The organism is Hyphobacterium sp. CCMP332 (assembly GCF_014323565.1).
GTDB lineage: Bacteria > Pseudomonadota > Alphaproteobacteria > Caulobacterales > Maricaulaceae > Hyphobacterium.
The window spans coordinates 1,441,806-1,497,485 of record NZ_CP058669.1; the positions used below are offsets into that span (position 1 = coordinate 1,441,806).

Consider the following 55,680-nt stretch of genomic DNA (forward strand, 5'->3'; position numbering starts at 1 on the left):
TGCGCATCGACCATAACGTTCACACGGCGGCCTTCGCGCGTCAGGATCGTCACCACATATTGTGGCGATGAACCGCCTTGCAGCTGTGCGTTCAGGACTTCAGCACCCGGATACCGGCCCCGGACAATGGAAATCGCCCGTACTGCCGGAATGACATTCCCGGAATCGCGCGCATCCCGCGCCTGCCCGGCCGAATAATTATTCTGCATGCCTTGCGCGCTTGCCGCATTCATCGGCAAAACAGCTCCGGAAACCGAGAGCAAAAGGGCCAAGCCAGCCGTTATGAAGTATCTCTTGTTCATGAACGGCAATCTGCCCTCTCGTCACTGAACGTCCGCTGAATGAACAAATAATCAGATTTTGACGTTTTTGCGAGGGTTGTATCCCGCAGGCGGTGTCCAGCCCGACAGAAAATCCCTGAGTGCGGAATCGTCCGGCACATCTATCATCAAGCGTACGATCTGATCGCCCGGTGTCTTGCCCTTGCGTTCAATGCCACGCCCCTTGAGGCGAAGCAGCGAGCCGGATGTTGAATTCGGGGGGATTTTGACGTCGACATCACCGTGCAGGGTCGGCACCCGCACCTTGGCACCCAGCGCCGCTTCCTGAATGGAAACGGGAAGGTCGAGCCGGATGTTATTGCCATCGCGGCTCAACCAACGGTGAGATTTGACCCTCAATGTGATCAGCAAATCGCCGCTGGGGCCGCCTTGCTGGCCTTTCTGGCCCTGGCCGCCCAATCGAAGCACCTTGCCATCTTCGACCCCCGCCGGGATTTTCACAGACACTTTCCGGCCATCCGGCAAATGAATGAGCTGACTGCCACCTTGAGCCGCGGTCGCGAACTCCACGTCCAGCGAAGCCGCCAGATCACCGCCGCGCTGTGCTCGCGGGGCATTTGCGCCAAAATCACTGAACAGGTCAGAAAATATATCGGTGAATTCACCACCCTGCCGGCCCGGCCGGGCGGACCTGAAATGATGGTGCGGTGCGATCTCATCGCCATTGGCGTCAATCTCGCCACGGTCATAGCGGGCGCGTTTCTTGGCGTCGGAGAGCAAATGGAAAGCCCGGCTGACTTTTTTGAAGCGCTCTTCGGCAGTCGCATCATCCGGATTGGCGTCCGGATGCAGCTTTTTCGCCAGCGCGCGGTAAGCCGACCGGATCTCGTCAGGGGAGGCGGACTTGGAAATGCCCAGTATCTTATAAGGATCGCTCATTGATCCAACTGCTGCCGGAAACCCGGCAGGTTGGCAAGCTGGCTATGGAGTAATTCTCATCCAGGCCACGCGGCCGGGGCCGTAATGCGCGGAGATCTGCTGGACCACGATGTCGAATTCCGGAAGCGGGCTTGAGATCCAGCTTTCCAGTTCCGTCAGCAGCAACTGCGCGGCCGGCTGGGACACCTCGAACACGTGGCGGGTCTCTCCGGCAACCCTGATCGCGATTTGATACCGCTCGCTATCTTCGTTGAGGGGAACATCCGGTGAGACCCAGTCATCGCCTCCAATTCGGGCGCGCCGAACCCAGCTGATCTCATATCCATCGGTGACGCGGCGGGCTTTGAGATGGACGGGAGCCAGAGGCTGTTGATCCAGTCCCTGATAGACGGCCAATTCCGATGAATGCAGCGCGGCATCCGGCGTAACACCCGACGGCAGCGCCATGAACGACATTTCCTGACCGCGCTCATAAGCCTCCATGCCCAGCGTGGAAACGGTCGCATCCAGCACCACACATCGTGAATTTTCTGGCAGGTCAGTGAAATCGGTGGGGCCATCCGCCAGCAGCCCGCTCAGACGGTAACGCCGCTCTCCCACCAGCTCGGCATACCGGAATTGCAGCGTGAACCAGCGATTTGCTCCCCGTATCGCGAGCCGGTTGGCACCTGCCAGAACACGGAGATGCGAGTCAGACGAAAGGACGCCGCCGAACATTTCAACCGTCAACGACTGCGCCTCAACCCATCGGCCATCGGGGATGTCCCCCGGTGCGGTAATGACTTCACCGCCCGGCGACGGGTTGCCTATGGAAGATCGCGCGCGCCACTCGGCGTCTAAAGGCTTCCAGATGATGCCGTGCGCGCGCGGCGGCATCGTCCTTCGAATATCGCCAGATCTGATGGCGGACCCAGTTTTCGCTGAGGGCCGTCTGAGTGGCGATATCCTCAAGTGTGGCTCCGGCTTCATACTGACGGATCAGCAATTCCCAATCCCTGCGGTCCAACCGCCGCGCCTTCATTTCTCCGACCATGCCGTTTTATAGCCCGGTGGCCGCGCGCTCCGGATCGCATGTCTGAACTAAAATACAATGGTTTGAATTGCTTGGGATTATCTCCGGAGACCTGAAGGACAAGGCCTCACTTATCCCCACTTTCGCCCGGCCAGTCCCGGATGAAAGCCTCATAATCGGCATCATCGACGCGCATTTCGCTGGTGACCTGACCGCGCACCGACATGCCGGCCTTGAAGGTCGATTGCGGATCTCCGGTGACCAGCGGGTGCCAGTCCGGCAGGTCCCGGCCCTCATGCACCAGCCGGTAGGCGCAGGTTTTCGGCATCCAGGCCAGTTGCCCGACATTCTCCGGTGTCAGTCGCACGCAATCGGGCACCCGCGCCGAGCGGTTGGCATAATCGCGGCATTGCCCCGACGCACAATCATAGAGCTTGCAGGACAGCGAGGTCAGAACCCGGTCCCCGTCCTCATCCTCCAGCTGGACCAGACAACATTTTCCGCATCCGTCGCACAGCGATTCCCATTCCGCAGAGCTCATCTCTTGCAGTGATTTCACTTTCCAGAAGGGGGCATTGGACATATTCGCCTAAACCTTGCCACTTTGTGCGGGCTGATACCCGGCAGGGGAAATCCGGATGACTGCTTTCAGAGCCGACCTTCTAGAGGAAAAGCGCCGCAAGCGCGAACGCCGCGCATGGTTTCTGACGGCAGGTTTTGCAGCAACCGTGATTATCGCCGGTATTATGGGCGGCATTTTCTGGCGGTGGGCCTTGTCCGACATGCCGTCCCTCCCCGCCAATCTTGAAATCCTGGCCGATGTCCGGCGCGAAAACAGCATCACATTGCTCGATATGAATGGTGCGGTGATTGATGTGCGGGGTCCGCTCTATGGATCACCGGTCGAGCTGGATCTTCTACCCGATCACGTCGCGCAAGCCTTCATCGCCATCGAGGACCAGCGCTTCTACGAACATTCCGGCGTTGATCTGCGCGGGACCTTGCGCGCTGTCTTTGCCAATCTTCGCGCTGGCGCGACGGTGCAAGGCGGCTCGACCATCACCATGCAGCTGGTGAAAAACCTCGTCCTGACGCCTGAGCGGTCCATGCGGCGGAAAATTCAGGAAATGCGGCTGGCCTGGCAACTGGAACGGCGCCTGAGCAAGGATGAAATCCTGCAGCTTTACCTCAACCGCATCTATTTCGGTGCCAACGCCTACGGAATCGAAGCGGCGGCACGGCGCTATTTCCAGAAATCAGCCGCCGAGCTGACGATTGCAGAGGCGGCCATGCTGGCGGCCTTGCCCAAGGCGCCCAGCCGTCTGGATCCGACCAGCAATCTGTCCGCCGCAAGACAGCGTGCGGCCATTGTGCTGGAGGCAATGGAAGAGGCCGGATTCATTACCGCCGAACAACGCGCCGAGGCCGAGGCCAATCCGGCTTCGCCCATCGAGCCCGAGCCGGAAACCTATCGCGATCCGGCCGTGTTCGGTTATGTCTTCGATTACGCCGTCCAGCTCGCCGCAGCCGAGCTGGTCGTGCTGCCTGCCGACGCCATCATACAGGTGACCATTGACGCGGACCTGCAGGAAGCCGCGCACCGCACCCTGACCGCCCGCATGGACGAGGAGAGCGAAGCGCAGGGTGCGGGCGAAGCCGCCCTCCTTGCGATGACACCCGATGGCGCGGTTCGTGCCATGGTGGGTGGCCGCGACTATCTGGCAACCCAGTATAATCGCGCCGCGCAGGCCCGCCGTCAGCCAGGCTCGGCCTTCAAACCCATCGTCTATCTGGCCGCCATTGAAGCGGGCGCATCACCCTTCAGCGTCTATTATGACGAGCCTATTGATCTGGAAGGCTGGCAGCCGCGCAATTTCGGCGGCAATTATCGCGGCCGCGTCACCTTGCAGGAAGCTCTGCGGCGCTCGATCAATACGGTCTCCGCACAGATCATCGACGAGATCGGGCCGGAAACCGTTGTCGACATGGCCGGACGACTGGGTATTGAAACCGAGCTCCCGCCCCTCCCTGCCCTCTCTCTCGGCGCGGTCGAAGTGACGCTGCTGGAGTTGACGGCGGCCTATTCCACCATTGCCAATTCCGGGACGCGTCATCGCGCCCGCTTCCTGCAACGCATCACCAATTCGCGTGGTGATGTCTTGTGGGAGCATCCGGCCACCGAGCCGGAGCAGGTTGTCGAGGTAGCCGATGCGCTGACCATCTCGACCATGATGCAGGATATCGTCCTGTCCGGCACAGGAACGGCCGCCCGTCTGCCGGACCGTCCGACGGCCGGCAAAACCGGCACCAGCCAGTCATTCCGCGATGCATGGTTCCTGGGCTATTCGGCCGACTATATTGCCGGTGTCTGGGTCGGAAACGATGACGATACGCCGACCAACAACGTCACCGGCGGCGGTCTGCCGGCTCGCATCTGGCGCGACTTCATGATGGCGGCCCATAACAATTTGCCGGCGCGCCTGCTGGCGGCTCCGGCTCCGCGCGAACGCTCGGCCCATGAAGAGGAGCTGGCCGCTTTCTATTCCGAATTGCTGAATGCGTTTGAAGCGGAAGTGAATGCAATCCCCTAGCGCTTCATCTCCGCGCGCAGGGCCTTGAGTTCATCGCGTATGGCTTTCAGCTCCGCATGCAGGACTTCCCGGTCCTGCTGTGCTTCCGCCTCGGCCTCGAGCGCCCGCTCTTCCTCGTCATCGAAATGTTTCGATTGCAGCGAGTCCACGATCACGGCGATGAACATGTTCAGGACGGCAAAACTGGTCAGCACGATAAAGATCAGGAAAAACAGCCAGGCAAACGGGTAATTCTCCATCACCGGTCGCGCGACATCCATGGCCCAGCCTTCGAGCGTCATCACCTGAAACAGGGTGAAGGCCGATGCGCCCAGCGATTCAAATTGCTCCGAGGAGCCGCCGAACAGCTTCGTCGCCATGACAGCCGAGACGTAAAACATCAAAGCCAGCACGGCGAGGATCGCACTCATGCCCGGAATGGCCTTCATCAGGGCCTCTACGACTTTTCGCATTTCCGGCATGACGGAAAACAGGCGGAAGACCCGCAATATCCGCATCGCCCGCAATACCGTGAATGCGCCGGCATCCGGGAAAAGCGACACGGATACAATGATCAGATCGAACCAGTTCCAGCCGGATTTGAAGAAGCGCGGCCCGTAAGCCACCATTTTCAACAGCAATTCGATGACAAAGATCATCACGATGACCTTGTCGGCAAGCGGCAGCGCCTCTGAAAGAATGGGGACATCCACCGGATAGGTTTCAAGCCCGAGCATGACGGCATTGACGAGGATCAGCCCGGTTATGAAATTGATAAAGACCGGGGCCTCGACTAATTTGACCAGCCGCTGCCGCCACCCTGTCTGCGCTTCGCTTGTCATGCCGCCTGCTCCCGATTCTTGGACGCTTGATTATCGCCACCGGCAGCCGGGCGCAATCCTGCATAAACCGGTCTGTTAACCAAAAACGGCCACCGTTTCTTTACCGGTTTCGGTGATCTTGGAGAAAACAGAATTTCGGCGGGCTAAATGGCGGTTCAATCCAATCTTCACAAACTGGTCGATCTCGCCAAGGAAAAGTCCAGCGAGCGCCGCCGTGAACTTCTCCGCGAAGTCACCGATCTCTTCTTTGATGACGTCCCCCGGCAGGGATCCAGCGAGCTCGCACAATATGACGGCGTGCTGTCCCGGCTGGCGGAAGACACCGCAGAGGATGCACGGGTTGAGCTGGCCGCACGCTTCGCCGATGCGCCGCAAGCGCCGCACGGTCTCGTCATGCAGCTGGCGCGCGATGTGATTGAGGTGGCGGCACCCATTCTGAAAAGATCGCGCGCGCTGACAGAAGCAGACCTTCTGACCATTGCCGAAAATACCAGTCAGTCGCACCTGAAAGTGCTCACCACCCGCCCCACCGTGCCGGAAGCGGTCGCCGATACGATTGTCCGGCGCGGCGACGATGACACCGTTGTTTCACTGGTCAGGAATACCGGTGCACAGATTTCCCGGGCCGCTTTCGAGAACATCACCGAACGCGCCGAGACCAATCCTGATTTCCATGCACCGCTGGTCGAGCGCAAGGAAATGCCGACCGATCTGCTCAACGACATGCTGACCGTGGTGGAAAGCCGTCTGCGCGACCAGATCCTGCAGAAATTTGATGGCGTTGATCCTGACGAATTACAGCAGGCCATTGATGCCTCTCATGCCCGTCTCGAATCCCGGCTGTCCAATGACAAGGATGCTGACGAGGCCAAGCGCTTTGTGAATGCGATGAAACTGCGCCGCCAGCTGGACGGGGCCCTGCTCGTCCGCTTGCTGCGCGAGGGTCAAATGATGCGTTGCGCGGCGGGATTGTCCATTATGACAGATACCGATCTGGGCACCGCCAAGCGTGCCCTTGAAAGCCCGAGTATCGATCCGCTCTGCCTGCTTTGCAAAGCGGGCGGGCTGGATCGCACGCTGTTTGTGACGCTGTCGGTCATGCGCAATGCCGGAAAGGGCGACGCCCTGCGGGATGCGCGCGAATATGGCCGCATCTTCGACGAATTGTCAGAGCGTGAAGCCCAGAGGGCCATGCGCTTCATGACCATGCGGAAGAACGCCAGCGCAGCGTGATCGCGTCAGGTTTCTTCGCCCGGATTTGCCGGCTGCTGGATGATCTTCTGCCGGGAATTCGATTCCGGCGGCAGGAAGACTTCTGATCCATCGTCCACGTATATTGTCTGTGACGGGAAGGCGAAGGCGGTGCCGGATTCTTCCACGATCTTCTTCAATTCAAATGCCAGCTCTTCCTTGATCCGTAGCCACTCCGTCCAGTTGGTTGTCACCGTGAACGCGTAGAGCTTGAAGTCAATCGAGGACGGCCCAAAGGCGTCCACCCGCATGAAAGTGGTGACCTCCGGCGGTTTGGCAAATTCCGGATGGCCGAGAATATAGCCCAGCGTCTTGTCGCGGATATAGGCCAGCTGTTCGGTCGTGGTCTTGTATTCCACACCGATGGCCCAGCTGATCCGGCGATGGGTCATACGCGAGAAATTGGTGACCGCATTATCCGACAGTTTCGAGTTCGGCACATAGACGGGGCCCTTGTCGAACCGGCGCACAACGGTCGAGCGGAAATTGATCTTCTCCACCGTGCCTTCGACCACGCCGTCCACTTGCACCCAGTCACCGGGCAGGAAGCGGCGTTCGGTCAGGATCAGCACACCCGCGATCAGATTCTTGAACAAATCCTGCGCGCCGAGGCCCACGGCAACGCCGAACAGGCCGAGACCCGCAATGATCGGTCCGACGGGAATCGACCAGATTTCAAGCACAGCCGCCGCGCCGACAATAACAAACAGTATCTGAAGCGACTTGGTCATCCAGTCGATCATCACCGGCGTCAGCGACTTTGCGATGGCATCCAGGCTGCGCGACACGGGCGTCACCGCATTGTGCAGCGCCCAGAACATCGTGATCGCGATGAGCGACTGGACCAGCCGCGCCCCGATTGATTCCGGTCCGCCCAGACCGACAATCGTTGTGGCAATGAACAGACCGATGATGACCGGTATCAACTGGAAGGGGCCTGCCAGGGCGTCGACCACAGCGTCGTCTAGCTGATTAGCGGTCTTGCGCACGACCCGCCGCATGGCGCTCACCAGCCAGCGTGAAATCATGCCGCGCAAGAACAGGGCGGCGATAACCGCCACCATGGCCAGCAGCCCCTGCCCGACGCTCGCGCCCAGAAAACTCGTATTCCAGACGTCAATCACAAGCGACCAGAATTCCGTCGCTTGCGATTGGGCTGCACCGATCAGGGTGTCGTTGGACGTACTCAACTGTTCCGCTCCTTGGCCCGCAGGAATTTCAGGTCCGGCCATTTTTCTTCCGAATAGCTGACTTCCCAGGCCGATTTGGCCAGGAAAACCGGATCGCCATCAATATCTTCGGCGATGGCACTCTTGTGACGATCCGCAAACTTTTCAATGTCCCCATCGGACCCGCTGATCCAGCGCGCCAGTTCATACGGCGCGGCTTCAAACGTTACATCCAGCCCGTATTCGACCGCCACACGCTCGGCCATCACCTCGATCTGCAACTGACCCACAGCACCGACGATAAAGTCGCCGCCGATGACGGGCCGGAAGAGCTGGGTGACGCCCTCTTCGGCCAGAGATTCCAGGGCTTTCTTGAGGTGCTTGGCTTTCAGCGGATCTGCCAGACGCGCCCGGCGCAAGATTTCCGGTGCGAAATTCGGAATACCCGCAAACAGGATCTCGCCGCTTTCGCTCAGACTATCGCCAACACGCAACAGGCCGTGATTGGGAATGCCGATCACGTCACCGGCAAACGCCTCATCCGCGATTTCGCGGTCCTGGGCAAAAAACATGATCGGCGAAGACACGGTCAGGGCCTTGCCCTTGTCGGTTTTCAGCTTCATTCCGCGTTTGAATTTTCCCGACGCCAGCCGCAGAAAGGCGACCCGGTCGCGGTGGTTCGGATCCATATTCGCCTGCACCTTGAAGACAAATCCGGAAACTTCCTTGCCGCCGGGAGTGACTTCGCCCGGCGCTTTCCGGATCACCGCTTTTTCCGTCTGCGGTCCGGGCGCAATGTCGGCCAGCGCATCGAGCAATTCGACAATGCCGAAACGGCGTAAGGCCGAACCGAAATAGACCGGCGTCATATGCCCTTCGCGATAGGATTGGGGGTTGAATTCGGGGCACAATTCGCGCGCCATCTCCGTGCCCTCTTGGAGCTCGGCATACACATCCGGGCTAAGCAGTTTCCCGGCCTGATCGGCCGGCACGCGCTGGCCGGACGACATCTCGCCCTCATCCGGGCGGAAGGGGATGAATTCGTTGGTCTGAAGGTCCATGACCCCGCCAAAACGTTTTCCCGACGCCGCCGGCCATTGCATGGGCGCGGTGTCGAGCGCCAGCTTGTCCTGGATATCATCCAGCAATTCTTCCGGCGCGAGGGCTTCCCGGTCCAGCTTGTTGATGAAGGTCAGGATAGGGATATCCCGCAAGCGGCACACCTCCACCAGTTTCAGCGTCCGTGGCTCCACACCGCGCGCCGCATCCAGCACCATGATGGCGCTGTCGGCAGCGGTCAGCGTCCGGTAGGTGTCTTCCGAAAAATCCTCGTGCCCCGGCGTATCCAGCAGGTTGAACGTCAGGCCGCGATGCTCATACGTCATCACCGATGCAGAGACTGAAATCCCCCTGTCCTGCTCAATCTTCATCCAGTCAGACCGTGTTCGCCGGTTTTCACCGCGCGCCCGCACCTGACCTGCCATCCGGATAGACCCGGCTGCGAACAGCAGGTTTTCGGTGAGGGTGGTTTTACCGGCATCCGGGTGGGAGATAATGGCGTAAGTGCGCCTTTTGGCCCATTCTTCGCCCGATGAAGTCGCGCTCATATCGGTTCTTTGTCTTTGATGTTGTGAGGGCCGGACCTAATGGCCCCGGACGGAACTGGCAAGCCTCAACTCAGGCTTCAACAGGCTCGGTCAGAAAGTGACGTCCTGAGCGGTCCTCGATTTCCACGACCCAGATATCCGGATCATCCTCCAGACGGCGGTCGCAATAGGTGTTGAGCCGTTCATCCTCGACCGGCTCGGGGCCGAGCGGCTGTATCCAGATCCGATGCCCGTCCATATCCCGCGCCGGCACATAGAAGTTGGACGTGCCATCCAGGCGGGAGACACGCACCAGAACCGCGCCGGCATCCACATCGCCCTTGCGGACGACGCCGCCCATGGCGCCCGCAACTTCTGCGCGCCTCAGGAGGGCCTGCACCCAGAATTCTGAACGAATTTGATTCATTTCCATTGATGGCAAGCCAATTGCTTAATAAAGTATGAATGGGTGGGGAGCGTATCATGACAGCACGTGTTTTGCGTTGGGTTTTCGCGGTTTTCGTTGGCCTTCAATCGGCTATGGCCATTGCGGAGGACGGTGTATCGAGTTCGATACACGAAGTCCCGCTGTCCAATCTCAATAACGAAATCAATGAATTGGATATCAATGCGGACTCCGGAGACCGGGTGCTGCAATTCGCTCTGGCACCGACCATCACCCCCCTGGAAGGCCGGATTTTTCTGGGGCTGACCCCCGAAAGCTCACATAGCGCCGCTCTGATTGTGATCGTCAATAATACACGCGCTGTCCGTATCGAGGCCGCAGATGGTGCCATAACCGCTGAAATCGAACTTCCCGGACATGTTCTTCGCACCGGCACCAACATTGTCAGCCTTTCCCTTGAAAGCGATGAAAATGATGGCTGGCGGCTGGACGGCGCAAATTCACGCCTGCGCGTCGGTTTTGAGACCACCGGCCAGGCCGATAGCCTTGGCGATGTCGAAGCCCTCCTTGCGTCTGACATTCCACCGATCAACACGGTCTTCATCGAGGACCGGCGCAATGACGTCATGCTCGAAGCGGTGATCGCACAAGGCATTGCCATGCGCATGGGGCGGGCTCCGGAATTCGTCCAGACCGCCGCGGGCGCCGATATACGCTTCGGTTTCCTTGTCGACGCGACACTGACCGGTCCGGAAATCCGCTTCTCCGGGGCTGAACTCGACGTTGTGCTCGCCGGACGCCACCAACAGGATCTGGAGACCGCAGCACGCCTTTTCGCCAGCCGGTCCATCCGTCTGGCAGACGAAACGTTCACAGTGGCAGACGCGCTGACCTCGGCAGCCATCGGCTCGGAAACAACGCGCGTCGAGATCGACGGTCAAACGCTCCGCGAATTCTCGCAAGCCCGCCTGCCCTTCGGTGACGGTCGCGGTGCCCAGACCGCCGTGGTCATTACCGAACCGGACGGCACCGGCCGGCTGGCAGCCATGTCGATCATGGCGCGCACCTCGCTCGCGCACGGAACCGCCTGGATCTATGCGTGGTATGGTTCGGAAAGCGACAATGCACCGGAAGATCGCAATATGGTCTTCATCGGCACAGCTGCCCTTTCAGATCGAAACCTCCTCTCCGGAGCGCCGGTGGAGTTCCGCACCGCTTTGCGCGCGGCCGTTGAACGCGCCGGCCGGCGCACCGGGCTTCGCCTGTCATCTGCGGCCTATGCCGATGAGGCCGCCAGTGCTGCGGGTGTCGCGACGGTTTTTGCGGATCCGCAAAACCCGACCCGCTGGATTGCCGGATTTACGTCACCCCAGGCGGAAGGCTTCAATCGCGCCTCCGAAATTCTGTCCCGTTCGGCGCATTGGTCAGCTCTCTCCGGACGCGCCGCCCTGTGGGATGAAAGTGGTGTGACCGGCTATGACTATTCCGTCGTGGGCACACCGTCACTGGCCGAACGTTTTGGCCTGCCGGATTTCTCCTTGCGCGAAATCGCCGCCCTCCTCTTTCTGCTGACATTGCTGTTCGTGCTGAGGGGCGCCTGGCGCCGCCGCCGCGTTCACGACAAATCAAGAGGTTGGAAGTAGTCTCTGCTCCCGGATAACAGGGAGTAGTTCATGCGTGCCGCCCTTGCGGCTCTGGTCGTCTTCAGCGGCGGAGCCCATGCTCAGACAAGTCTGGATATCTATGCGCAGCGCGCCCTCGCCCGCGCGCTGGATGAACGCTGTCAGCTCTTCAGCGAAAACGAGCGGCTCGCTCTGGATGGGGCGTTTCTCCAGGCCCGCGGCGATCTTTTACGCGCCGGATACGAGGCCGGGCGGATCGACCGGACCTACGACCAGATATCACGCAACGCCGCCAATCAGCCTTGTAACAGCGACGCGACACTTGCGGTCGCCGCCAATATCCAGTCGGCCTATGTCGGCTGGCAACGCGAGCGGTTTCAGGATTATGTCGGCGCCCCGGCCATGTGGCGCGCCAATCGTCCATACGGATATGACAGCTGGGTGATCACCCAGACTTTGCTTGACGCCGATCATTCGCTGATGGCCGGACTCTATAATTCCGACCGGACATATGCCCTGACGATTGCGGCAGCCGTAACGTCGGAAATTACGTCTCTGACATTGCATGTGCGAGACCCGCAAACGTCTCCTGAGCTGCACGACCCGAGCCTTGGCGGGTTGCTGGAAGTCGACGGCGTGCCGTCCTGGACACCCTATCTACCGCCTGCGACCGGGAGCCGGCGCTTTATACCTTCGACCCGCTGGTCCGATGAAAATCTCAGCTATTTCGGTTTCAGCGAAACGGCGCTGGCGGCGTTCGCCGCTCTGGATCCGCGTGAAGCCGCCCGCATCGAGGCTTTCAATGCGGAAGGCGATCTTGTCGCCACCCACTATGTCGGCGTCGGAGATTTCGCAGCCGCACTGGCATTTGTCAGATCGTCGCCGGACTGGTCAGCCGGACGATGATGCCAGAGACTGGCTGGCGGCCTGCGCCCGTTGGATACGGGAATGAACTTCCAGCGGATCGCTTTCCTTCGGCGCGCTCTCATTGCCGGCGCGAATGACCGGCATCCTGACCGAAACCGTCGTGCCCTCACCCAGCGTGCTCTCAAGCGTCATCTCGCCGCCATGCATGGCCGTCAGCGCCTTCACCAGAGACAGCCCCAGCCCGGATCCCCGCTCGTCGGACTGATCCGCCGTCGAGGCCTGCATATAGCGCTGGCCCAGACGATCGAGTTCGGCGGGCGCAATACCCGGACCGCTATCCCCGACAGCGAGCATCAGATCGTCGCCCTGCGTCTTTGCCATCACGACGATGACGCCATCCTTCGGCGTGAACTTGATGGCATTGGACAATAAATTCAGCAAGATCTGCCGCAATGCCTTGCGGTCGGCATTCACCGGAATGGGCGCGGCCATATCCAGTTCAATCTGGACACCTGCCTGCTCTGCGCGCTGCGACAGCATGCGCGTACAAAGCTCGACCACATCGGTCGCGTCAAAGTTTTCCCGGCTCAGCGCATAACTATCCGCCTCGATCTTCGACAGGTCGAGCACATCGCCAATCAGCTCCAGAAGATGCCGCCCGCTCTCGTGAATCAGCTCGGCATATTCGGCATATTTCGCCGGGACCGGCCCGAAAAGCCGCGACTTCATCGCATCGGAAAAACCGATAATAGCGTTCAATGGCGTCCGGATTTCGTGGCTCACCGAGGCCAGGAATTCAGATTTCGCGTGGGTTTCTGCCAGCGCGGCATCGCGTTGCTGAACCAATTCGTCATTCGCCGGCTGGTCCGAGGCCTCAAAAGCATCCGCATGCACCATCGCAATCACGCCTTCGGGTGACCGGAACAGTTGAACCGCTTCGGAATGGCCTTTGATCCCGCGTATCCGGACCAAAACCGGGGTTTCATCGGCCGGTACGGAAAAGGCGACAGCATCCTGCGCATCAAAGGCAAGATCGGAAACCGGCACACCGGCCATCTGTGGCGGCATGCCCGGCATCATCGAGCGCAGGGAACGGGAAGTGGCGATGATCTCTCCGTCTTTTTCGGCGACCAGCGCGACAGGTGCAACGTCAAAGGCACGGCTGCGAAGCCGGTGCTTCGCGGCAAGCGCACGAAATTGGCGGCGCGACCGCATACCGCGCGCTGCCGATAGCGAAAACGAGACCGCAATAAAGGTGGCCGCGGCGAGAAATCCGGGTGCAAAAACCGTCAGCGCGCCCGGTGGCGCGACCAGAAGCCCCGCAAACTGAAGGCCGCCGGCAAACAGAGCCGTAAGTCCGGCCAGGGCTGCCGATTCAATCACCGTCTTGCGGTCAGCATAGGAGGCCGCAGACGCGACCGGCAGCAAAAAGGCCAGGGCCGCCGGGCCAAACAATCCGCCAGAGGCGGCTGCGACCGAGGCCGCCAGCGACACCCAGAGCAGTGCCAGAACCAGACGCCCGAACCGGCTCGCCCGCCGGCGCGCCAGGAATAGTCCGGCGATGCCGGGGATCATGCCGGCCAGGATTCCGCCCAGCGCGACGGGCGTCGCCGCGGGGGAAGCCGCAATGATCATAGGCGCAACGCTGGCCAGCAGCGCCACCCACAAGAGGTGCGCCAAAATTCCGCCATGTCTGAGAAGCGGGTTTATCAAACGCATTACAGGCGCCAGCCTCCGATTGTCGCGACTCGGTTGATTGCCGCACATCGAACCTTGTCTCCCCCACTTAACAAGACGTTAATGCGGGGGCAAAATTCGTTAACGCAACACTTCAGCAAGCCTTGGTGCAAGATTATCTGCAGGTGACTGGCGCTCGCGCCTCAGTCGGTTCAAGATGCAGAGATCAACGCCTTGCGGCATAGGAGAGTTCAATCGTGCTTAATGTCTTGCTTTCAGCGATAGCCATGGTTGCCGTGCTTCAGGATGACGGCAGTACGGCCACAGATAGTCAGCCGGTTTTGCGGCTGGACGCAGTCGAGAGCGTTGAACAAAACGTAGACAATGACATCGTTCTGCGGTCCGCCAGCCAATATGCCGGTTTCCACCAGACACTCGGAAATATCCGGGACCGCGAAATCACTTCCGGCGCTGTCCTCGATCAGTCAATGGACGAGATATCCGTCTATCTGGCCCGCGAGCGCCTTGTTCGCGCCTGGCTGGCCTATTCCTCTCTGATCGCCGAGCAACACCCGCAATTCCTGGACGATGTCCGCGACGTCGCCGATTATTACGGTCAGGATGCCGCAATCGCGGCCCTGGCCAATGATCCCGCCTATGCTGGTGCCTTCCGCTATGCCGATCAGGCTAGCGAATCCGTTCTCGAGGCGATTGATGAAGACTCCGGCCAGATCCGCGATCTCGGCGAACAATATCGCCAATCCGCCTACGCCCTGCAAAACGAGCGTTGGGCGAACGCCATTTCGCGCGACCGGCAAAACCGGCTGGCCGCGCTCCGCGCCGCCGACGATATAGCGGCTCCGCTGGCGGGCGATCTGTTCACCACCAGCTTTATCAGCGAAACCGACATCGGTGCTGCCTCCAGCCTGTTTGCGACGCCTGCGCCGCGCCCGAGTCTGGCAGCCTCCACGCCCAATCTGACCCTGGATGCCGATGTGCCGTATGAGCCGGACCGGGTGCGTGTCGGCCGCATCCTGTCCATCGCGGCCTTGCGGGCCATTGGCGAGAATTCGCGCTACACAGAGGACTCCATCCAGTCACTTCTGGCAGACCCGCTCGCGCAACGCTGTATCTCGTGGGCGCGGGTCAATCTTGCGCAGTGCGTGGCGGCCGCGCATTTCGAGTATGAAGACTCCTTCTGCATCGCCCAACATGCGCTGATTGAGGTGTCAAACTGTCTCGAAGCGGCGCAGGATCGGCAGAACTAGGCCCATCCTGTCCTGGATTGCGCCATTCCGGCACACCGTAAACAACAAGTAAAGATTCTCCTTCGTTTTCTATTTATTAGAATTTGCGCGAAGCCTTTTGATCTTTATTTTCTATTAACACGCGTTTCGATGGAATTGCGTTCGGGGTTTGGCTAGCCTCCTTCTTGCAGTTGGAGAACTGTAGATATTCGAAGGATCAGCCAAGCCATGGGTTTTGCATTTAGAGCGATTTTCTGGATAGCCATCGTTGCGGCGTTCGCGCCTGCCAGCGTGTTCTCCAGCGAAGGCGTGAGTGCTCCGGACGAATTGACCGACCTCATCGCCCAGGGTCAACGCGTCCATCAGGTGTGTTCGGACCTCCCCGCGCTGTGTGACCTCGCCAGTGAAGCCGGTGGCCTTGCCGCGATTGCTGCCAATGAGTCGGTGAGCCGGGTCGAAAACTGGCTGGACGAACGCGAAGCGGCTGCCGCCGACGCATCCTGATCCCTTGCCCTCGGGCAGGGAGCGTTATATTCGCCGGGCATGAGCCCTGATACCAAATCTGACATTGATGACCTGATCGAGGAATTCGAATTTCTCGGCGATTGGGAAGATCGTTACCGCTATCTGATCGATCTCGGTCAGGCCATGCCGCCCCTGCCCGAGGCTGACAAGACCGATGAACGCCGGGTCAAGGGCTGCACCAGCCGCGTCTGGCTCGTCATCGATCCACCCGAAGGCGACCGCTTCCGGTTTCGTGCCGATTCCGATGCGCACATCGTCAAGGGATTGGCCGCCTTGCTGGTCCGGCTCTATTCGGGGCGCTCGAGAAGCGACATTGCGGCAATTGACCCGCGGGACGTACTCACGCGCATAGGTCTGGCCGATCATTTGTCGCCTCAGCGCTCCAATGGTCTCAACGCGATGATTGCGCGCATCCGCTCGGAAGCGGACGCGGCGGACTGAGGTCTGACATCCGAAGCATACCGTAGTGAATCGCCAGGCGTTGCAGGGCGAGCTTGAGTATCGCCTTGCCCGAGCGCCTCGGCCAGTTCGCGGCCCGCTCGGCGGCTTCCAGGCCGGTTTCCGTCAGACACACAGCGCTGAGCATGGAGTTAAGGCCCGGCCCGACAGCGTCAAGCGCATCAAGAACGCGATCCTTGGCATCCATCGCAGAGGTCGGCGCGTCCTCCCGGGTACGTGATCGCCCGGTGCGCACCGGGGCTTTATAGCCCTCCCAGTCAGACGTCACACGATCGACCAGAACCGAGCGCGTGTAATCCGCGCGCAAGCGCTCACCGGCGTCGAATTCTTCCGGACTGAGCCAGGCAGAACCGGTGCGGGGATCCGGCTTCAGCCATCTCGCCAATGGGGAATACGCGAGATTCACCGTCCGCCGCGTGATCTGACCGGCATCGTCGATGAAGTTTTGCTCGACCGGCTGCGCATGGATTGACCGGAAATCGCCGGAGGATCGTTCGGCGAGTGTCGCAACGGCGACCGCCAGCACGTATTCATCCGGTTCGACTTCGGTAATCAGCCCATCGCCCCGTGCCCGCAAAAAAGTGTGCCGGTCAATGCGGGCAAGCGGCCGTCGCCTCTGACCGCCCTGCGGGTAAACGGCATATCCTTGCGTCTCCCCGGATACAGGCTTCAGCCGCGCGCCGGGCGTAGCAAGCCGCCTTAGCCATCGTGGAACCAGTGTCATCGAAGGGCCGCGCCGACGGCTTTGGGTTCCGGTGCCGTTCGAAGACATTCCTCAAGACCATCCAGCCAGGCGTCAAAATCCGGATCGTCGCGGCGGTCTTCGACGATCTGGCAGGCATAGGAGGCCGTTGAGCGGTCGCGGCCGAATGCCTGTCCGACACGCGCCAGATTCAGCTCGAAGGCCACGTGGGAAAGATACATGGCGACCTGCCGCGCAAAGGCGACGTCCGAAGACCGGCGCGTGGGCGCGGCTATCTCTTCGGCCGGAACATTGAAGGCAAAGGCTACGGTTTCACGCGCCAGCCGCGCACGCGCCAGATCCCGTTCGGTAAATTGCTGTCCACACATTTGTCCATCCGTTCTTCTCTCTTGAGGTCATCATAAGAGCGTTTCGGAAATGCGAGGATAACATTCCTATCGGGAATGTAGAATACCCTTACACACCTTATGGGTGTGTAAGGGTGGGTGTTGCATAAAAGGCTAACCGGCGAGGTAGGCGATCACCATGACAAGGCCGAGCAATACGCTCGTCCAGATCGCCATAATCCCGCTCGGCACATCACGGCTGAGGGCTCCGGCCGGGCTGAACAGATTGAACAGCTTGTCCGCAACATTGCGGCCCGCCGCATTCAGGCGATTGGTTATCGACGCCGTCAAACGCCCGCTCATTGCCGCGATCCACTTGACCGCGCCATCACCAAGACGGCGATAGAACCAGTCCGTGTCCAGATTGATGGACCGGACCTCTTCCGGATACCATTTGAGTTTGACCAGCAATGAAAAGGCAAATAGCGCGGCAATCAGGAGCTGCATCTGGCCAACAATGTGATCAAACGTATAGGGCGCGTATTCGACCGGATAGGGCAGCAGGCTGTAAAGCACGCCATAATTGACCCCCAGATAAATACACAGGAAGGACGCAATCCCCATCGCCAGGAGCATGTTCCACGGGGCTTCCTTGACCCTGTGCCCCCGATCGTGACTGAAGAAGGCAAAATACGGGATCTTGATCCCCGAGTGTTCGAGCACGCCGGCCGAGGCAAAGACGAGGATCACAAACGGAATCTCATACCCGCCATACGCAACGGCAGACAGAGTCAGGGCTTTGGCCACAAATCCGGAGAAGAGCGGGAAGGCCGAGATCGCCCCCGCCCCGATCAGACAGAAGAAGGCCGTAAACGGCATGGATTTGTAGAGACCGCCCAGCTCCGACGCCTTTGTATGGCCGACCCGCATCAAAACGGCGCCCATGCTCATGAACAGCAAGGCCTTGTAGATGATGTGGACGAAAGCATGAGCCGCCGCACCATTCAGGCCAAGCTCGGTGCCGACACCAATACCCGCGACCATGAAGCCCAGCTGGTTGTTCAGCGAATAGGCCAACACCTTGCGCAGATCATTCTCGATCACCGCATAGAAGACCGGGAAGGCGACCATCACCGCGCCGACCCAGACCAGAATATCCAGTCCGGCAAATCCGCGCGCCAATGCATAGATGGCCAGCTTTGTGGTGAAGGCAGACAACACGACCGCCCCGGTGGCCGTGGCTTTCGGATAGGCATCCTGCAGCCAGTTGTGCATGAGCGGAAAGGCCGCCTTGATACCAAAGGCCAGAAGGATCAGCAGACCGCCCGGCGCATTCACATCGATCGCATTGAACTGCCAGCTGCCGGAATGGTTGGCGTAGAGCACGGCGCCTGCCAGCAGCAGAACACCGGACAGGACATGGATGGCCAGATAGCGCAGGCCGGCGCGGAAGGCTTCCGGATTACGGCTCGCCCAGATCAGGAAGACGGACGAAATCGCGGTCAGTTCCCAGAAGAAGAACAGCGTCAGCATATCCCCGGCAAACACCGCGCCGAGGCCTGCGCCGGAATAGATCAGCGTGGACGAGTCGGCGAGCTTGTCGCGGTCATGAAGCGCATAGATCGAGTTCAGGAAAATCGCGAGAATGAAAACAAGGCCCCAGACCCGTGAAAGCGGGTCGAAGCGATAGGTTTCAAAACCGAAACCGGCCAGATCCATCGCACCGAAAATGCCCACTTCCGGTGTCATGAACCAGACAGCCGCCGCCGCAAGCGGCGCGGCAATCATCAGCATTTTGCGCAGCGTATAGGATGGCGATAACGCCGCCAGCAAACCGGCAAGAATGACAGGAATGGCCGGTGACAATCCGGCGGTAATCAGATCAGTCATGATCACCCTCCTGCTCGTAATAATCTTCCGGACGGCCCAACAGACGGCGCAGCGGCCAGCCCATCAGCACAGCGAGACAGAACCCGAAAAACCCTTCAATCTCGTAGAAGCCGAAGACATCGTCATATTTCGACACGGCATGAAACGGATAGAGAAATTCCAGAAACAGCATCAGCGCCGCCAACGCACCGAAAAGATAGAGCGGGATCGCCTTGGTCAGCGGATGATCCAGCCACAGGAACGGACGGGCAGCCGGATGAATATCATCCAGATTTTCGGAAGAGTCCGGAGGCGTTGTTTTATCGCTCATGCTTAAAGCTCCACCCCGAAGACGGGGGCAAGGAAGTCAGTCAAAGGTCCGATGAGGAAGAAAAGGACGGTGACGCCCGCCGCTGTGATCACCGGCGGCAACACCACCAGCAGCGGTCCGCTCTGCTTCAATCCCTCCTTGGGTGCCGGATCAAAAAAGCCACGGCCCGGGATCGGCAAAAGATAGGCGACATTCAGAATGGACGACAGGATCAATGCCCCGATCAGCGCCAGCTGGCCGGTCGTGGCCGCGCCCATCATCAGGAAGAGTTTCGGCCACATACCGCCAAAGGGCGGCAGTCCGATGATCGCAAAAGCGCCAACGGCAAAGGCACCGAATGTCCAGGGCATCAATCGGCCAAGACCCCGCATATCGGAGATCTCGGTTTTCTTGCTGGCGGTATAGATCGCACCGGCGCACATGAAGAGCGTGATCTTGCCCCAAGCGTGCATGACAATCTGCAAGGCCGCGCCCAGCAATGCCAGCGGCGAGGCAATCATCGCCCCCAGCGTGACATAAGAGAGCTGGCTGACGGTGGAGAAAGCCAGGCGGCGTTTCAGATTATTGCTCGACATCGCAATAATAGACGCCAGAACGATCGATATCGCGGCAATCCACGCCAGCCAGTTGGACGCCGGAGCGGCCTGAATCAACTCCGGCCCGAAAATGTAGGTGCTGACCTTCAGAATGGCGAACACGCCCGCTTTCACAACGGCGACGGCGTGCAGCAAGGCCGACACCGGCGTCGGGGCCACCATCGCATTCGGCAGCCAGGGGTGAACCGGCATCAGCGCCGCTTTACCGATACCGAAGGCAAAGAGCACAAGCAGCACGCTGGCAACCAGCGGCGAGGCTTCGCCATTGAGGAGACCGCCAACGGTAAAGTCCGTCGAACCCGCAATGAATTGCGTCGCGATGATCGCCGGCAGCAGCAGACCGATGGAAGTGCCCAGCAGTATGGCCAGATAGATCGCCGCGCCCTTGCGCGCCTTGTCATCACCCTTGTGCGCGACCAGTGGATAGGTCGACAGCGTCAATGCCTCGTAAAAGAGGAACATTGTGAGCAGGTTGGAGGACAGCGCGACGCCCATGGCGCAGGCAATGGCAATGGTGAAGAAGACGAAGAAGCGGGTCTGATGCGTCTCCTTGTTCCCGCGCATATAGCCGATGGAATAGAGCGAATTGACAATCCACAGCCCGCTCGCCACCGCGGCAAAAAGCGCGCCCAGAGGTTCCAGCTTCAACCCGAAAGACAGGCCGGTCGATCCGATTTCAAAGATCAGCTCGGGACGTTGCCCGGTGACGGAAACCAGATAGGCCACGTTCAGTGCCAGCAGCACGGCCGCTGTCAGCGTCGCGCCTTCACGCAGATTGGGGTACTTGCCCAGAAGTCCCACAAAAACACCGCCGACCAGCGGAATTACCAGCGCCGCAATCATCGCGATTTCAGGAGACCAGATCATCGTGTCGCTCCCGCAAATGCAGCTTCAGCGGCGGCATTCGCCATGGAAATCAGGAAGTCCGGCTGGAAGAAGAACCAGATATTGGCGATCGCCAAAACCCACATAGGCGCCAACATCAACCATGGAGCGCGCGCATGCGCGATGGCACCCGTCCGGTCATGATGCGGCTCGGCCACCCAGATGGCAGCCAGCATCCGCGCCACATAGGCGAGCGCGATCAGCGAGGAGAGGATCAGTGCGGCCACCGCCCACCACCAGCCGTTTTCCAGCGCCGCAACGCCGAGATACCATTTCGACCAGAAGCCGACCGTCATCGGCACGCCGACAAGACTCAAGCCGCCGATGGTAAATGCAACGGATGTGAAAGGCATCGATTGTGCAAAACCGTTCAGATCGGATATCCGGCGGATCCCGAACCGAATTGCGAAAGCACCGAGCGCCATGAACAAAGCGCCCTTCATCATAGCGTGATTGACCAGATGCAGCATGCTCGCAGAAACGCCGGCCACCGTACCCATGCCGAGGCCCAGCATCATATAGCCGACCTGGCCCACCGAGGAAAAAGCCAGAAGGCGCCGGGCATCATCCTGGAAGACAGCCTGAACCGACGCGACGATCATCCCGACAATGCCGAGAATGGCGAACACCCACAGGAAGCTGACTTCGACAAAAGGGGCTTCCGGCCAGAACACATCAAACATGAAGCGGACAAGCGTATAGAACGCCACTTTCGTCGCGGTCGACGCAAGGAAGGAGGTCACAAAATTGGGCGCGTATGCGTAGGCGTTCGGCAGCCAGAGATGTAGCGGGAACATCGCCGCCTTGAGGCCCAGTCCGACAATGATGAAGGCAAAGGCCGCCTGCACCACCCGGCTATCTGAAATATCGGGCAGGCGCGACGCCATATCGCCCATATTCAGCGTACCCGTCGCCATGTAGAGAAAGCCGACACCGATCACGAAGAAGGTCGCGCCTATCGTCCCCAGAATAAGATAGTTGTAGGCGGCAGTGAGCGCGCGGCGATCCTTGTCCGCTCCCATGCCCACCAGCACATAGGTCGAGATCGAGGATATCTCGAGGAAGACGAACATGTTGAAGGCGTCGCCCGTAATGGCCACGCCGATAAGGCCGGCAAAGCAGACAAGAAAGGCTGAATAGAACAGCGCTTGCCGGTCTTCTGCGATCTCATCGGCCACGCTGGGCAGCGCATAGATCACGCTCAGCAAGCCCAGCACCGCGATGACCAGAAGCAGGACGGCATTCAGCCCGTCAATCCGGAATTCAATCCCCGCAGGCGGCGCCCAGCCCCCCATGGCGTATGAGATGACACCGCCGGTCTGAACATCGCTGATGATCGACAGGGCCATCAGCGCCGAAAAAATGACCGCAATCAGTGTCACCGCCCAGCCCAGACGTCCATTGGGCATCACCGCAGCAAATGCGGCCATCAAGAGAGGCGCGACCACAACAATGGCCGGTGCATGCGTCGACAAGGACGCAGGCAAAAGCGAAGCCAGAAACTCCATCAGGTGTTTCTCCCTGCACTATCAACGGCATAATCCGCACGGTTGATGGCTTCATCTTCAATCGTGCCATAGGTTTCGCGGATCCGCACCACGAGCGCGAGACCGACGGCCAGCGTCGCAACACCGACCACAATCGCGGTCAGGATCAGCACATGCGGGAGCGGATTGGAATAGATCGCCTCGGCGCTGGCATATGCCGGGTCAGGATGTTGAACCGCTGCGCCCATGGCATCTGCAGCGGAGTTTGCCGCTGCGCCACCATGATCTGTCATCGCGGTGCCACCCTCGCCGTATCCGCCCTCTTCGCCGTAGCCTGCGCCGTATTCGGGCAGGATGGGGGGTTGCCCGCCAAAAACCTTGCCTATGGTGATGTAGAGCAAAAAGACCGATGTCTGGAACAGGGACAGACCCACCAGGCGCTTGACGAGATTACCTGTAGCAACAACAGCATAAAGCCCGGTCATCATCAGAATGATGACAATCATGAAATTGAATCGTTCCGCGAGAATTTCGATCATTACCACTCTCCCTCCGGAATATCGGGAGCCCGGCCCGCAAAAGCGTAGAAGATCGCCATGATGACGGCGAATACCGTCGAGAGAACGCCCAGTTCGACCAGGATGATGCCGATATGCTGGCCCGAATGATGCGCCAGATCCGGATGCAATACATCGTAATCGAGGAAATTCGCACCCAGAATCAGTGTCGCAACGCCGGTCCCTCCGAACAGCAGGACACCGAAGGCGGCGAGGAATTTGACAAACCAGGTCGGCACGGCCCGCTTGGCATGATCCACGCCAAAAATGAGCGCGTAGAGAATGACGGCAGAGGCAACAATGACACCGGCCTGAAAACCGCCGCCGGGGCTGTAATCACCATGAAAGTGCACGTAAAGGCCGAAGATAATAATCAACGGAATCAACAGCTTTGAAACAACGCGAAGGACCAGATGCGGGCTCATTTCTCATCTCCCGTCTTCTTGCGCGGGTTCAGGCCGAGCAGCAGCATGACGCCCAGACCGGCCGCAAAGATCACAACTGTTTCGCCAAATGTATCAAATCCGCGATAGCTGGCGAGGACGGCCGTCACCACATTGGGTATGGCGATCTCGTTGGGCGTCGACGTAATGTAATCCATGCCGACATAGGAATTGGCGGGCGAATTCGGATCGCCATAGACCGGCATGTCCCCGACCGCGTAAAACAGCGCCGCTCCGGCAACGGAGACCACAATCAGCGCCGCCCAGTGCCGTATGGCTTTGACGGGCTCTGCCTCACGCGCGGTCAGCAACATTGCGGCCAGCATCAGAACGGTTGAAATGCCGGCCCCGACCGCGGCCTCTGTGAAGGCCACGTCGACCGCATCCAGAGCGACAAACCAGGCCGCCGAAAGCAGGCTGTATACACCCATCAGCATCACTGCAGCGAACAGGTTTCTCAAGCGCACAATGGCAATGCCGACGGCGAGCAACATGCCCATAAGCGCGTAGTCGAGCAACTGGGTCCAATCAAACTCGTTCATGAATTGTCTCCCGTATCGGCATCACGCGGATGAGGCGGTTGATGGCGCGATAACAGCGGATGCAGACCGGCACGGTGTGCGGCATTGGCCACAGCATGGGTTGCCGTCGGGCTGGTCATGAACAGGATGAAGCCCACGAGCAGCAATTTGGCTGACAGTAGCGTAAACCCGGCCTGCAACATCAACGCCAGCACGATCATTTCCGCGCCCAGCGTATCGGTCACACCGGCCGCATGCATGCGCGTATAGAAATCCGGCAAACGCACCACACCAATGGCACCGGCCAGCACGAAAATGACACCAATCGCCATGAGGGCGATGCTGACCACATCGCGAATCAGAAGAAGCGTTTCCATCAGTCATCATCTCCGTCAATCGCCCGGCGGAGAGACATTTGCGCAAGGGCAATTTCCAGCGAGCGGTAGCGGAAGAATTTGAGAATGGCGATGGTCGCAACAAAATTGATCAATGCGTAAAGCAGCGCAATATCCACACCGTCAGCGCGTCCGACAAGCAGGCTGAAAATCAGCAATAACAAAACGGTTTTCGTACCAAAGGAATTGGCCGCCAGAACCCGGTCATACAATGTCGGCCCCGCAAACAAGCGTGCCAGCATGATCGCCATGGCCAGCGCCATCGCCAGCGCAGCTCCGAGATTTGCCCACTCCATCATGATGGCTCTCCATCGGTGGCGCGCGCCGCATACAAATTCATTTCGGCAAAACCCTCCGGCACAGTGAAGGAGGAATCGAGCGCGTGGACCAGAAAGGCATCCTCCTCGACCTCAACCGTCACCGTGCCCGGCGTCAGTGTGATCGAGTTGGCAAACACGCAGCGCGCGAGATCGGTTTCGGCTTTCACCGGCACGCGCACCAGGCGCGGCGTGATATCGATTTCCGGCTTCAGGGAGGCTTTCACGACCGCCAGATTCGATTTGGCGATTTCGCTCCCCAGCCAGATGTAATAGGGAATCAATGTGTGAAGACGCAGGAAGGGCGCAGTTTCCCGATCGATAATCCGCATGCGCAAAACGAGCACCATGGTGATCACCACGCTGACGGCACCAAAAGCCAGCAGGGTGATTTTGTCATAGCCCGACAAAACCCACCAGAGTAATGCCAGCACAAGACTGAGGCTTACGCCGTAAATCATGCTCCCTCCCGAATGCCGATAACGAATGCGTCGATGGACAGGCTTTTAACCATGCCTATCCGGCTTGGCCAGTATTTCACTCGGATTACTGCACACCATTATGATTGGGGTTATTTCTGCCGTCCGTCACCGGCTTTGGACCAGTCCCAATATCTCAGGACCGTCTGGGCTTTTTCAACCGACAGCGCATCATAGATGGCCGTCGCCCGTCTCAGTCCTTCCGACTCGCTGAACCCGCCAAGCCCCTCGCAAAGTTGCTCGAGGAATGCGCGATCGGCGCCCGTTGCTTTGCAGAGAATCGCCAGCGGCTCGCCACCGGGATCATCGCAAATCCGCCCGATCAGCGAATCGCTTATCCCGGCCATCAGACCAAGCTCGCCGATCAGCTCCGGCTCCGCGCCGCGCAGGCGAATCTGGCTGATCAGCCCCTCCATCGAACCATACTCGGAGACGTCCGACGCCTCGCGATTGCGTTGACGGCGATCCACGAATTTCAGGGCCCGGTTGACCAGCGGATCCGCCCAGCCTTCGGCAGCCGCCATCGCGAAAACCTCTTCACTGGCCTCGATCATCAGCGAGCGGCCCACCGCAAATCTTTGCAGCACCAGTTTTCGATTCGGGTGATCACAATGCCAGAACAACTGAAGCGCCGCGCGGGGCCGCAATTCCTGGCGCTTCAACAGGGACGCGACATAGCCCGCCTCATCCTGAGCCAGAGCCACAATATGATTGACGGTTGGCGGTGCCAGCCTGGCCCCGTGATTCTTGAGAAGCGCGGTGATGACCGCCGGCTCGCTCATGGACGCCAGTGCCGCCGTAACGGTTTCCGAAACCGACAGCCGCTCGGCAATGAGTACGCGGTGACCGGTCGTTCCCAGCCGACTGATTTCCATCAGGTCGAAATCGGAAACAGCCTCGGATGCCTGAAGAAGCGGGGTCGCAATGTCGAGCTCATCCGCCGCCAGAAGCTTGACGATATTGGCTGGCGCATCCTTGATTTCCGACAATCTCAGAGCGCATCTGCGACGGATACGGGCATCACTGTTGCGCAGGATTTCATAGAGCAGATCGCCGACAATCCAGCGCTCCTGCGGGCTGATGACGCTGGATGGCAGGCAGATGATATCGGCCAGACGCCGCGCAATCGCGGTCCGCGCCCGCCCGGTTTCGGCGGCGGTCTCGGTCAGGGTAAGGGGTTCCGGATCGCTCATCACAACACCTGTTCGCCTGAAACTGCCTTCCAAGCCGTTAAACAAGCGTGTGCGATGCGCTGACAGCTTGCACTTGGACAAGCGGCTGGCCAAGTTGACCCTCAAGTCTTCGCCGGGGGGCGGCATGACATCAGTGGAAACGCGGAAAAGCCCGGCACCATTCGCCGCCTATCTGGTGATCGTGGCCGGATGGTTTTTCGGATTCGGCCTCCAGACCACGCTCTTTCCCGGCATTGTCTATTTTACCCTGACCAACAGCACGCCCCAGCAACTGGGCTTCGCGCAGATGGCGCTAACGGCACCGATGCTGCTCCTGCTTCCCGCCGCCGGCGTGCTGGCCGAGCGCCGCGGCCGGCGCCGCATTCTGATGGTGTTCTATGCTCTGGCGGCAGTCTTGGCGGCGGTGCTCGGAGCATTGCTGGTGTATGGCTACCTCAGCTATTGGCTGCTGGTGATCTATGCACTGGCCGTCGGGTCCTGCGGTGCCTTTGTTTTGCCGGCGCGTGATTCGGCCATCAACACCGTGGTCAATATTGCCAATCGCTCGGGCAAAACCATCACCCTCCAGAAAGCTGTCGTGATTGCGTCGCTGGTCCAGTTTGCGGGTCAGATTACCGGTATGGGCGTCGGTTACCTGGCCCGGTGGACCGGTCCGGGGCCCTTGTTATTCCTTCAGGCCGGCGGGTTTCTTCTGGGCGTGATCGCCACGATTGGCCTGCCGCGCCTGAAAGCCCGGCGAACCGCGACGACGCATGCCATGCAGGACCTCGTCGAAGGCATAAAGACGGTCTTCCAGTCGCCCGTTATCGGATCCATGACAGCCGTGATGGTCGCCGTCGGCTTTTTCGTTGTCGGCGGGGCCTTCTTCGTCGTCATCCCCGTTCTGGTACGCGACGTCTACCAGGCCGGATACGGCACGCTCTCCAGCCTTCTGGTGGTGTTCTGGATCGGGGCCTTCATCGCCAACGCCCTGCTGGCGAAGTTGAGCCACATCGAGCGCCCCGGCAGGGCTGTCATGCTGGCACAACTCGTCACCGTGATCAGCCTCGGCGGACTGGCTTTGCCTCTGCCGCTGGAAGGCCTTTATGCGCTGGACTTCTTCTGGGGGCTCGGCGCCGGTGTCGCCATATCGCTCAGCCGATCCGTCGTGCAGGAAAACGCCCCCAGGGAAATGCTGGCCCGCATCATGTCTGTCTATCAGCTCGGCCTGTTTGGCGGCATGCCGGCAGGCGCCGCGATGATGGGCATGGTCGTGGCCGCTTTCGGCCCCCGCCAATCAGTCCTGATCCCGATGATCGGCCTCGCCCTTGTGCTGGCCCTGATTTCGATCTTCACGCCGATATTATCGGTCCGCCGGAAAAACTGACCCGAACTGCCTGCGATTATGGCCAGCGCCCCTGCACCGCGCGATAGTGTTGGCAGCAGGAAAAACCGGAGATGTCGTTCAAATGAAAAATTTTCACGCCCGCGCTCTGACCGGTGTGGCGGCCATTGCACTGCTATCCGCTTGTAGCGAGCCCGCAGATACCCGCACCACCCAGACCGAAGCCACTGGCGAAATCAGCACAGAGACCTCGAATATGAATTTGATTGCCCGCGCACAGTCGATCACGCCGCCTTCAGCGGCTCAACGCCCTGTCACGATTGAGCAATTGGGCCGGACACGTACCGACGAATATGCCTGGCTGCGTGACGATAACTGGCAGGAAGTGATGCGCGACCCGTCCGTGCTGAACCCGGAAATCCGCGCCCATCTGGAAGCCGAAAACGCCTATTACGAAGAGGTGATGGCCCCAACAGCCGAATTACAGGAAACCATCTTCCAGGAAATTCGCGGGCGCATTCTCGAAGACGATTCGTCCGTGCCCGACCGGGATGGCGATTTCGAATACTATTCCCGCTTCCGTCAGGGCGGCCAGTATCCCATCTATGCCCGGCGCCCGATTGATCCCGCCACCGGCGAGGCCGGCGAAGAGCAGATCCTTCTCGATGGCGATGCCGCCGCCGAAGGTATTGATTATCTCGATTTCGGAAATGTCGATCACAGCCCGGACCATCGCTGGCTGGCCTATGGCGTCGATATCCGCGGGTCGGAATATTATGAAATCCGCATTCGTGACCTTGAAACCGGCGAGGATGTCGCCACCCTGACCGACGAGAGCACAGGCAATTTCACCTGGGCGAATGACTCCGAGACGCTGTTCTGGGTCTGGCGCGACGCCAATGGCCGCTCCAAGCAGGTCTGGCGTCAGGGCCGCGGCGAAGCTGAGGGCGTGATGATCTTTGACGAGGCTGATGACGGCTTCTTCGTCAATGTCGGCCGGACCGAAGGCGACAGCTATATCGCGATTGCGACCTCGGGGCACACGACCAGTGAAGTCCATCTGATTGATGCCAACAGTCCAGCCTCTGACGCGATGCTAGTGTCGGCGCGGGAAACCGATGTCGAATACTCGCTGACCGAGACCGGCGACGGCTTCTTCATTCTCACCAATCTCGATGGCGCAGTGGATTTCCAGATCATGCGGGCGCCTCTGGATGCGCCGCAGCGGGAAAACTGGCAGACGGTGGTCGAACACCGTCCCGGTACGCTGATCACAGGTTTGATGGGCTTCCGCGACTGGATGGTTCGGGTCGAGCGGGAAAACGCCCTGCCCCGGATTGTCATACGCAACCTGTCCAGCGGCGAGGAACACAATATCGACTTTGCCGAAGAAGCCTATTCGCTGGGCGTCGATGCCGGGTATGAATTCGCGACCGACGAGATGCGGTTCAGCTATGAAAGCCCGTCCACGCCGGAAGAAACCTACGATTACAACATGGCCACGCGCGAACGTGTCCTGCGCAAGCGCCAGGAAATCCCGTCCGGCCATGACCCGGAAGATTATGTTGTTCGCCGCATCATGGCACCAGCCCATGACGGCGAAATGATCCCGGTGACCGTCCTCTATCACCGCGATACACCCATCGACGGGTCCGCGCCGCTCATGCTCTATGGCTATGGCAGCTATGGTATCACCATTCCTGCCGCCTTCCGTGTTACGCCGCTATCGCTCGTTGATCGGGGCATGGTCTATGCCATCGCCCACATTCGTGGCGGTCAGGCGCGGGGGTATGAATGGTATCTGGATGGCAAGCTTGGCCTGAAGATGAATACCTTCCGCGACTTTGTTTCGGCCGGTGAAGCGCTCGCCGCCGAAGGCTTCACCTCCCGCGGCAATATCGTCGCTTATGGCGGGTCTGCCGGTGGTTTGCTCGTGGGCGCGGCGATCAATATGCAGCCGGACCTGTTTGTCGGCGCGATCGCGGCGGTGCCGTTTGTGGATGTGATCAACACCATGTCCGACCCCACATTGCCGCTGACGCCGCCGGAATGGCCGGAATGGGGCAATCCGATCGAGGATGAAGAAGCCTATGACACGATCGCGGAATACAGCCCGTATGACAATGTCGCGGCCATTGATTATCCGCACGTTCTTGCCACGGCAGGTCTGACCGATCCGCGCGTCACCTATTGGGAACCGGCCAAGTGGGCGGCACGTCTGCGGGCCACGCGGTCCGATGACGGCCTCACCCTGATGCGCACCAATATGGGGGCCGGACATGGCGGCGCGTCAGGCCGCTTTGACAGCCTTCGCGAGACCGCCGAAAACTGGGCCTTTGCCCTCATGACGGTTGGCCTCGCCGATACGGAGGCCGACCCGAGCGAATAGGCGTGAAAATTGGACCGGGCGGGTCTCGCCCGGTCCACACTTTCTGACGGCTAGTCGCCGAGATTGAACTCCAGACGGGTCTGAACGCCTCGATACATTTCCGGCACGCCATTGCGGACGCGCGGGTTGTAACGCCAGCGCTCCACCGCCCGGACCGACTCCCGGGCAAAGCCGGATGAGTCACATTCCAGCACCTGGATATTCACAGGCGATCCCTGGGTCGTGACATCGAACTGCAACAGGCAATCCCCTTCAACGCCGCGATCGGCTTCGCGCACGGGATAGGCCGGCGGGATCCGCACGAGTGGCTGCACATCCCTGTCGGAAATGTTGAAGTTGGTTGAACCGGGGTCAATCCCGTCGACCTCGAGGCTAGGCATCGTGCCCGCGATCACGATGAAGTCTTCCGTCGGCAATTGCGAGGTCTGTATGTCGACCGCGGGTGGCGGTGGCGGCGGGTCCACCGGCAAGACTGGCGCCAGATCAGGTCGAGGCGTTGCATCAATCACCTCGACCGTCGGAAACAGGTCAAACTGCAAGTCCGGCGTCTCCGGCCTGAGTTCGCCCTCCACCGAGATCAGATAGGACATGAAAAAAGCCAGTGATACCGTCACAAGTCCGGCAAATGGCAGACTGATGGATGTTCTCAAGATACGCTGCATATGGCGCTCCCCTTCCAGGCGCCCCCCTCTCCCAACATGACAATCCTGTAAGATTGCGGCGAGTTTGCGCCCGCAAGACGGCCATTTCGGCAAAGAAAAACCCCGGTCCGAAGACCGGGGTTTATTGTTCGCGGCGACAGCAACCGGTTAGCCGGCGTCTGTCTCGCTTTCGGTTTCTGCCGCGGCCTGCTCAAAGCCCGGCCCACCGATTTGCTCGCCATAAGTGTTGAAGAACGGTACGCAGCGCTCCGGCACCGTCACCATGACGCGTCCTTCTTCGTCAAAGTCAGCCTCCGTGCCCACAATCGTCATGTTGGCAATTTCGGCATCAATCGTGATCCGGCATTCCTCGACTTCAACGCGTCGACGGAGAATTTCACGTTCCCGCTCAGCGTTGATTTCATTGGTAATGAAGGTCACCCAGCCGCTACACGTCCGGCGGCTGTCGGAATACTGCGTGCATCCACGGAAGGCCTGCAAAGCGCTCTGACGATTGCCCTGCTCATAGCGAACGGTCCCGAGCAGCGCCTGAGCATCGCCGGTACGGTTCAAGCCACCGCGCGCCAGCGCCGTTTCAAAAGCGGATTCGGCCTCGGCCAGGCGGTTTTCCTGATAATAGGCTTCCGCCAGCCGCAGATAGTCCTCGCCACCGCCTTGCTGGGCGACGGCTTCGAGCACCGGAATGGCACGGTCATATTCGCGGGCCTGACGCCACATATTGGCGAGGATTTCGAGATTATCGCTACTCCGAGAAACCCGGCCGGCATTCATTTCCCGTTCCAGGATCACGGCACCGCGATAGGGATATTCGAAATAGCTGTAATACTGGGCGAGGCGAACCAGCTCACGTTCGTCTGTCAGCATCCCGTTGAGATACATCAGCTTGTTGGCTTCAAACGCGCCGGACTCATTGTTGGTCTGCGCCATCAGCGCCACCAGCGACGTCCAGATATTGCGCTCACCCGGCCAGCGTTCGACCATTTGCGTAATCAGACGCAATTGATCCTGGGTCCGTTCCAGCTGCTGGAAATAGAGCAGCAACATATCGAAATTCCGCCGCTCGCGCGGGCTGGCATTGTCGAATTGCATCTGGGCGTAACGCAGACCTTCAGAGAACCGGTCCGCCTGTGCATAGGCCTGCGCCAGCAGCATGGTCAGGCTGGGCGTCAGGTTCGCGCCTTCGGCAATCGCCCGCTCAAGCTGGCTGATACCTTCGGAATAGCGTTCCGTCACGATGTAGAGCTGTCCGATATTGGTCCGCAAGGACGTCGATTCGTCCTGGGTCGCGGCACCTGTGCCAATCGCGGCTTCAAAATCACGGATCGCAAGATCAAGCCGGTCCTGATTGTAATAGGCCACGCCCCGCATCCGGTAGATGACGAACTGCTCGTATGAGTTCGCGCCCTGACCCAGAAGCGGCGTCAGCGTGTTGATAACACAGGTCAGATTATCGGCATCCAGACATTCCTGGGCCGCCAGAATGGGTTCACCGATTTGCGGTGACATCGTGCGGTCTTCTGCACTGCCTTGTTGTTCGTCCTGATTCCGGTTTCGGCGCTGAGCATCAGCGCTGGGCGCCGCCATCACGAACGTGAAGGCAGCCGCCACGGCAATTAAGGAAATCCGATTAATCATCACGCTTCCTCTGCGTTCCTTTGGTGGTGACCGAAAAACGCCCGGTCACCCGATTTATTCGTCCAACTGATAATCAAGTTGGGTCTGGACACCGGTCCGCGTCTGGGCCACGCCATTGACGATCCGGGGGCTGTAACGCCACCGCTCGACCGCGCGGATGGATGAGCGTTCGAACATGCTGCTCGAACAGTCCAGAGCCACGATATCAATCGGCGTTCCATCCGGAGACACGTTGAACTGCATCAGGCAGTAGCCCTCGATTCCGCGCTCGGCCGCACGTGGCGGGTATTGCGGCGGAATACGAACCAGCGGCTGTGCGTTCCGGTCGGAAATATTGAAGCTGACATTGCCGGAATTGAGATCCGGCGCATCAAACTCCGGAATGCTGCCCACGATGGTCGACAGGCTTTCCGACGGCAGATCGGACGCCTGACGTTCCACCTGTGGCGGCGGGGGCGGCGGGTCAACCTGCTGAACGTCATCAATCGACGTATCGCGTGCCCGCGCATTCACTTCCTCAACGGTCGGATTAATATCGAAACGATAATCATCGCGAACGTCTGCCTGCTCCTGCGGAGGCACAAAGATCAGCATGCGCATCAGCATGAACAGTGCGAACGTCACCGCAATCGCGATCGGGACACCAATGACAAGTCTGACAATACTACCCATCATTCGCTCCTATTCCACGCCGGAAATGGTGACTTCAACGCCCAGCTGGAGAAGCATCTCCTGAACGTCGAGCACGGTTCCGATCGGTGCACCTTCATCCCCCTGGATCATCGCTTCTGCGCGAGGATTTTCGGACAAAAGCTGTTCGAGAACGCCTCGCACCTGAGTGATCTCGTAAACATCGCGATTAATCCAGATCTCGTCCGTCGACGTCACCGCCACAAGAATGGTCGGCCGTTGCCGATCCAGATTATTGATCTCGGGGCGAATAACATCCACGCCCGGTTCTTTCACGAATACAGCGGTCACGATGAAGAAAATCAGGAGAATGAAAACGACGTCCAGCATGGGCGTCATGTTCAGTTCTGCATCTTCCTCGTCTTTCTGTACCCGGCTCCCACGTCGAGCCATGATATTCTCCCCGAACTAGTTGTTATCGTCACCGGTAGGACGCTGGATGTTCACCGGAATACGGTTCACCCGCATATCGTCCCAGATCGTCGACACCGTGCCATGAAGCGCTTCATCATTCGGCTCGATCAGAACCGCACTTTGCGGCGCTTCGGCCCGGATCCGCTGAACCGCGGCCAGAACCCGGTCTTCACTGGTGGCGCGCTGATTCACAAAGACGCGGTTTTCGGCGTCAATCTGCACCAGGATCACCGGATTGGGTTCCGTTGGCTCTGCCTCATCATTCGGCGGCGGCGGGGTCATATCGAACCCCTCTTCCTGAAGGAAGGTCGCCGTCACGATGAAGAAGATCAGCAGGATGAACACGATGTCGAGCATCGGCGTCATGTTCACTTCGGCCTGATCATTTCCCTTTTTGGAACGTCTGCGCATGTCGCTACTCCAGTTCCAGCTTGTCGGCGAGCACGTTGGTGCGGTGCTTGGCGAGGCGCTCGATCTGATTAGAGAAAATCAGACCGGACAGCGCGGCCACCATGCCGGCCATGGTCGGGATTGTCGCGCGGGACACACCCGCAGACATTGCCCGTGCATCCGACGATCCGGCCACGGCCATCACGTCAAACACCTGAACCATACCCGTCACCGTACCCAGGAGACCAAAGAGCGGAGCCACCGCGACGAGCGCTTTGACGAGCTCGACATTGTGTTCTGCCTTCTGGCGTGCCTCAGAGATCAGCTGATCGCGGATGGCGTGAGCTGTCCACGAAGTGTGGTCGGACCGTGCAGACCATTCCTGGATCGCCCGCTTCGCATCGCCCGCCTGGGCGAAGAAGAAGTAGGCCAGGCGTTCCAGAATAAAGGCCCACATGATGAACGTGACCGCCATGATGGCGACGAGCACAGGCCCGCCGCGATCAAGGAATTCGTTCAGTCCGCCAAGGGCTGTTTGGAAATCCATTTTTCGGACCTCCCCTAAGCTGAACGGCCAGCACGCTCTTCCGCGTGACGCGCGACAATGCCTGCTGCCTGCTCTTCCAGCGTTTGCTGTACGCCGCGAGAGAAGCTCGCTGCGAAGCTATGAAGGAACAACAGAGGTATGGCAGAAACAAGGCCGAGCACCGTGGTGACAAGGGCTTCCGAGATACCGCCGGCCATGATCTTGGGGTCGCCGGTACCGAAAAGCGTGATCTGGGTGAAGGTCTTGATCATGCCGGTCACCGTACCGAGGAGACCCAGCAGCGGAGCAATACCGGCAGCCAGTTTGAGGAAGTTGAGACCGAATTCGAGCTTCGGCACCTCTTTGAGGATGGCCTCGTCGAGCTTCATCTCGATGACTTCTTCCGAGTGATCCTTGACCGTTTCATAGGCCAGCATCACGCGGCCGAGCGAATTGCCCTTGCCTGGCGTCGAACGACGCTTCTGACCGGCAACCGCCATCGACTCGAGTACGAGCATCAGGAGGCGGAACAGACCAAAGGCCACAGACACGAACAGAAGGCCGAGAATGATACGGCCAACCATGCCGCCCTGATTGATCCGCTCGCCGAGATCAGGAATATCCCGGTAAACGAGAAGCAGCGTGCCACGCGACGGGTCAATCGGACCCGAAACGATTTCGCCGCGCTCGGCATTGTAGAGGCCCATCGCCGCACTCAGGATGTTGGCCGGCGGTTGGGAGCCCAGAGCCGAAAGACCATAAGCCGTCGTATTCGCAGCATTTTCAGGACGCGCCCACTGGGTCACGCTCACTGATCCGCCACATGTAGCAAAGGAGATGAAGACACCCACGCGGGTCACAACCGGCCCCGAGCAATCGAGATCTGCCACGTTCGCAGAGAAAGAGGCAATCTCGGCCTGATAGACCATTTCTTCGATGCTCGAACGCCAGATCGTGTCCAGCTCCGTGCGGGTCGGCAGCACGCGGCTTTGCGACAATTCCAGCAGCGGAGCCGCACGGCCCGAATGCTGGGAGCTTGTCAGCGAACCTTCGATCAGCGAGCCGACTTCGCCAGCGGTCTGTCGGGCCACACCGAACAACTCACCAAACTCACCCTGGGCGAGGCGTAGCTCTTCAGCGAGCACATCGACCTGTTGCGAGTTGGTTTCAAACTGGGCTTCAAGGCGATCTGCCTGGGCTTCAAGGGCCGCCAATTCCTGGCGGGCACCGGCGAGCAGCGATGTTTGCTGGTTCCGCGCAGCGCGGAATTCAGACAGACGCTGCTGGTTTTCAGCAGAGGCCTCACGCACGTCCGAACGAACGCGGTCAAGCAATTGACTGATGCTGGATACAGGCTGCTGCTGGGCAACAGCACCACCGGCAAGAGCGGCACCGAATGCGACCGCTGCGGCAAGTGTTTTGAGATTGAATTTCATCACAAATTCTCCGTCAGGGCCGAATTATTGATCTTCCGAGCCGGGAAGCGGCACGGTGAAGACTTCCGGCGTCGTCACTTCGCGTGCGATCCGGAAAGCCCGTTGAACGTCATTATTGAAACCGCTTGGCACAGCGACCCAGTCCGAAGCGCCCGGATAGAGCATTTCGAGCGAACCTTCAGTGTCGCGGATCAGCGCAACACGACCGATTTGCAGGATTTCCTGTGTCACGTCAGCGCCATCAATCGAGGTCACTTCCTCATAGGTCCGGAGACGGCGGCCATAGGAGTTTTCGATCTCGTAACGGTTCAGGATGACGCGGTATTTTTCAGCCGCAGAAATTTCCGGATCGTCGATCAGGTCGTAAAGTTCATCGACCTCGGCCATGCGGTCCCCTTGCTGGAACGGCAGATCCAGCTCAACAAACTGGCGGAGATTATCCACCATTTCGCGGAGCATCGGGATCAGGTCGCGCTGAATATTGCCAACGCTGTCGATTTGCAGGCGAAGCGAGTCCAGCTCGTTTTGCTGTGACTGGATGAAGACTTCCTGCTGCGCGACATAGAGCCGCTGGCTTTCAATCTGCTGCAGCAGAGCCCGGTATTCCAGCTCGGCATTGGTACGGTCATCGTCGATCGAGTCGATTTGCGACTGCGTCGAAGCTCCGTCCTGTGTCGATTGAGCGCCTGTGGAAAGCGCCGTTTGCAATTGGGCGTCCGCAATACCGGCCACGCCAACGGAAAATACCGCTGCTGCGACTGAAGTGCGAAGCCATTTATTCAAGTTCGCCATGTCTCGCCTCACGTTGAACAGCGCGGCTTTTCTCCGCCACGCCTGACTGACTGTTTATGCTAGTCCGGCGCCGCGCGCCGAATAAGCCCCTGCTTGTTCTGAGGCCGGACGGCCGCAAAGCGCCGGCCCGAACCTGCAGATTCGAAATAGAAGTCGGGAAGCACCCCGGTAAAAGAACCCTTCCCCTCGCTCTGCGGGAGTAGACCTCCCGTCTCGTTCGGCGAATTACGCCTTCTTAATCTCGACGCTAACCAAGTGACGCGCGTCAATCAATAGACAGACTCCTATTGAATACCGTGACAATGGCAGTTTTATGGTAAAACTTCCCGCGCAGGGTGAATTTTTGCCAACCGGTTGCCGCAACACACGAAAAACACAATGGTGATGCGCGTTTCAAGTAACGGCGCGGGCGGTTTCACGAAAACGTGTAGCCCGAACAGCTGCAAAAAGATTTTATTCGCAGTCTTCCGGAGCCTTGAAAGGCAGGAGAATCAAGTTCGGGAGAATATGGCTGGGGCGGGAGGACTCGAACCTCCGCTCTTCGGTACCAAAAACCGCTGCTTTACCAACTAAGCTACGCCCCAGCAGGCCGACCGCATGTCGCGGCGGAGGCGGTAGATAGCCGCTCACTGCAGATGATGCAACGGGGTGATGCTGTAGTGATTGAATCCGGCATCAGCATTGTCTATAAGCCCGCGCTCCGGTCGGAGTATAGCTCAGCCTGGTAGAGCACCGTCTTCGGGAGGCGGGGGTCGCAAGTTCGAATCTTGCTACTCCGACCACTCTACCTCTTTTCGTTGTAAACAAGGCACATCCGCGAGGGATTATCCCGGGCGGGATGACGGATATGACTTTCCCCCGCGCCTTTCGGCACAATATGCGCATGCTAGGGAACAGCGTGCGCAATTCGGGACAGTCTCATGAAACAGTTTTTCATCGCCGTGATCGGCACCATCGTCGGTTCAATCCTGACGCTCTTCATTCTTTTCTTCGGTCTGGTCGGCCTGATCGTTGCAATGAGCCCGAGTGCCGAGGAGCAGACCGGATTGCCGGGCGGACGTCTCGTACTGGAAGTCGATCTGCGCGAAAGTCGCCTGGACCAGCCCTCGCGCTCACCTTTCGCTTTTGCCGAGACAACCTCTACCGTCGACATCGTCCGGCTTCTGGACCGGGCAGAGCGCGATAGCCGCGTCGCCGGCCTGTTCATCCGCGCCAACGAATTCGGCATGGCACCGGCGCAGGCCGAAGAAATCAACCGTGCTATTGCGGACTTCCGCGCCAGTGGCCGTCCGGTCATTGTCCACTCTCAGGGATTTGTCGGGACGTCGATCACCAATTATCTCGCCATCTCCAGCGCCGATGAAATCTGGCTGCAGGACACGGCCAGCTTCTCGACATCCGGCCTCGCCGGAGAAGTACCGTTTTATGGCGACGCGCTGGAACGCTTCGAGATTGATGCCGAGTTTATCCAGTTTCTCGAATACAAGAATGCACCGAACACCTATACGGAGTCCGGTTTCACACCCGAGCATCTGGAATCCACCCTCTCCTATTTCGGCTCCATCTATGACGTCTCGCTGGCCAATGCCGCCAGCGGCCGCAATCTGGATATCGAGGCCTTCCGGTCCCTGATCGAAGCCTCGCCACATTCCGCTGAAGCGGCTGCCGAAGCCGGCCTTGTCGACCAGCTCGGTCATGTCGCGGCAGCGCGCCAGGCCGCTCTGGAGCGCTCTGGCGGGAATGCCAGCTTCACGACCATGGCCGCCTATCGCCTGAGCGGCACCCTCAACGAAGGCGGGCCGCGCATTGCCCTGATTGAAGGTCAGGGCGCGATCGTCACCGGGCCGGGCATAGCCTCTCCCTTCGGCGGCGATCCGGTCATCGGCGGCGATTCCATGGCGGAAGCCATTTCAAATGCCGCATCCGCCCCCGGCATTCGCGCCATTCTCTTGCGAATCGATTCGCCTGGCGGATCGTCCGTTGCGTCCGATCAGATCTGGGACGCCATACAGCGGGCACAGGATCGCGGCATTCCCGTTGTCGTGTCGATGGGCGGCGCGGCGGCGTCCGGCGGATACTATATCGCGGCACCCGCCGACCATATCGTTGCCAATGCCACCACTATTACCGGCTCGATCGGCGTCTATGGCGGCAAGATCAGCCTGGGTGACACCTTCGGACTGATCGGCGTCAACTTCGAGGAAGTTACCGTGGGCGGTGAATACGCGTCCGCCAACTCTGCCAATTCGCCCTGGACGGACGAACAGCGCGCCGCTGTCGAAGGCCAGCTCGCCGATATCTATGACGACTTCACACAGCGCGTCGCCGATGGGCGCGAGATTGAGATCGCGACCGTCCGCGAGATCGCCCGTGGCCGGGTATGGACCGGCGAACAGGCGCTTGAAAACGGTCTGATCGACGAAATCGGCGGTTTCATGGAAGCCGTCGCTGCGGCCCGCCGTCTGGCAGACATCGAGGACGGTCAGACGATCAATTTGCAGCGCTTTCCGCGGGAGCGCACACCGTTCGAAGCCTTCCAGGAGCTATTCGGCGTCTCCGCCGAGGGCGCTCAATCGCTGGCACAGCTGAATGCCTTGATGAATTCGCCGGAAGTCCAGGCACTGATCGAGGCCCGCCAGTCCGCTGGTGTAGGCAATGAACTGCGCACCCGCGCAGTCCAGCCGCAATAGATCAGGCCGCCAGCAGCCCGACCAGCATCAGCAGGACGAAGGCGAAGATCAGGATGATCATGTAGGTAAAATCCAGCGTGACCGTACGGACGAAGGACATGAAGCGACCGTGCTCGTAGACGACCCTGTGGAGCTTGTAGAGATAGAAATTGCTCCACACCAGAAAGATCGGGACACCCCAGCCACCAATCACCGGCGACAGTAACATGAGGATGGCCAACAGGACGAACAGGAAGGAGTGAAAGTGCAGGGAGACGATCAGATGATCGTAATAGTAAAACCCTCTGCGCCAGACCTGCCCGATCGCGATCACAAGCGCATAAACGGGCAGTAGCAGGATCAGCAGCCACGACACCGAGGCGCGCATCGCTTCGAACCATCTCGACGGATCATCGATGATGATCTCGATCTGATGCACAAGGCGCTCGCGAACAGTATAGGGCAGCCAGGTCAAGCCACTGAAATCGACATTCACTCCGGCTTCGTCAGGCGTTGGCGCTAACTCGCCTTGCGTTTCCGGGTCCGCTGTTTGCTCGGGCAACAGAGCTTGCCGGACACCGGTCCTCATCTCGTCGCGCAAAACAGGCCCGGACAGCATATCACCAATCGACAAGGCGCCGCCGTCAGCGCTGTCAGTAGCCTCTGCGTCAACCATTGGATCCGGGCCGGATGCCGCCTGTCCCTGCCGAAGTTCATCCAGAACCCGCTGGACCTGCGCGGCCTCCTCGGGTGCGTCACCGGCCAGATCCGCGAGTTCTGACTCCAGCCGGTCGAGCGCGGCAGGATCAAGGTCGACGGGTTCGCTCCGAAAGAAATCACCAATCCCGCCAGCCCCGCCCCAAAACAGAAACAGGAAAACAAAACTGGCGAAAATATAAAATCTGAACGGCTGGACATAGCGGGCCCGGACGCCGCTGAGATACTGGCGCGTGATGTGGCCGGGGCGGAACATCAGTGCCGGAAGGGTTCGCCACAGCTTTCCATCAATCCCGAATTGTCCGTCGAGTATCTCCAGCACATGATTCCAGAATGGCCGTTGCAGGATATCACTGTCCTGACCGCAGCTATGGCAAACCGGTCCCTTGAGTGGCGTCCCGCAATTCGAACAGATGCCCGGAGCACCGGCGTTAAACCGCCCGGCCCGCTGTCCGCGCCGGGCATTGCCGGATTCGGCCACCAGCGAATCGGCAATAATCGCATCGGTAATCGGATCTGACATGAAAAACCCCTCCCCCTGCGGCGCAACCTACGCCGAAGGGAAAGGGGTGCAAAGTCCAATTCCGGTCACATCAGTGAACCGGAAATTCGCGGCAAGACTATTCTTCGTCCTGAAGGCACATGAAGCGTGTGCGGTGAATGTGAACGATATTGTCTTCCCAGCCTGTCACTTCCGGGCTCACAACGGCCCGATTGACGTAGAAAACAACCGGAATGATCGGCATGTCGTCAATCATCATCTGCTCGGCTTCGGCCATCATGCTGGCCCGGATTTCCATATCCAGTTCCTGATTGGCGCGCGTCAACAGATCATCATATTCCGCGTTCCTGTAGCGCGAATAATTCATCGGGATGGACCGCTCTTCAGCCAGGAAAAGGAAGTTATACGGATCGTTATAGTCCGCGATCCAGCCACCATCACCGACCTCATAGTCGGCCGAGCGAAGGTTTTCATAGTGAATCTGGGTCTCGATCTGGACAATCGACACATCCACCCAGTCGGCAATGCTGTCCCAATCCTGCTGAACGACCGGCGCAATCCGCGGATTGTCGCCCGTCGACCGGTGTGAATATTCAAACTCGAGCGGATTATCCGGACCATACCCGGCTTCCATCAGGAGTTCACGCGCGCGTTCCCGGCGTTGTTCCATGGGCCAGTCTGCCCATTCAGCCTGAACGCCGCCCGCATAATTGGCAACGTCCGGCGGAACCAGCGAATAGGCTGCAGAACGGCCATCGCGGTAGATTTCCTCGGCCAGAAATTCACGATTGACCGCCATGCCGAGCGCATTGCGGACACGTGCATCGCTGAACGGCCCGTAATCATTATTCATCGAGAAGTAGACTGTGCCCATATAGGGGTGAACACGCACATATTCCGGCATCTCGCGACGCAAGCGGTCGATATGCTGCCCCGGAAATTCGTTGTTCAGATGAAGCTCGCCATTCTGGACACGGCGCACGCCCGCCGTGGCATCGACCGTCGGATAATAGAAGACCTCATCAATGCAGACATTTTCATTGTCATAGAATAACGGGTTACGCTGGACGTGGACGAAATTGTTCGTCGACCATTGCACCAGCTCATAAGGGCCGTTGACCGCAATATGTTCCGGCTGGATCCACTGGTCACCATACTGTTCAACGACATGCCGCGGAACCGGGAAGGTCGTGTAGTGGGTCAGCAGACCCGGAAGGTACGGTGCCGGGTTTTCAAGGCGAATTTCAAGCGTCCGGTCATCCAGCGCTTCAACACCAACCGCATCCAGCGGCATTTCGCCGGAATTGACAGCCTCGGCATTCTCGATGGGATAAAGCAGCGAGGAATACTGGGCGAGCGTTGCCGGGTTCAGAATTCGCTGGAACGCATATTCAAAATCGCCTGCAGTCACGGGCACTCCGTCCGACCATACCGCTTCGCGCAGGACAAACGTCCACGTCAGGCCATCTTCACTGACGGTCCAGCTTTCCGCCATTCCGGGGATGGGAGCAGCGTTGGCATCATCCGTGAAAAGTCCGATGAACATGTCGCCGATAACATTGTTTTCCCATGTTCCACTGGCCTTGTGAGGGTCAAGTGTCAGGGGTTCGGCACTATTGCCGCGGTGCAGGACAACGGAATTCTCATCCACGTCTCCGGAGCCTCCGCAGGCCGCGAGCACGACGGCTGAAGCCGCAATCAACAATGTTGTCCGGAAAATCGATTTGTTCATCATGGCAGGACTCTCTCCGTTCCCGTCGTTCAATCTGTAACTATGCGTCTGGTATTGCGTCTCACGGTCGACAGGACCCAAGCGCTCACGCATAGTCTGCGAAATCGGACAACTGATAGCAAGTGTATCATGAACACGCGATTACTATTCCTTCCCTTCACGCTGCTGATCACAGCCCCGGCCTCGGCTCAGGATGTGTCCTCCCCGCTCTCGCCGCTTTTCGAATGCCGGCAAATCAGCGATGCGACCGCACGCCTCGCTTGCCTCGATTCGGCTGTTGATCAGCTCTACGCATCCGAAGGCAGTGGCGACGTCGTGGTGGTCGGCCGCGATGACATTGAAGCGGCAGAGGAAGCCACCTACGGTCTCGACATTTCCGGATTGAGATTGCCGGGCCTTATGAACTTCAACCTGTCCGGCGGGGAATCCACAGACCTCGCCAATGCCGCCGCGCCGGCTGCCGGTACCGAGGCGGAATCCGCTTCGCATCGGGTAGAGCGTAACGATGCAGGCGAAATTACACGCATTGAGGGCCTCGCGATCGAGAATCTGGAACGCGGTGCCTACAACCGGTTGATCGTGACTCTGCAGAATGGCCAGGTCTGGCGGCAGATCGACGACACCCGCATCATCTATTCCCGCCGCCAACCCGTGTCGGAAATGTCCGCCGCGGTTCGTAGCGCGGCACTGGGATCACATCTGATGGACCTCAACGACAGGGGCCGCTGGTTCCGTGTCCGCCGTGAACGATAAATCAAAGGAAAGATGCGGAATGCGCAAACAATCCGAACTCAAAATCTCCATTTTGTCCGCAACGGCTCTGGGTCTGATGATGTCATCCAGTGTCTGGGCGCAGTCGACAGACCCGATTGATGATATTCTGGTCTGTCAACAAATCGCCGACGAAGCCTCAAGGCTTGCCTGCTTTGATGCCGCCGCCGGACGCCTCACCGAAGAACGCGACAACGGTCTGGTTGCCATTTACCGGCAGGACGTCGAGGCTGTAGAGCGCGACTCCTTCGGCTTTGATCTGCCCAGCATGCCGCGGTTAAGCCTCTCCATGTTTGGCAATGGTGGCGGCAATTCACCGGATCCGCTGGATCCGGCTTCGACACCGGAACGCCTGGCCGCCGCAGAAGCCGGCGAACCGGTTGAGCCTGTTCGCAGTGCACCGCAACCGTCACCGGCGCCGGACCAGGCAACCACAGACGAAACCGAAACGGAATCCCGCGGCATCTTCGCGCGCCTGACAGGCCGTGGCGAGGAAGCCTCACCGCCACCTCCGGCGGCATCGCAGGGTGAACCCGTCAATGGTGTGCAGGTCGTCGAGCGCGACAATGAAGGCGGCGTCGAACGTGTCGTCATGCAGATCGAGCGGATACGGTCAATGGGCTATAATCGCCATCGCTTCTATATGACAAATGGTCAGGTCTGGGACCAGTCCGCGGCCGCCCGCATCAGCTACGATGAAGACGAGACAAACTTCGCTGAAATCCGGCGGGCGTCACTCGACAGCTATCTGATGCAGATCAACGGTCGCGGCCGTGCCATCCGTGTTCACCGTGACCGGTAACTAGCGGTCTTTCGGATCGATGGCGTCCCGGACGCCATCGCCGATAAAGTTGAAGCAGAACAGCGTCAGCATCATGGTTGCGGCGGGGACAATCAGCGTCCACGTCGCAATCTGCATGTCCTGGGCGCCAAAGGCGATCAACCGGCCAAGCGAAGTCAGCGGCTCCTGAACGCCCAACCCCAGGAAGCTCAAGAAGCTCTCTGCCAGAATCACGACCGGAATGGTCAGCGTCACATAGACGATCACCGGACCCAGCACGTTCGGAATGATATGCCGGCGGATAATCGCCAGGCGCGAAACACCGGCTGCCTCGGCCGCCTCGACAAATTCCATATTCTTGATGGCAATCGTCTGGCCGCGCACAATCCGCGCCATGGTCAGCCATTCCACCGCACCGATAGCGACGAAGATCAGGATGATATTCCGGCCAAAAACGACCATCAGAATGATGACGAAGAAAATGAATGGCAGGGAATAAAGCACATCCACAATCCGCATCATGACCTGATCCACACGGCCACCGATAAAGCCCGCCGTTGCGCCCCAGAAGACGCCGATTACCAGCGAAACCATAGACGCGACAACGCCGACCATCAGGGACACGCGCAGGCCGATCAGCGTCCGGGCGAACAGATCGCGCCCCTGAGCGTCGGTGCCGAAAATATGCAGGTTATCAAACGTCGGCGCCATCCAGACGCTTTCACGATAAATCGTTTCATGGCTATGCGGCCAGACAAAGGGACCAACGATGGCAATCACCACCAGCAGTCCCAGAATGATCATGCTGCCAACAGCCGCCTTGTTGCGGAACAGGCGCGCAATCGCGTCATCCCAGAGCGAACGGCCCTCGACAGCGGCCGTTTCGATGGCCGCCGCATTTTTCTCGGATCCAATCGTTGTGTTCATTCGAACTTCACCCGTGGATTCAACGCCGCATAAACAAGGTCAGCAAGCAGATTGAGAAGTATGATCAGCGAGGCGTACAGGATCACCACGCCCATGACGACGGTATAGTCACGCTGAAGCGCAGCCATCACGAACTGGCGGCCAATCCCCGGGAGCTGGAAAACCTGCTCGATCACGATAGAGCCCGTCACCAGCGCCGCGGACGCCGGGCCGATATAGCTGACCAGCGGCAGTATGGCAGCGCGCAAGGCGTGACGGAACAGCACGGCGGTTCCCGAAAGACCCTTGGCACGCGCCGTACGGATGTAATTGGAGCGTAGAACCTCGATCATGCTGGCACGCATCAGCCGCGAAACGATGGCAATCTGCGGTAAAGCCAGTGTCACAACTGGCAAAACGAGGCGTTCCGGCGTCATGCCATATCGCGGATCAAGCCCCCCAACCGGCAGCCAACCCAGTCCGATGCCGAACACCAGAGCCAGAATCGGACCCATCACAAAGGGCGGAATCGTAATGCCGCCCATGGCAAAGCCCATAACGGCAAAATCCGTAAACTTGTTTTGCCGCAGGGCCGCAAGCGCGCCCATGAGGGATCCGACCATCAGGGCCAGCAGGATCGACAACCCGCCAATCGTGGCACTGACCGGAAAACCCTCGGAAATAATGTCGGAAACCGTCTTGTCACGAAACCGCAGTGACGGCCCGAGGTCGGCTTGTGCGAGATCCCCCAGATAGGCGAAATACTGTTCATGCAGGGGACGGTCAAAACCGAAGTGTTCCAGAATATTCTGGCGCACTTCTTCCGGCATCGGGCGCTCGAGATCAAATGGACCTCCGGGCGCGGCGCGCATCATGAAGAAAGCGACTGTGATAATAACCAGTAGTGTGGGTATGGCGATCAGAAATCGCCGGGCAATATATCCGAACATATACGTGCTAACCCTGCTGGTGTCTGGTCACCGTTTCATGCGGCGCACCGGAATGTCAATCAATAGTCCGCCGCAGTACAAAACTGTGATCTCCTGCGACAGCGTCGTCATCCGATGCCGAAAAGGCACTGGGCGCGGCCTGTACGGCAGCAAGCATTAACAGAACCAGAACAGCCCTGCGCAAACGCGCTGACACAAAATTGATAGCTTGCACCCATCCCGGCATGATACAGCCCCGTTTCAACTCGGGGCTTCCCTCGCAAGCTTTGGACCGTTAATCACAATATAAGTGTGCCCATTCACGGGCGATATGGACAGGACGCGAGCATGAATAGCGCCTTCTGGTGGTCAGACTGGGCTTATCGGGATGGGGTCGTCTCGGTCAAAAGCACAGGGCACAAACTGCCCTTGCGCGGTAAATTCATCGCCGTTTGTCTGAACTGGCTGGTTTTCTATGTCTGCATGGAAGCCTGGCGCCTGGTATCGCTACGACAGCGCGGCCCGCGAATAGCATTCACCCCGCAACGGCCCCGCCCCTGGTATTTCATTTGGGCCTGTACGCACGCCATTGGTGGCCGGATCGTCCGCAATCAGGCCAAAGCCGATCTGACCATCTATTTCGAGGACACCACCGCATCGCCGCCGCCTCAGCTGCCACAAACGGCGGCCCATATGAATTTTGGATGCTGTGACGTCTCCAAATCTCATGTTGCCAATATCTTCGAGCAGACTTTTGGCTATGCCATTGCCGTCGACCCCTCGAAATATGTCGGCCCGGTCGTCGAGAAATCGGAAATCAACGGCGCCCATGACGGCCGCGTCCTGCAAGCCCCGTTCGAGCCGAAGCCCGGCTGCGCTTACCAGCGCCTTGTGGATAATCGCTGCGGCGACAGCCAGGTCATGGACTATCGGTGCGTGATTGTGGGCCGGGAAATGCCGCTTCTCTTCGTCAAGCGCCGGAAGATCGGAAAGCGCTTCACCAACATCAATTGCGATGTCCGGCTGGTCGAAACCTCCGAGACCTTCTCCGAGACCGAAACCGCCCAGCTCATTGAATTCGCCGCTCGCATGGGGCTGGAATGGGGCGCAATGGATGTCCTGAGAGACCAGATGGATGGCCGCCTTTATGTCGTGGACGTCAACAAGACAAACATCGATCCGCCCATCGCCATGCCGTTGAAAGACAAGCTTAAAGCCACGTCTCGCGTCTCAAAGTCCCTGAAAACCTTCGTCGACGCCCGCGCTCAGGGATAAAGACGGTTCGTCGTCCACCCGGCGTCCTGGCGATCAAATACAAGCCGGTCATGAAGCCGGAAGGGCCGATCTCTCCAGAATTCAAAATGCACGGGATTCAGTCTGAAACCCGACCAGTGGTCAGGTCGCGGCACACTCCCGACCCCGAAGCGCGCAGCTGTCTTCGCCACCGCCTTTTCCAGCGCAAATCGGCTTTCAAGCGGGCGCGACTGTTTCGAGGCCCAGGCCCCGATCCGGCTGTCCCGGGCGCGGGACGCGAAATATGCGTCCGCTTCCTCGGACGTGACCGGTGTTACGCCGCCACGCAGCCGGACCTGCCGGCGAAGGCTCTTCCAGTGAAAGCATAGGGCCGCCTGCGGATTGGCGCCGATCTGCAAACCCTTGGCGCTTTCCAGATTGGTATAGAAGACAAAGCCATCGGCATCGAAATCCTTCAAAAGCACCATGCGAACATCGGGAAGGCCGGTTTTATCGGCTGTTGCCAATGCCATGGCATTCGGATCATTGGGTTCCCTGAGCTTTGCATCCGCAAACCAGTCGGCGAAAAGAGCGAAAGGGTCATCCCGGTCGAATATCTCGGCGGCATTGGCATCTGCCGTGGCCTGATAATCCTCCGCACTCGGGGATCGGGGAATTTCGCTCGTCTTCCGGGTCATGATCTCAGCTCCTCGCTGCAAAACGATATAGGCGCTTCCGCCGCGTCAACCAATCAGGAACCTTCATCAACTTACGTTGCGGACTATGTGGGGATCTGATCCGGATATTGCGCGCGCACTCAAGGCGCTGGGCCTCGGTCCGGAGGCATCAATGCCGGAAGCCAAATCCGCGTTTCGGCAAGTCGCCAAGCGCCTGCATCCCGACCACACCCCACCCACGCCGGAAACGCTGTCCAGACTGGCCGAAGCGGTCCACGCGATACGGACACTGGAAAAATCCGATTCACTGGAAGTCGAACTCGCGCTGTCGCCGGGCGACGCACGGGACGGCGTCACGCGAACCGTGACCCATCGCGGCCGGAACGGTTTGTTTCGAATATTGCCGGATTCCGCTTCCGGCACGCGCATTGCGGCGATTGGTGATCCGGCGTTCACAATCGTGATCCGTATCGAGGCGCAGACACAGACAAGTGCGCCAACAACGGAGGCCGGGTTGAACCGTTTCGTGGATGACTTTGTTAAAGGCTCGCCAACCGCTCGTCTGGCGGGCTGGCTGCGAAAGGCCCGCTCGGCCGCGTGACGCTGCCGCCCGACTGATCTAGCTTGCAGCCTGAAAGAACGGGCCAACCCATGTCGAACAATACATTCGGTCGATTATTCCGCGTCACCACCTGGGGCGAAAGCCACGGGCCGGCGCTGGGTGCCATTGTCGATGGCTGCCCCGCAGGACTGCGTCTGGATGAAGGCATGATCCAGCCCTGGCTGGATAAACGCCGGCCGGGCTCCAGCCGCCATGTCTCGCCCCGTCAGGAAGCAGATCAGGTTCAAATCCTGTCAGGAACATTTTCGGACGACCGGACCAATGGCCCGGTGACGACGGGTGCGCCGATTTCGCTGATGATCGAAAACACCGATGCGCGATCGAAGGATTATTCCGATATCCGCGATAAATGGCGGCCGGGCCATGCCGACTACACTTACGACGCCAAATACGGTGTGCGCGATTATCGCGGCGGCGGGCGGTCCTCGGCGCGGGAAACCGCGGCACGCGTCGCGGCTGGTGCCATTGCCCGTCAAATTCTGGGTCCAGAGATTCTGATTCGCGGCGCGCTCATTCAACTGGGTGACAAAACCATCGACCGATCCTCCTGGGACTGGGATGAGACCGGCCGCAATCCGTTCTTCTCACCCGATGCAGGCATCGTCGAAATGTGGGAAGCCGATCTCGATCAGCTTCGCCGCGACGGCTCCTCGACGGGTGCCATCGTCGAACTTCATGTCACCGGCCTTCCGGCCGGATGGGGCGAGCCGGTTTACGGAAAGCTGGATGCAGAGCTCGCCGGAGCCATGATGTCGATTCCTGCCGCCAAGGGCGTGGAAATCGGCGCCGGATTTGCCGCAGCCGCCATGCGCGGCGAAGAGGCCGCCGATGAAATGCGCGCCGGTGAGGACGGCCCCGAATTTCTGAGTAATCACAATGGCGGCGTTCTGGGTGGCATTTCAACGGGTCAGGACCTTGTCCTCCGTATCGCCATCAAGCCGACCTCCTCGATCCGGACCGAACGCAAAACGCTGGACCGGGATTTCAACGAGACAACCATTTCGACAAAAGGACGCCATGATCCCTGTGTGGGCATACGGGCCGTCCCCGTCGCGGAGGCCATGGCCGCAATTGTGCTGGCCGATCAGATGCTCCGCCACAGAGGACAAATGGGCTAACCTGAACCGGGCGTTCATATTAGCGTCATGACGGCTTCGTTAACCTTGTGGCAATGGGTCGCCCCTGTGCGGCTTATCCGAAAGGAGAAGCAATCCATGCTTACAATCAGACTATCTTCGCTGGCCACTGCAACGGCACTCGCCATTGCAATGGTGGCTTCCATTGAAGCCCCTCAAGCCGAGGCTCTCTATCAACAGACCGACGCACCCCTTCTGGGCGCATCGCTCGATACCAGCCAGGACGTCACGCTCGCGCAGAATGATGGCCGGCGCGGGGGCCGCGATGAACGTGCCCGGGGTGGACGCGGCGGTGGCGACGGTGCCCGCGGTGGCCGTGGTGGACGCGGCAATGACGGCGCGCGCGGCGGACGTGGCCCACGTGCTGGCGGAGCGGTTCTGCCAAATGAATCCGGTGGTATGAGAACAGCCACTGTACCCAATGGCGGCGATCGCGGCGGCAGGGGCGCCGGTGGTGGCCGCGGTGGAAATGATGCCGGCATCCGCGGCGGACGCGGCGGTGGCGGTGATGGTACCCGTGGCGGTCGCGGTGGTCGTGGTGAAGGTGTCCGTGGCGGTCGCGGTGGTGGTGCCTATACCGGCTCCGGCGGCCGCGGTGGCCGCAATGATGGCGCGCGCGGCGGGCGCGGTGGCGGAACCTATACCGGTTCCGGCGGACGCGGCGGGCGCGGCGACACCTATCGGGGTGGTCACGGCGACCGTAACGACACTTATCGCGGAACACGTGGCGGTCGCAATGACGTCTATCGTGGAACGCGTGGCGGTCGCAATGATGTCTATCGCGGAACGCGCGGCGGCCACAACAACGTGTATCGCGGCGGTCGTGACGTCCGGGTCAACCGCTACAGCGGTTATCGCGGCGGCCACACCTTCCGCGACTCGCGCGGTTCCTATCGTCGAGGCTATGTGAATGGCCGCCTGGATGCCCAGAGATACTATGGCAATTATCGCCGTCCGGTCCGCAATAGCTGGCGCTATCATGCCCGTTATTATGATCGCGGGTATAACAGCCACAATTACCGCTATTATGATCGCGGTTGCCGGTCGAACGGTGATCAGGTCCTGGCCGGTGCCATTCTCGGTGCCCTGTTCGGGGTCGCCGTGGCGGATGATGATGCCGCTGGCGCACTGGTCGGAGGCTTCTTCGGCGCGGGTATCGGCTCTGCCCTGAATGCCTGTGATCGGGGTCAGCTGCACTATGCCGTCAGCTACTCCTTCGCCAACAACAGCCCGTATTACTGGAACAATCCCCATTCGGGTGTTCGCGGCGTGGTCTATGCCCGCGACTACTACACGGTCGGCAATCGCCGTTGCCGTTGGGGCGATGCGGAGATCTACATGCCGGATGGCAGCTTTGTGATCGACGAGGTGCGCATGTGCCAGGATGCCTATGGCCGCTGGCAGGTTGCAAACTACCAGTAAGCCATAACCATTGGCGAACAGAGAACCGGCTCCTGAACAGGGGCCGGTTTTTGTTCATCCTGGGCTCATCCGGTTTGGCATAGGTTTTGATCAGGAGGTCAGACAGACTGGCCTCGGAAATGGAGTTTTATCATGATCGGTTTTCGTACACTGCTCGTTTCAGCCGCATCGGTGATGGTGCTCGTCCCGGCGGCGCAGGCTCAGTATCAGTACCAATCGCAGACCGAATGCGAATCCAATCGCCAGGGCCGCCAGGTCGCCGGTGCGATCGTCGGGGCCATTCTCGGCGGCGTGATTGGCGCGGAAATCGAAGACGAAATCGATGATCGCGACAGCTATCGCGGCCGGGGATATCGTGGTCATCGCGGCTATCGCGGCCATCGCGGCCGCGGCGGCTATCGCTATAATGAGCGCCATGACAATGACGTCGCCGTTGTGGCCGGTGCAGGCCTCGGGGCCCTCGTCGGAGCTGGCGTGGCGGGCGGTCAGCCTTGCGACCGGAATTACAACAATCGCAATACCGGCTATTACAACAATGATTATGGCCGTCAGGACCCGTATTACGATAACGGCTATAACAATTCCGGGTACAATAACTCCGGCTATACCGATAACGGCTATTACGACGACGGCTATTATCAGGACGGATATGCCGACAATAATTACGGCAATGATCCCTATTATGGCAGCACGACGCAGTACGGAAATGAGGGCCTGGCCGGCGCTCCTGTAACGTCAGGCCGCGTGTATCAGGCGGGCACACCCCAGACCGGCAATTGCCGCTGGATGACCACCCGCAGCCAGAACCAGTACGGCACGGTGACGGCGAATGACGTCTATATGTGCCAGGGCGTCGATAATATCTGGCGTCCGGCGCAGTAGCGCTAACCCTTTCGGGCGTGGACGAGGAACTCCCGGTTTCCGTCCCCGCCCGCAATCGGGCTGTCGGTCACACCGCGAATCTCAAAGCCGTACCGGCCATTCAGCCAGATCCGGAACCGTTCCAGCGCCGCCCGCAGGGCGGCGTCATCTTTTACCAGCCCCCCCTTGCCGACATGCAGGCGGCCCACCTCGAATTGCGGCTTGAACAGCGCAATCAGGTCACAGCGCGCCGCCGCCAGAGAGAGGGGCGTATCGATCACCTTCGCCAGCCCGATAAAGCTGGCATCACAGGTGATGATCTCCGGCGGGGCCGGCAGACTTTCCGCCGTCAGTTCCCGCGCATCCATCTGCTCAAGAGACGTCACCCGCGCGTCCTGCCGGAGCGTTGAATGAAGCTGGCCCGTGCCGACATCTACCCCGGTGACGTGGCGGGCTCCGGCCTCCAGCAAAACCTCGATAAAGCCACCGGTGGAGGCCCCGACGTCGAGACAGGCCTTGCCCGTCACATCGACATCAAATTCGTCCAGAGCGCCTTTCAGCTTCAATGCGGCGCGGCTGACATAGGGGTGGAGTTTTTCAGCCGAGATCACCGCGCCTTCGGCAACCGCAAGGGAAGCTTTGCGGACGACTTGGCCATCGACCAGCACTTTCCCGGCCTCGATCGCCGCACGCGCCTGCGCCCGGCTGTCAAATTGTCCGCTTGTGACGAGATAGACGTCCAGCCGGGTCTTGCTCACGGCCTTATTGTGCAGCGCCGATAACGGCGGCAGCCTCGTCCTCGCGTCCAAGCGCGTCCAGCACGCAGCTGACGATGTGCGGCGATGTCAGGCCGGCCGTGTCATACATGGCGTCCGGCGAGTCCTGATCCTGGAAAATATCCGGCAAGGTCATCGTGCGGATCTTGAGCCCCGCATCCAGCGCCCCGCGATCCGCCAGCATATGCAGAACGAAAGCCCCGAACCCGCCGCGCGCGCCTTCCTCGATGGTGATCAGAACTTCATGCTCGCGCGCCAGACGCAGGATCAATTCCTCGTCCAGCGGCTTGGCAAAGCGCGCATCGGCCACGGTGGCGGAAAGCCCCCGCGCGGCCAGATCGTCGGCAGCCTTGAGTGTTTCCTGCAAGCGGCCACCCAGCGACAGGAGGGCGATATGGCTGCCTTCCCGGACAATGCGGCCCTTGCCGATGTCCAGCGGTTCGGCGTTGTCGGGAATATCGATGCCTGTCCCCGATCCACGCGGATAACGGAACGCGCTGGGGCCATCATCAATCGCAACAGACGTCGCCACCATGCGGGCCAGCTCGGCCTCATCCGACGCGGCCATCAGGACAAAGCCCGGCAGCGCCCCGAGAAAGCCGATGTCAAAGGAACCGGCATGCGTCGCACCATCGGCACCGACCAGACCGGCCCGGTCAATGGCAAAACGGACCGGAAGTTTCTGGATCGCCACATCGTGGACAACCTGATCATAACCGCGTTGCAGGAAGGTCGAATAAATGGCCGCAAAGGGCTTCATCCCTGCTGCCGCCAGTCCGGCAGCGAAGGTCACGGCATGCTGTTCGGCAATGCCGACATCGAAGGTCCGGTCGGGGAAGGCCTCTCCGAACAGATCCAGCCCCGTTCCGCCGGGCATGGCGGCGGTAATGGCGCAAATGCGGTCATCGCGGTCGGCTTCGCGGATCAGCGATTGCGCAAACACTTTTGTAAAGCTGGGAGGACCACCGGCTGACTTCTTCTGCTCTCCGGTGATGACATTGAATTTTGCAACGCCGTGATACTTGTCATCCGAGGCTTCGGCCGGCGCATAGCCCTTGCCCTTCTGGGTGACGACGTGAACCAGCACCGGGCCCCGGTCAAAGCTCTTCACATTCTTCAGAACCTGGGTCAGCGTTTCCATGTCATGGCCATCAATCGGGCCGACATAGTAAAAACCCATCTCCTCGAACAAGGTGCCGCCGACGGCCATGCCGTGCGCATATTCCTCCGCCTTGCGGATGGTCTTTTCGAGACCGACGGCTTTCGCCATCGCCTTGCCGACCTTGCGGAAGGAACGATAGCCGCGCGACGAGACGAGATTCGCGAAATAGTGGCTCATGGCACCGACAGGCGGCGCAATGGACATGTCATTGTCATTCAGAATGACCACCATGCGCTTGGCCATCGCGCCGGCATTATTCATGGCTTCGTACGCCATGCCGGCCGACATCGCGCCATCGCCAATGACCGCAATCACATTGCTGTCTTCGTCTTTCAGATCACGCGCCACGGCAAAACCAAGCCCGGCGGAAATGGAGGTCGAGGCATGGGCCGCACCGAACGGATCGTATTCGCTTTCGGAGCGCTTGGTGAAGCCCGACAAACCGCCGCCCTGGCGTATCGTACGAATCCGGTCCCGGCGGCCGGTCAGAATTTTATGCGGATAACATTGATGGCCCACATCCCAGATCAAGACGTCTTTGGGAGTGTCGAAGACGTGATGCAATGCCACGGTCAGCTCGACCACGCCCAACCCGGCTCCCAGATGCCCCCCGGTCGTCGAGACCGCATCAATAGTCTCGGTCCGCAATTCGTCGGCCAGCATCATCAAACTGGCGAGATCCATATCCTTCATGTCTGCCGGAGAGGACACAAGATCGAGGGTGGGAGTTTCAGAGGCCATCAGCTTTCGCTTTCAGTTCTTTAAGAGCGCCGTTCAAGCACATAATCGGCCGCCCGTCGCAGAAGGTTCGCACTTTCACCAAAAGGTTCAAGGTGATCCTTCGCCTGCGCGGCAAGACGACGCGCCCTGTCTCGCGCACCATCAAGGCCAAGAATGGTCACAAAAGTGGCCTTGCCTTGATCATCGTCCTTGCCCACGGCTTTTCCGGCCTCGTCCGCATTACCTTCAGCATCCAGCAAATCGTCGCGAATCTGGAAAGCCAGACCGATATCATGGGCATAGCCTTCGAGGGCGCGCCGCACATCAGAGCCGGCCCCTGCCAGAATGGCACCGGCCTCGGCCGAAAACGCTATCAGCGCGCCGGTCTTCATCCGTTGCATGCGCGTGATCACATTGATGTCGGCATTTGCGCGATCCGCACTCATATCGATCATCTGCCCGCCGACCATGCCACGCGCCCCGGAGCATGCCGCCAGACGGGCTATGAGTTCAATCCTGCGCGCCGAGCTGGCATCCGTATCCGGGCTCGCCAGCAGTTCGAAGGCAAAGGTCTGCAGGGCATCCCCGGCCAGCACAGCGGTGGCCTCGTCATATTCCTTGTGGACCGTCGGACGTCCACGGCGGACATCGTCGTCGTCCATGCACGGCAAATCGTCGTGGATCAACGAATAGGAATGGATGCACTCAATCGCAGTAGCGACGCGCAACAGCCCGCGTTCATCGGCCCCGACAATCCGGCCGGCCTCGATGGTAATGAACGGACGCAGCCTCTTTCCGGGTCCCAGCGCCGCATACCGCATCGCAGACAGAAGGGCCGATTCCGGGCCATTGGCGCGCGGGAGCAAGGCGTCCATGGCCACGGTGACGCGATCAGCGGTCTCCGCCAGAAGGGCGCGAAAATCGTCCATCAGGTCAAACCGGCATCTTCCGTTTTTACCTGCCCGTTATCATCCAGAACGATTTTCTCGACCTTGAGTTCAGCTTCGCGCAGCTTTTTCTCGCAATGGGCCTTCAGCGCCGCGCCGCGCTCATAGATCGCGATGGACTTTTCCAGTTCGACATCACCGGACTCAAGTTGCTGAACGATGGCTTCAAGCTCGGCCAGAGCCGCTTCAAAGCTCATGGTGTCGATGGAGGTTGGTTCGTCGGACATACAGTCCTCCCGGATTCAGTCATCAAACTATGCGGGCGGCAGGCCCGCGGCAATCACATACGGCTCAGTCGCAACGC

The 55,680-nt window shown here is 59.6% G+C and carries 58 protein-coding genes and 2 tRNA genes (2 of these 60 running past the window's edge); 18 read left to right on the forward strand and 42 right to left on the reverse strand.

From position 1 onward, the window contains the following. The 5 genes from HXX25_RS07355 to HXX25_RS07375 all read right to left on the reverse strand — a co-directional run. A protein-coding gene (locus tag HXX25_RS07355; protein WP_187165296.1) for a PepSY domain-containing protein crosses the window boundary here: on the reverse strand, window positions 1-233 show its 5' portion. Its footprint begins 28 nt before the window's first position; 233 of the gene's 261 nt are visible here — the first part of the coding sequence; its start codon is at window positions 231-233; the stop codon falls past the left edge of the window. 120 nt (window positions 234-353) lie between these two features. Beyond that, window positions 354-1,220, reverse strand: a complete 867-nt coding sequence (locus tag HXX25_RS07360; RefSeq protein ID WP_187165297.1) for a DnaJ C-terminal domain-containing protein — start codon at window positions 1,218-1,220, stop codon at window positions 354-356. A 42-nt stretch (window positions 1,221-1,262) separates the two neighbouring features. After that, window positions 1,263-1,949, reverse strand: a complete 687-nt coding sequence (locus tag HXX25_RS07365) for a hypothetical protein (protein WP_187165298.1) — start codon at window positions 1,947-1,949, stop codon at window positions 1,263-1,265. Between the two features lie 55 nt (window positions 1,950-2,004). Beyond that, window positions 2,005-2,226: a hypothetical protein gene (locus HXX25_RS07370; protein ID WP_187165299.1), complete on the reverse strand. Its 222-nt coding sequence runs from the start codon at window positions 2,224-2,226 to the stop codon at window positions 2,005-2,007. A gap of 133 nt (window positions 2,227-2,359) precedes the next feature. Further along, window positions 2,360-2,815, reverse strand: coding sequence for a YcgN family cysteine cluster protein (locus tag HXX25_RS07375; RefSeq protein ID WP_187165300.1), 456 nt, complete (start codon window positions 2,813-2,815; stop codon window positions 2,360-2,362). A gap of 55 nt (window positions 2,816-2,870) precedes the next feature. Between HXX25_RS07375 and HXX25_RS07380 the strand changes: the two genes are divergently transcribed. Continuing rightward, entirely contained in the window at window positions 2,871-4,823 is a 1,953-nt protein-coding gene (locus tag HXX25_RS07380) for a transglycosylase domain-containing protein (protein ID WP_187165301.1), read from the forward strand. Here the strand turns inward: HXX25_RS07380 and HXX25_RS07385 are convergent. After that, entirely contained in the window at window positions 4,820-5,644 is an 825-nt protein-coding gene (locus tag HXX25_RS07385) for an ion transporter (protein ID WP_187165302.1), read from the reverse strand. The two genes, HXX25_RS07380 and HXX25_RS07385, sit on opposite strands and share 4 nt — an antisense overlap. A gap of 147 nt (window positions 5,645-5,791) precedes the next feature. Between HXX25_RS07385 and HXX25_RS07390 the strand changes: the two genes are divergently transcribed. After that, a complete protein-coding gene (locus HXX25_RS07390; RefSeq protein WP_187165303.1) occupies window positions 5,792-6,877 on the forward strand; it encodes a DUF2336 domain-containing protein in 1,086 nt (361 codons plus the stop codon). Window positions 6,878-6,882: 5 nt separating this feature from the next. Here the strand turns inward: HXX25_RS07390 and HXX25_RS07395 are convergent, their stop codons facing one another. The 3 genes from HXX25_RS07395 to HXX25_RS07405 all read right to left on the reverse strand — a co-directional run bounded on the left by HXX25_RS07395 (window position 6,883) and on the right by HXX25_RS07405 (window position 10,077). Beyond that, a complete protein-coding gene (locus HXX25_RS07395) occupies window positions 6,883-8,085 on the reverse strand; it encodes a mechanosensitive ion channel family protein (protein ID WP_233346588.1) in 1,203 nt (400 codons plus the stop codon). Then, window positions 8,082-9,671 (reverse strand): peptide chain release factor 3, encoded by a 1,590-nt coding sequence (locus HXX25_RS07400; RefSeq protein WP_187165305.1) that lies wholly within the window; start codon window positions 9,669-9,671, stop codon window positions 8,082-8,084. Before HXX25_RS07400 ends, HXX25_RS07395 begins: the two co-directional genes overlap by 4 nt. Window positions 9,672-9,741: 70 nt before the next feature. Further along, entirely contained in the window at window positions 9,742-10,077 is a 336-nt protein-coding gene (locus tag HXX25_RS07405) for a DUF1491 family protein (RefSeq protein ID WP_187165306.1), read from the reverse strand. Between the two features lie 56 nt (window positions 10,078-10,133). Here HXX25_RS07405 and HXX25_RS07410 point away from each other — a divergent pair, with 56 nt between their 5' ends. Both HXX25_RS07410 and HXX25_RS07415 read left to right on the forward strand, forming a co-directional pair. Further along, window positions 10,134-11,699, forward strand: coding sequence for a hypothetical protein (locus HXX25_RS07410; RefSeq protein WP_187165307.1), 1,566 nt, complete (start codon window positions 10,134-10,136; stop codon window positions 11,697-11,699). Window positions 11,700-11,729: 30 nt separating this feature from the next. Beyond that, window positions 11,730-12,584, forward strand: coding sequence for a hypothetical protein (locus HXX25_RS07415; RefSeq protein WP_187165308.1), 855 nt, complete (start codon window positions 11,730-11,732; stop codon window positions 12,582-12,584). On the opposite strand, the gene HXX25_RS07420 is transcribed toward HXX25_RS07415, so the two are convergent. Continuing rightward, on the reverse strand, window positions 12,570-14,264 hold the full coding sequence (locus HXX25_RS07420; protein ID WP_187165309.1) for a HAMP domain-containing sensor histidine kinase: 1,695 nt from the start codon (window positions 14,262-14,264) through the stop codon (window positions 12,570-12,572). The two genes, HXX25_RS07415 and HXX25_RS07420, sit on opposite strands and share 15 nt — an antisense overlap. Before the next feature lie 215 nt (window positions 14,265-14,479). On the opposite strand from HXX25_RS07420, the gene HXX25_RS07425 reads away from it, so the two are divergent. The 3 genes from HXX25_RS07425 to HXX25_RS07435 all read left to right on the forward strand — a co-directional run bounded on the left by HXX25_RS07425 (window position 14,480) and on the right by HXX25_RS07435 (window position 16,435). After that, complete coding sequence (locus tag HXX25_RS07425) at window positions 14,480-15,490, forward strand: hypothetical protein (RefSeq protein WP_187165310.1); 1,011 nt, start codon at window positions 14,480-14,482, stop codon at window positions 15,488-15,490. Between the two features lie 207 nt (window positions 15,491-15,697). Further along, a complete protein-coding gene (locus HXX25_RS07430) occupies window positions 15,698-15,973 on the forward strand; it encodes a hypothetical protein (RefSeq protein ID WP_187165311.1) in 276 nt (91 codons plus the stop codon). A gap of 39 nt (window positions 15,974-16,012) precedes the next feature. Continuing rightward, entirely contained in the window at window positions 16,013-16,435 is a 423-nt protein-coding gene (locus tag HXX25_RS07435; RefSeq protein ID WP_187165312.1) for a SufE family protein, read from the forward strand. Here HXX25_RS07435 and HXX25_RS07440 read toward each other — a convergent pair. The 13 genes from HXX25_RS07440 to HXX25_RS07500 all read right to left on the reverse strand — a co-directional run bounded on the left by HXX25_RS07440 (window position 16,386) and on the right by HXX25_RS07500 (window position 26,555). Next, complete coding sequence (locus HXX25_RS07440) at window positions 16,386-17,177, reverse strand: DUF6456 domain-containing protein (RefSeq protein WP_187165313.1); 792 nt, start codon at window positions 17,175-17,177, stop codon at window positions 16,386-16,388. The genes HXX25_RS07435 and HXX25_RS07440 overlap by 50 nt on opposite strands. Continuing rightward, window positions 17,174-17,524 (reverse strand): helix-turn-helix domain-containing protein, encoded by a 351-nt coding sequence (locus HXX25_RS07445; protein ID WP_187165314.1) that lies wholly within the window; start codon window positions 17,522-17,524, stop codon window positions 17,174-17,176. The genes HXX25_RS07440 and HXX25_RS07445 overlap by 4 nt, the downstream gene beginning before the upstream one ends. A 132-nt stretch (window positions 17,525-17,656) precedes the next feature. Continuing rightward, window positions 17,657-19,372 carry a Na(+)/H(+) antiporter subunit D gene (locus HXX25_RS07450; RefSeq protein WP_187165315.1) on the reverse strand — a complete coding sequence of 572 codons (1,716 nt, stop codon included), beginning with the start codon at window positions 19,370-19,372 and terminating at the stop codon, window positions 17,657-17,659. Beyond that, window positions 19,365-19,682: a hypothetical protein gene (locus HXX25_RS07455; RefSeq protein ID WP_187165316.1), complete on the reverse strand. Its 318-nt coding sequence runs from the start codon at window positions 19,680-19,682 to the stop codon at window positions 19,365-19,367. Before HXX25_RS07455 ends, HXX25_RS07450 begins: the two co-directional genes overlap by 8 nt. A 2-nt stretch (window positions 19,683-19,684) precedes the next feature. Further along, window positions 19,685-21,145 carry a proton-conducting transporter membrane subunit gene (locus HXX25_RS07460; RefSeq protein WP_187165317.1) on the reverse strand — a complete coding sequence of 487 codons (1,461 nt, stop codon included), beginning with the start codon at window positions 21,143-21,145 and terminating at the stop codon, window positions 19,685-19,687. Then, window positions 21,142-22,671 (reverse strand): monovalent cation/H+ antiporter subunit D family protein, encoded by a 1,530-nt coding sequence (locus HXX25_RS07465; RefSeq protein WP_187165318.1) that lies wholly within the window; start codon window positions 22,669-22,671, stop codon window positions 21,142-21,144. The genes HXX25_RS07460 and HXX25_RS07465 overlap by 4 nt, the downstream gene beginning before the upstream one ends. Further along, on the reverse strand, window positions 22,671-23,189 hold the full coding sequence (locus HXX25_RS07470; protein WP_187165319.1) for a cation:proton antiporter subunit C: 519 nt from the start codon (window positions 23,187-23,189) through the stop codon (window positions 22,671-22,673). Before HXX25_RS07470 ends, HXX25_RS07465 begins: the two co-directional genes overlap by 1 nt. Next, complete coding sequence (locus tag HXX25_RS07475) at window positions 23,189-23,632, reverse strand: Na(+)/H(+) antiporter subunit B (RefSeq protein ID WP_187165320.1); 444 nt, start codon at window positions 23,630-23,632, stop codon at window positions 23,189-23,191. Before HXX25_RS07475 ends, HXX25_RS07470 begins: the two co-directional genes overlap by 1 nt. Next, window positions 23,629-24,192, reverse strand: a complete 564-nt coding sequence (locus HXX25_RS07480) for a DUF4040 domain-containing protein (RefSeq protein WP_187165321.1) — start codon at window positions 24,190-24,192, stop codon at window positions 23,629-23,631. The genes HXX25_RS07475 and HXX25_RS07480 overlap by 4 nt, the downstream gene beginning before the upstream one ends. Then, on the reverse strand, window positions 24,189-24,548 hold the full coding sequence (mnhG, locus tag HXX25_RS07485) for a monovalent cation/H(+) antiporter subunit G (protein WP_187165322.1): 360 nt from the start codon (window positions 24,546-24,548) through the stop codon (window positions 24,189-24,191). Before mnhG ends, HXX25_RS07480 begins: the two co-directional genes overlap by 4 nt. After that, window positions 24,548-24,865 carry a monovalent cation/H+ antiporter complex subunit F gene (locus HXX25_RS07490; RefSeq protein ID WP_187165323.1) on the reverse strand — a complete coding sequence of 106 codons (318 nt, stop codon included), beginning with the start codon at window positions 24,863-24,865 and terminating at the stop codon, window positions 24,548-24,550. The genes mnhG and HXX25_RS07490 overlap by 1 nt, the downstream gene beginning before the upstream one ends. After that, window positions 24,862-25,344, reverse strand: coding sequence for a Na+/H+ antiporter subunit E (locus HXX25_RS07495; RefSeq protein WP_187165324.1), 483 nt, complete (start codon window positions 25,342-25,344; stop codon window positions 24,862-24,864). Before HXX25_RS07495 ends, HXX25_RS07490 begins: the two co-directional genes overlap by 4 nt. A 110-nt stretch (window positions 25,345-25,454) precedes the next feature. After that, window positions 25,455-26,555, reverse strand: coding sequence for a DUF2336 domain-containing protein (locus HXX25_RS07500; RefSeq protein WP_187165325.1), 1,101 nt, complete (start codon window positions 26,553-26,555; stop codon window positions 25,455-25,457). Window positions 26,556-26,679: 124 nt separating this feature from the next. Here HXX25_RS07500 and HXX25_RS07505 point away from each other — a divergent pair, with 124 nt between their 5' ends. Together HXX25_RS07505 and HXX25_RS07510 are read left to right on the forward strand one after the other, a co-directional pair. Beyond that, entirely contained in the window at window positions 26,680-27,921 is a 1,242-nt protein-coding gene (locus HXX25_RS07505; RefSeq protein ID WP_187165326.1) for an MFS transporter, read from the forward strand. An 82-nt stretch (window positions 27,922-28,003) separates the two neighbouring features. Beyond that, the gene (locus HXX25_RS07510) at window positions 28,004-30,268 is read left to right on the forward strand and encodes a S9 family peptidase (protein ID WP_187165327.1); all 2,265 of its coding nucleotides are present in this window, start codon (window positions 28,004-28,006) and stop codon (window positions 30,266-30,268) included. Window positions 30,269-30,318: 50 nt separating this feature from the next. Here HXX25_RS07510 and HXX25_RS07515 read toward each other — a convergent pair whose 3' ends face one another. The 9 genes from HXX25_RS07515 to HXX25_RS07555 form a co-directional block, all read right to left on the reverse strand. Then, the gene (locus tag HXX25_RS07515) at window positions 30,319-30,930 is read right to left on the reverse strand and encodes an energy transducer TonB (RefSeq protein WP_187165328.1); all 612 of its coding nucleotides are present in this window, start codon (window positions 30,928-30,930) and stop codon (window positions 30,319-30,321) included. Window positions 30,931-31,077: 147 nt separating this feature from the next. Further along, window positions 31,078-32,565, reverse strand: a complete 1,488-nt coding sequence (locus tag HXX25_RS07520; RefSeq protein ID WP_187165329.1) for a tetratricopeptide repeat protein — start codon at window positions 32,563-32,565, stop codon at window positions 31,078-31,080. A 54-nt stretch (window positions 32,566-32,619) separates the two neighbouring features. After that, on the reverse strand, window positions 32,620-33,240 hold the full coding sequence (locus tag HXX25_RS07525) for an energy transducer TonB (protein ID WP_233346589.1): 621 nt from the start codon (window positions 33,238-33,240) through the stop codon (window positions 32,620-32,622). Between the two features lie 6 nt (window positions 33,241-33,246). Then, window positions 33,247-33,648, reverse strand: coding sequence for a biopolymer transporter ExbD (locus HXX25_RS07530; protein ID WP_187165330.1), 402 nt, complete (start codon window positions 33,646-33,648; stop codon window positions 33,247-33,249). Window positions 33,649-33,663: 15 nt separating this feature from the next. Beyond that, window positions 33,664-34,080, reverse strand: coding sequence for a biopolymer transporter ExbD (locus HXX25_RS07535; RefSeq protein WP_187165331.1), 417 nt, complete (start codon window positions 34,078-34,080; stop codon window positions 33,664-33,666). A 4-nt stretch (window positions 34,081-34,084) separates the two neighbouring features. Then, window positions 34,085-34,606 carry a MotA/TolQ/ExbB proton channel family protein gene (locus tag HXX25_RS07540; RefSeq protein ID WP_187165332.1) on the reverse strand — a complete coding sequence of 174 codons (522 nt, stop codon included), beginning with the start codon at window positions 34,604-34,606 and terminating at the stop codon, window positions 34,085-34,087. Window positions 34,607-34,620: 14 nt separating this feature from the next. Then, window positions 34,621-36,021, reverse strand: a complete 1,401-nt coding sequence (locus tag HXX25_RS07545) for a MotA/TolQ/ExbB proton channel family protein (RefSeq protein ID WP_187165333.1) — start codon at window positions 36,019-36,021, stop codon at window positions 34,621-34,623. 24 nt (window positions 36,022-36,045) lie between these two features. After that, the gene (locus tag HXX25_RS07550; protein WP_187165334.1) at window positions 36,046-36,813 is read right to left on the reverse strand and encodes a DUF3450 domain-containing protein; all 768 of its coding nucleotides are present in this window, start codon (window positions 36,811-36,813) and stop codon (window positions 36,046-36,048) included. Window positions 36,814-37,321: 508 nt separating this feature from the next. Further along, a tRNA-Gln gene (locus HXX25_RS07555) sits at window positions 37,322-37,397 on the reverse strand. Window positions 37,398-37,518: 121 nt separating this feature from the next. Between HXX25_RS07555 and HXX25_RS07560 the strand changes: the two genes are divergently transcribed. Next, window positions 37,519-37,595 (forward strand) — tRNA-Pro (locus tag HXX25_RS07560). A 138-nt stretch (window positions 37,596-37,733) separates the two neighbouring features. Further along, window positions 37,734-39,503 (forward strand): signal peptide peptidase SppA, encoded by a 1,770-nt coding sequence (sppA, locus tag HXX25_RS07565; protein WP_187165335.1) that lies wholly within the window; start codon window positions 37,734-37,736, stop codon window positions 39,501-39,503. 1 nt (window position 39,504) lies between these two features. On the opposite strand, the gene HXX25_RS07570 is transcribed toward sppA, so the two are convergent. Both HXX25_RS07570 and HXX25_RS07575 read right to left on the reverse strand, forming a co-directional pair. Then, entirely contained in the window at window positions 39,505-40,722 is a 1,218-nt protein-coding gene (locus HXX25_RS07570) for a DUF3667 domain-containing protein (RefSeq protein WP_187165336.1), read from the reverse strand. A gap of 97 nt (window positions 40,723-40,819) precedes the next feature. Beyond that, window positions 40,820-42,436, reverse strand: a complete 1,617-nt coding sequence (locus HXX25_RS07575; protein WP_187165337.1) for a peptide ABC transporter substrate-binding protein — start codon at window positions 42,434-42,436, stop codon at window positions 40,820-40,822. Window positions 42,437-42,562: 126 nt separating this feature from the next. Between HXX25_RS07575 and HXX25_RS07580 the strand changes: the two genes are divergently transcribed. Together HXX25_RS07580 and HXX25_RS07585 are read left to right on the forward strand one after the other, a co-directional pair. Beyond that, a complete protein-coding gene (locus tag HXX25_RS07580) occupies window positions 42,563-43,186 on the forward strand; it encodes a hypothetical protein (protein ID WP_187165338.1) in 624 nt (207 codons plus the stop codon). Window positions 43,187-43,205: 19 nt separating this feature from the next. Then, window positions 43,206-44,006, forward strand: coding sequence for a hypothetical protein (locus HXX25_RS07585; RefSeq protein ID WP_187165339.1), 801 nt, complete (start codon window positions 43,206-43,208; stop codon window positions 44,004-44,006). Here the strand turns inward: HXX25_RS07585 and HXX25_RS07590 are convergent, their stop codons facing one another. Further along, entirely contained in the window at window positions 44,007-44,912 is a 906-nt protein-coding gene (locus tag HXX25_RS07590) for an ABC transporter permease (RefSeq protein ID WP_187165340.1), read from the reverse strand. Beyond that, entirely contained in the window at window positions 44,909-45,841 is a 933-nt protein-coding gene (locus HXX25_RS07595) for an ABC transporter permease (protein ID WP_187165341.1), read from the reverse strand. The genes HXX25_RS07590 and HXX25_RS07595 overlap by 4 nt, the downstream gene beginning before the upstream one ends. A 327-nt stretch (window positions 45,842-46,168) precedes the next feature. Here HXX25_RS07595 and HXX25_RS07600 point away from each other — a divergent pair, with 327 nt between their 5' ends. Further along, window positions 46,169-47,095, forward strand: coding sequence for a hypothetical protein (locus tag HXX25_RS07600; RefSeq protein WP_187165342.1), 927 nt, complete (start codon window positions 46,169-46,171; stop codon window positions 47,093-47,095). Here the strand turns inward: HXX25_RS07600 and pdxH are convergent. Then, entirely contained in the window at window positions 47,086-47,751 is a 666-nt protein-coding gene (gene pdxH, locus HXX25_RS07605) for a pyridoxamine 5'-phosphate oxidase (RefSeq protein ID WP_187165343.1), read from the reverse strand. The genes HXX25_RS07600 and pdxH overlap by 10 nt on opposite strands. Before the next feature lie 151 nt (window positions 47,752-47,902). On the opposite strand from pdxH, the gene HXX25_RS07610 reads away from it, so the two are divergent. The 4 genes from HXX25_RS07610 to HXX25_RS07625 all read left to right on the forward strand — a co-directional run bounded on the left by HXX25_RS07610 (window position 47,903) and on the right by HXX25_RS07625 (window position 51,792). Then, window positions 47,903-48,331 (forward strand): hypothetical protein, encoded by a 429-nt coding sequence (locus HXX25_RS07610; protein ID WP_233346590.1) that lies wholly within the window; start codon window positions 47,903-47,905, stop codon window positions 48,329-48,331. 50 nt (window positions 48,332-48,381) lie between these two features. Next, entirely contained in the window at window positions 48,382-49,470 is a 1,089-nt protein-coding gene (gene aroC, locus HXX25_RS07615; protein WP_187165345.1) for a chorismate synthase, read from the forward strand. Window positions 49,471-49,566: 96 nt separating this feature from the next. Continuing rightward, window positions 49,567-50,910, forward strand: coding sequence for a hypothetical protein (locus HXX25_RS07620; protein WP_187165346.1), 1,344 nt, complete (start codon window positions 49,567-49,569; stop codon window positions 50,908-50,910). 132 nt (window positions 50,911-51,042) lie between these two features. Continuing rightward, complete coding sequence (locus HXX25_RS07625) at window positions 51,043-51,792, forward strand: hypothetical protein (RefSeq protein WP_187165347.1); 750 nt, start codon at window positions 51,043-51,045, stop codon at window positions 51,790-51,792. Window positions 51,793-51,794: 2 nt separating this feature from the next. Here the strand turns inward: HXX25_RS07625 and HXX25_RS07630 are convergent, their stop codons facing one another. The 5 genes from HXX25_RS07630 to HXX25_RS07650 form a co-directional block, all read right to left on the reverse strand. Then, a complete protein-coding gene (locus HXX25_RS07630; protein ID WP_233346591.1) occupies window positions 51,795-52,529 on the reverse strand; it encodes a TlyA family RNA methyltransferase in 735 nt (244 codons plus the stop codon). 4 nt (window positions 52,530-52,533) lie between these two features. Beyond that, entirely contained in the window at window positions 52,534-54,450 is a 1,917-nt protein-coding gene (dxs, locus tag HXX25_RS07635; protein WP_187165348.1) for a 1-deoxy-D-xylulose-5-phosphate synthase, read from the reverse strand. Window positions 54,451-54,470: 20 nt separating this feature from the next. Next, the gene (locus HXX25_RS07640; RefSeq protein WP_187165349.1) at window positions 54,471-55,358 is read right to left on the reverse strand and encodes a polyprenyl synthetase family protein; all 888 of its coding nucleotides are present in this window, start codon (window positions 55,356-55,358) and stop codon (window positions 54,471-54,473) included. Then, window positions 55,358-55,603, reverse strand: a complete 246-nt coding sequence (locus tag HXX25_RS07645) for an exodeoxyribonuclease VII small subunit (protein WP_187165350.1) — start codon at window positions 55,601-55,603, stop codon at window positions 55,358-55,360. The genes HXX25_RS07640 and HXX25_RS07645 overlap by 1 nt, the downstream gene beginning before the upstream one ends. Before the next feature lie 64 nt (window positions 55,604-55,667). Further along, window positions 55,668-55,680, reverse strand: the final stretch of a protein-coding gene (locus HXX25_RS07650) for a histidine phosphatase family protein (protein WP_187165351.1). The gene runs 581 nt beyond the window's last position; only the last 13 of its 594 coding nucleotides appear in the window; its start codon lies off the right edge, out of view — the gene reads right to left on this strand; it ends in the stop codon at window positions 55,668-55,670.

What these genes read in the sequence shown, in the direction of transcription:
- HXX25_RS07360 (WP_187165297.1), bottom strand. Translation starts at nt 1,220, where the DNA reads ATGAGCGATCCTTATAAGATACTGGGCATTTCCAAGTCCGCCTCCCCT.
- HXX25_RS07375 (WP_187165300.1), bottom strand. Translation starts at nt 2,815, where the DNA reads ATGTCCAATGCCCCCTTCTGGAAAGTGAAATCACTGCAAGAGATGAGC.
- HXX25_RS07380 (WP_187165301.1), top strand. Translation starts at nt 2,871, where the DNA reads ATGACTGCTTTCAGAGCCGACCTTCTAGAGGAAAAGCGCCGCAAGCGC.
- HXX25_RS07385 (WP_187165302.1), bottom strand. Translation starts at nt 5,644, where the DNA reads ATGACAAGCGAAGCGCAGACAGGGTGGCGGCAGCGGCTGGTCAAATTA.
- HXX25_RS07390 (WP_187165303.1), top strand. Translation starts at nt 5,792, where the DNA reads ATGGCGGTTCAATCCAATCTTCACAAACTGGTCGATCTCGCCAAGGAA.
- HXX25_RS07400 (WP_187165305.1), bottom strand. Translation starts at nt 9,671, where the DNA reads ATGAGCGCGACTTCATCGGGCGAAGAATGGGCCAAAAGGCGCACTTAC.
- HXX25_RS07405 (WP_187165306.1), bottom strand. Translation starts at nt 10,077, where the DNA reads ATGAATCAAATTCGTTCAGAATTCTGGGTGCAGGCCCTCCTGAGGCGC.
- HXX25_RS07410 (WP_187165307.1), top strand. Translation starts at nt 10,134, where the DNA reads ATGACAGCACGTGTTTTGCGTTGGGTTTTCGCGGTTTTCGTTGGCCTT.
- HXX25_RS07415 (WP_187165308.1), top strand. Translation starts at nt 11,730, where the DNA reads ATGCGTGCCGCCCTTGCGGCTCTGGTCGTCTTCAGCGGCGGAGCCCAT.
- HXX25_RS07420 (WP_187165309.1), bottom strand. Translation starts at nt 14,264, where the DNA reads ATGCGTTTGATAAACCCGCTTCTCAGACATGGCGGAATTTTGGCGCAC.
- HXX25_RS07430 (WP_187165311.1), top strand. Translation starts at nt 15,698, where the DNA reads ATGGGTTTTGCATTTAGAGCGATTTTCTGGATAGCCATCGTTGCGGCG.
- HXX25_RS07435 (WP_187165312.1), top strand. Translation starts at nt 16,013, where the DNA reads ATGAGCCCTGATACCAAATCTGACATTGATGACCTGATCGAGGAATTC.
- HXX25_RS07440 (WP_187165313.1), bottom strand. Translation starts at nt 17,177, where the DNA reads ATGACACTGGTTCCACGATGGCTAAGGCGGCTTGCTACGCCCGGCGCG.
- HXX25_RS07445 (WP_187165314.1), bottom strand. Translation starts at nt 17,524, where the DNA reads ATGTGTGGACAGCAATTTACCGAACGGGATCTGGCGCGTGCGCGGCTG.
- HXX25_RS07450 (WP_187165315.1), bottom strand. Translation starts at nt 19,372, where the DNA reads ATGACTGATCTGATTACCGCCGGATTGTCACCGGCCATTCCTGTCATT.
- HXX25_RS07455 (WP_187165316.1), bottom strand. Translation starts at nt 19,682, where the DNA reads ATGAGCGATAAAACAACGCCTCCGGACTCTTCCGAAAATCTGGATGAT.
- HXX25_RS07460 (WP_187165317.1), bottom strand. Translation starts at nt 21,145, where the DNA reads ATGATCTGGTCTCCTGAAATCGCGATGATTGCGGCGCTGGTAATTCCG.
- HXX25_RS07465 (WP_187165318.1), bottom strand. Translation starts at nt 22,671, where the DNA reads ATGGAGTTTCTGGCTTCGCTTTTGCCTGCGTCCTTGTCGACGCATGCA.
- HXX25_RS07470 (WP_187165319.1), bottom strand. Translation starts at nt 23,189, where the DNA reads ATGATCGAAATTCTCGCGGAACGATTCAATTTCATGATTGTCATCATT.
- HXX25_RS07475 (WP_187165320.1), bottom strand. Translation starts at nt 23,632, where the DNA reads ATGAGCCCGCATCTGGTCCTTCGCGTTGTTTCAAAGCTGTTGATTCCG.
- HXX25_RS07480 (WP_187165321.1), bottom strand. Translation starts at nt 24,192, where the DNA reads ATGAACGAGTTTGATTGGACCCAGTTGCTCGACTACGCGCTTATGGGC.
- mnhG (WP_187165322.1), bottom strand. Translation starts at nt 24,548, where the DNA reads ATGGAAACGCTTCTTCTGATTCGCGATGTGGTCAGCATCGCCCTCATG.
- HXX25_RS07490 (WP_187165323.1), bottom strand. Translation starts at nt 24,865, where the DNA reads ATGATGGAGTGGGCAAATCTCGGAGCTGCGCTGGCGATGGCGCTGGCC.
- HXX25_RS07495 (WP_187165324.1), bottom strand. Translation starts at nt 25,344, where the DNA reads ATGATTTACGGCGTAAGCCTCAGTCTTGTGCTGGCATTACTCTGGTGG.
- HXX25_RS07500 (WP_187165325.1), bottom strand. Translation starts at nt 26,555, where the DNA reads ATGAGCGATCCGGAACCCCTTACCCTGACCGAGACCGCCGCCGAAACC.
- HXX25_RS07505 (WP_187165326.1), top strand. Translation starts at nt 26,680, where the DNA reads ATGACATCAGTGGAAACGCGGAAAAGCCCGGCACCATTCGCCGCCTAT.
- HXX25_RS07510 (WP_187165327.1), top strand. Translation starts at nt 28,004, where the DNA reads ATGAAAAATTTTCACGCCCGCGCTCTGACCGGTGTGGCGGCCATTGCA.
- HXX25_RS07515 (WP_187165328.1), bottom strand. Translation starts at nt 30,930, where the DNA reads ATGCAGCGTATCTTGAGAACATCCATCAGTCTGCCATTTGCCGGACTT.
- HXX25_RS07520 (WP_187165329.1), bottom strand. Translation starts at nt 32,565, where the DNA reads ATGATTAATCGGATTTCCTTAATTGCCGTGGCGGCTGCCTTCACGTTC.
- HXX25_RS07525 (WP_233346589.1), bottom strand. Translation starts at nt 33,240, where the DNA reads ATGATGGGTAGTATTGTCAGACTTGTCATTGGTGTCCCGATCGCGATT.
- HXX25_RS07530 (WP_187165330.1), bottom strand. Translation starts at nt 33,648, where the DNA reads ATGGCTCGACGTGGGAGCCGGGTACAGAAAGACGAGGAAGATGCAGAA.
- HXX25_RS07535 (WP_187165331.1), bottom strand. Translation starts at nt 34,080, where the DNA reads ATGCGCAGACGTTCCAAAAAGGGAAATGATCAGGCCGAAGTGAACATG.
- HXX25_RS07540 (WP_187165332.1), bottom strand. Translation starts at nt 34,606, where the DNA reads ATGGATTTCCAAACAGCCCTTGGCGGACTGAACGAATTCCTTGATCGC.
- HXX25_RS07545 (WP_187165333.1), bottom strand. Translation starts at nt 36,021, where the DNA reads ATGAAATTCAATCTCAAAACACTTGCCGCAGCGGTCGCATTCGGTGCC.
- HXX25_RS07550 (WP_187165334.1), bottom strand. Translation starts at nt 36,813, where the DNA reads ATGGCGAACTTGAATAAATGGCTTCGCACTTCAGTCGCAGCAGCGGTA.
- sppA (WP_187165335.1), top strand. Translation starts at nt 37,734, where the DNA reads ATGAAACAGTTTTTCATCGCCGTGATCGGCACCATCGTCGGTTCAATC.
- HXX25_RS07570 (WP_187165336.1), bottom strand. Translation starts at nt 40,722, where the DNA reads ATGTCAGATCCGATTACCGATGCGATTATTGCCGATTCGCTGGTGGCC.
- HXX25_RS07575 (WP_187165337.1), bottom strand. Translation starts at nt 42,436, where the DNA reads ATGATGAACAAATCGATTTTCCGGACAACATTGTTGATTGCGGCTTCA.
- HXX25_RS07580 (WP_187165338.1), top strand. Translation starts at nt 42,563, where the DNA reads ATGAACACGCGATTACTATTCCTTCCCTTCACGCTGCTGATCACAGCC.
- HXX25_RS07585 (WP_187165339.1), top strand. Translation starts at nt 43,206, where the DNA reads ATGCGCAAACAATCCGAACTCAAAATCTCCATTTTGTCCGCAACGGCT.
- HXX25_RS07590 (WP_187165340.1), bottom strand. Translation starts at nt 44,912, where the DNA reads ATGAACACAACGATTGGATCCGAGAAAAATGCGGCGGCCATCGAAACG.
- HXX25_RS07595 (WP_187165341.1), bottom strand. Translation starts at nt 45,841, where the DNA reads ATGTTCGGATATATTGCCCGGCGATTTCTGATCGCCATACCCACACTA.
- HXX25_RS07600 (WP_187165342.1), top strand. Translation starts at nt 46,169, where the DNA reads ATGAATAGCGCCTTCTGGTGGTCAGACTGGGCTTATCGGGATGGGGTC.
- pdxH (WP_187165343.1), bottom strand. Translation starts at nt 47,751, where the DNA reads ATGACCCGGAAGACGAGCGAAATTCCCCGATCCCCGAGTGCGGAGGAT.
- HXX25_RS07610 (WP_233346590.1), top strand. Translation starts at nt 47,903, where the DNA reads ATGCCGGAAGCCAAATCCGCGTTTCGGCAAGTCGCCAAGCGCCTGCAT.
- aroC (WP_187165345.1), top strand. Translation starts at nt 48,382, where the DNA reads ATGTCGAACAATACATTCGGTCGATTATTCCGCGTCACCACCTGGGGC.
- HXX25_RS07620 (WP_187165346.1), top strand. Translation starts at nt 49,567, where the DNA reads ATGCTTACAATCAGACTATCTTCGCTGGCCACTGCAACGGCACTCGCC.
- HXX25_RS07625 (WP_187165347.1), top strand. Translation starts at nt 51,043, where the DNA reads ATGATCGGTTTTCGTACACTGCTCGTTTCAGCCGCATCGGTGATGGTG.
- dxs (WP_187165348.1), bottom strand. Translation starts at nt 54,450, where the DNA reads ATGGCCTCTGAAACTCCCACCCTCGATCTTGTGTCCTCTCCGGCAGAC.
- HXX25_RS07640 (WP_187165349.1), bottom strand. Translation starts at nt 55,358, where the DNA reads ATGGACGATTTTCGCGCCCTTCTGGCGGAGACCGCTGATCGCGTCACC.
- HXX25_RS07645 (WP_187165350.1), bottom strand. Translation starts at nt 55,603, where the DNA reads ATGTCCGACGAACCAACCTCCATCGACACCATGAGCTTTGAAGCGGCT.